Source organism: Gemmobacter lutimaris, assembly GCF_003570715.1.
Classification (GTDB): Bacteria; Pseudomonadota; Alphaproteobacteria; order Rhodobacterales; family Rhodobacteraceae; genus Gemmobacter; species Gemmobacter lutimaris.
This window is the reverse complement of record NZ_QXXQ01000008.1, coordinates 1-56,668: the sequence shown is the minus strand read 5'-3', so window position 1 is coordinate 56,668 and position 56,668 is coordinate 1. Positions and strand designations below refer to the sequence as shown.

Here is a 56,668-nt window from a genome sequence, read left to right as displayed (position 1 = left end):
CTCAAACAAAGAGGGGATTGCGCGAGGGGGGCGGAGGGCGTGTATACTCAGCCGAAAGTGGGGCGGGCGAATGACAGACAGCGAAGACGACGACAAGTATCGGGCACCCGCCCTGTCCAAGGGGCTGGACATTCTGGAATTGCTGGCGACGGAAGCCGAGGGCAAAAGCCAGGTTGAGATTGCAAAGACACTGGGGCGAACAGCGTCAGAGATTTTTCGGATGCTGATGGTGTTGCGCAAGCGTGGCTATGTCGAATTGGCCGAGGATGGCGACCGCTATCTTCTGTCGACCAAGCTGTTCGAAATGGCGCATCGCCACCCGCCGACGCGCAGGCTGACCTCGATCGCCGGTGACGCGATGCAACGCTTGGCTGACCGGGTGAACCAGTCGATGCACATGGGTATCCTGCATTCCGGCCGGGTGCTGGTGATTGCGCAGGTGGATTGTCAGGACAACAACCTGACCAGTGTGCGGCTGGGTGCGCATATCCCGATTCTCGAAACCGCATCGGGCCGGGTGCTGGCGGCCTGGAAGGACGATGACGCGCGCGACGCGCTGCTGGCAGAGATGGCCGAGGCCGAAGGCGGGCACATTGACCCGGCGAAACTCGCGGCCTTCCGCGACGATCTGCCCGGCGTGCGTGCGGCCGGCTACTGTGAAAATCCGTCTTTCACCATCGCGGGGGTCACCAACCTGTCGGTGCCGGTGTTGGATTTCCGCGGTCGCGTGATTGCAGCGGTGACCATCCCCTTCGTTCAGCGTCTGACCGGAACATCGGCCGTGTCACTGACGGAGACCCGTGGACAACTGATCGAGATGTGCGACCGCATCTCGCGCCAGATCGGTGCCGGGGCGCATTTGGGCTGAGGTCAGGCGGGGGCGGGGCCAGTGCTGGCGCGCAGGATCAGCTCCACCGGCAGCACGGTATCGGCCTCGCGCGTCTCGCCCTTCAGGCAGGCCAGCATGCGTTCGGCGGCGGCACGGCCAATCTCGGTGCGGGGCTGGCGGATTGTGGTCAGCGGCGGCGAGATATGGGCCACCAGTTCGATGTCGTCGAATCCCACCACCGACAGATCGCCGGGCACGCGCAGCCCGTGGCGCTGCACCTCGCCGATGAAGCCGCAGGCCATGGCGTCGGAGGCGAGGAACAGCGCGGTCGGCCGGGTCGCGGCGGGCTGATCCAGCCAGATCCGCGCCGCCTCGCGCCCGGAATCGAGCGAGAAATCGCCGGGATAAAGATGTTCCTCGGGAAAGGGCAATCCGCGCGCCGCCAGTGCCTCGGCGGTGCCCGACAGCCGCGCCTCGGTCAGCACGTTGCCGCGCGGTCCGGCGACATGGCCGATGCGGCGATGGCCCAGATCGGCCAGGTGACCAATGGCCAGCCCCGCCGCCGCGCGATTGTCGATCTTCACGCGTGGCGCGGGCAGGCCGGGCACCCATTCGCAGGCCTCGACCACCGGCACCCGCCCTTGCAAAGCGGTGGCAGGCAACGTGCCGTCGAGGATGATCAGGCCATCGGCCCTGCTGGGTTCCGCGTAATCCAGCAGGGTTTGCGCGTCCGCGGTGCGGGTGTCGGCGATCAGCAGGTTGTAACCGGCCGGACCAAGGACCGAGGCGATGCCCGACAGGATCTGCGAAAAGAACGGGTTGGCGAGGTTCGGCACCAGCGCGACGATCCCGCCGGTTCGCCGGTGACGCAGGTTGCGGGCGGCAAGGTTCAGCCGGTATCCCGTCGCCTCCACCGCCTGTTGCACGGCGGCGCGGGTTTCCTCGCTGACCCGTTCAGGGGCAGACAACGCCCGGCTGACCGTGGCGGTGGAAACCCCGGCAAGGCGGGCAACGTCGCTGATTTTGGGCCGGTCGTGTTTCATGGCCTTTCATACGCCGGGGCCGACGTGCGCTCAATCGTTTCTGCGAGACAAGAATCATCTTGCAAACGATTACATCGCATGTCTATCGTTTATGTAACCGATTACATAATCGGTCCCGTCACCAGTTTTGGGAGGAGCTGATGCGGACGATCAAAGGCCCCGGCCTGTTCCTTGCGCAATTCGCGGGGGACGAAGCGCCGTTCAACAGCTTTGCCGAAATCACTCGTTGGGCTGCCGGTTGCGGCTACAGAGGGGTGCAGATCCCGACATGGGACGCGCGGCTGTTCGATCTGGACCGCGCCGCCGCCTCGCAGGACTATTGCGACGAGGTGAAGGGCATCGCGGCCGAGGCTGGCCTGTCGATCACCGAACTTTCCACCCATCTGCAAGGCCAGCTTGTCGCGGTGCATCCGGCCTATGATGTGGCCTTTGACGGCTTCGCAGTGCCCGCTGTGCGTGGCAATCCGGCGGTGCGGGCGGAATGGGCGCAGGATCAGGTGAAAAAGGCGCTGACCGCCTCGCGCCGTCTGGGGCTTGGGGCCATGGCGACCTTTTCGGGTGCGCTGGCATGGCCCTATGTCTACCCTTGGCCGCAGCGCCCTGCCGGGCTGATCGAGGAAGCCTTTGACGAGCTTGCCCGCCGCTGGCGCCCGCTGCTCGACCATGCCGAGGACTGCGGCGTGGATCTCTGCTATGAAATCCACCCCGGCGAGGACCTGCACGACGGCATCAGCTACGAGATGTTCCTTGAGCGCACCGGCAATCACGCGCGGGCCTGCATGCTGTATGACCCGTCGCATTATGTGCTCCAGCATCTCGACTATCTGGAACACATCGACATCTATCACGACCGCATCCGCATGTTCCATGTGAAGGACGCCGAGCTGAACCCGACCGGGCGGCAGGGGGTCTATGGTGGCTATCAACCTTGGGTGAACCGCGCCGGGCGCTTCCGCAGCCTTGGCGATGGGCAGGTGGATTTCGGCGGTGTCTTCTCGAAGCTGACGCAATACGGGTTCGATGGCTGGGCGGTCGTCGAATGGGAATGCTGCCTGAAACACCCCGAGGATGGCGCGCGGGAGGGGGCCGAATTCGTGCAGGCCCATATCATCCGCGTCACCGAAAAGGCGTTCGACGATTTCGCGGATGCAGGCACTGACCGCGCTGCCAATCGCCGCATGCTCGGGCTGGGGGGCTGAGACGATGGAACCGATCCGGCTGGGCATGGTGGGCGGCGGGCAGGGGGCCTTCATCGGCGGGGTGCATCGCATAGCGGCGCGGCTTGATGGCCAATATGCGCTGGTGGCGGGGGCGCTGTCCTCCGATCCCACGCGGGCGGCGGCCTCGGCGGCGGAACTCGGGCTGGCGCGCAGCTATGACGATTATCGCCAGATGGCGGCGCGCGAGGCGCGGCGCAAGGATGGCATTCAGGCCGTGGCCATCGTGACGCCGAACCATATGCACGCGGGACCGGCCATCGAGTTCCTCAAACGCGGCATCCACGTCATTTGCGACAAGCCGCTGACCGCGACCATGGCCGAGGCGAAGCGGCTGGCAAAGGTGGCCGAAGCCTCGAAGGCGCTGTTCATCCTGACCCATAATTACACCGGCTATCCGCTGATCCGGCAGGCCCGCGCCATGATTGCGGCGGGCGATCTGGGCGCGCTGCGGCTGGTGCAGGTGGAATATGCGCAGGACTGGCTGACCGAGGCGGTGGCCAGCAAACAGGCCGACTGGCGCACCGATCCGTCAAGGTCCGGCCTTGGTGGCGCGCTGGGGGACATTGGCACGCATGCCTGGAATCTCGCGGCTTTCGTCACGGGGATGGAGCCGGAGGCTCTGGCTGCCGATCTTTCCAGCTTCGTGCCGGGGCGGGCGCTGGATGACAATGCGCATGTGATGCTGCGCTATCCCGGCGGGGCGAAGGGGATGCTCTGGGCCAGTCAGGTGGCGCCGGGGAACGAGAACGGGCTGCGGCTGCGGGTTTACGGCGCCAAAGGTGGGTTGGAATGGGAACAGGAGAACCCCAACCGCCTGTGGTTCACGCCCTTCGGCCAACCGAAACGCCTGCTGACCCGCAATGGCGCCGGGGCGCTGCCCGAGGCGCAACGCGTCTCCCGCGTGCCGCCAGGCCACCCGGAGGGCTATCTGGAAGGTTTCGCCAATATCTATACCGAAGCCGCGCAGGCGATCCGGGCGCATGAAGCGGGCGATGCGCGCCCGGAGGGCGTGTTGTTTCCCGGCCTCTCTGACGGGCTTTCGGGGATGCGCTTCGTCGCGGCCTGTGTGCAATCGGCGAAACGCAACGCGGCTTGGGTCGCGCCATGACCCCGGCGCTGGCGCTTCAGGATGTGCACAAGAGCTTCGGCCCGATCGAGGTGCTGCATGGCATCGACTTCGCGCTGAGACCCGGCGAGGTTCATGCGCTGATCGGTGAAAACGGCGCCGGCAAATCGACCATCATGAAGATCCTCGGTGGTTTTCTGGCGCCGACCTCCGGTCAGGTGCTGCTGGACGGCCAGCCCGCGCCCTATCGCAGCGGGGCCGAGGCCGAGGCGGCGGGCGTCGTCGTCATCCATCAGGAATTCAACCTCGCCCCCGATCTGTCGGTGGCGCAGAATGTGTTCCTGGGACGCGAGCCGGGGCGGTTCCTGCTGGATCATCGCGCGATGCGGCGCGAGACGCAGGCGCTGCTCGATCAACTGGATTGCCGGGTCAGCCCGGATGCCCGCATCCGCGATCTCGCGGTCTCGGATCGCCAGATGGTCGAGATCGCCAAGGCGCTGGGGCGCAAGGCGCGCGTCCTGATCATGGACGAGCCTTCCGCTGTGCTGACCCACCGTGAGGTGGAGGTGCTGTTCCGCCAGATCGACCGCCTGCGCGCCAGTGGCGTCGCGCTGCTTTATACCTCGCACCGGCTGGACGAGGTGCGTCATCTCGCCGACCGCATCACCGTGCTGCGCGACGGTGCCGTGGTGCGGCAGGCGCTTCGTGGCGAGCTGACCGAGGATGGCATGGCCACTGCCATGGTCGGGCGGGATCTGAAAGACATCTTCCCGCCCCGGCGCGACAGTTTCGGCCCCGTCGTGCTGGAGGTGCAGGGTTTCAGCGTGCCGCCGGTGGTGCGGGATGTCAGTTTCACCCTCAGGCGCGGCGAGGTTCTGGGGATTTCCGGTCTGGTCGGCTCGGGGCGCACCGAACTGGCCGAGGGGCTGGTGGGCCTGCGCTCGCATCACGGCAGTCTGCGCCGCGAGGGCCAATCGATCACGCTGCATTCCGCTGCCGATGCGGCCGTCCGTGGCCTTGCCTATCTGACCGAGGATCGCAAGGAACTGGGCTTGCTGCTCGACAAATCACTGCGCGAGAACCTGACGCTTTCGACGCTGGGCCGTTTTGGCCGCCTGATGATCTCGCGGCCCGCCGAGGAAACCGCGCTGACCCGCGCCATCGAGGATTTCGACATCCGCGCCCCGCGCCGCGACATGGCGGTGGGCAACCTGTCCGGCGGCAACCAGCAGAAGCTGTTGCTTGCCAAGACCATGTTGCCCGATCCGCAGATCGTCATCATCGACGAGCCCACGCGCGGCATCGACATCGGCACCAAGAGCCAGATCTACCATTTCATCGACCGCCTCGCCCGCGACGGGCTGAGTGTCATCGTCATCTCCTCTGACATGCCGGAAATCCTCGGCCTCTCCGACCGCGTTCTGGTGATGCGGCAGGGCCGGGTGGCGGGCGAGTTGCAGGGCGCGGCGATTACCGAAACCGCCGTGGTCCGGCTGGTCATGGGCACAACCGAAGAGGCCACAGCCGATGCGTAACCTTTCGCTTTCCACCCTCGGGCCGCTGGCGGCGCTGATCCTTCTGGTGGTGCTGGGGGCCTTTCTGAACGCCAACTTCCTGTCGGCGGGCAATATTACCAATGTGCTGGCGCGGTCCGCCTTCATCGGCATGATCGCCGTGGGGATGACTTTCGTCATCACCTCGGGCGGGCTGGACCTGTCGGTCGGGTCGATGGCGGCTTTCATCGCGGGCATGATGATCCTTGCGATGAACGCCATGCTGCCCACGCTGGGGATTGGCGTGCCGCTGGTGCTGGCGGGTATGGCTGTTGCGCTTGGCGTCGGCCTGCTGGCGGGGCTGGCGAATGGCTTGCTGATCACCCGTGCGGGTATCGAGCCTTTCATCGTCACGCTGGGCACCATGGGCATCTTCCGCAGCCTTGTGACCTGGATTGCCGACGGTGGCACGCTCAGCCTCGATTTCGAGGCACGGCAATTCTATCGCCCGGTCTATTACGGCGGTATTTTCGGCATCACATGGCCCATTCTGGTCTTTGCCGTGGTGGCCGTGCTGGGCGAACTTGCCATGCGCCATACCCGCTTTGGCCGCTATTGCGAGGCGATCGGATCGAATGACCGCGTGGCGCGCTATTCGGCGGTGAAGGTCGAACGGGTGCAGTTGATGACCTATGTCGCGCTTGGCGTGCTGGTCGGCCTCGCGACCATCCTTTACGTCCCGCGCCTTGGCTCTGCCTCCGGCTCCACTGGCCTGTTGTGGGAGCTGGAAGCCATCGCCGCCGTCATCATCGGAGGCACCGCGCTGAAGGGCGGCTATGGCCGGGTCTGGGGCACGGTGGTGGGCGTTCTGATCCTCAGCCTCATCGACAATATCCTGAACCTTGCCGACCTCGTGTCGCCCTATCTGAACGGGGCCATTCAGGGGGTCATCATCGTGCTCGCCGTTGTGCTGCAACGCGGGAAATCTTCCGCCGAAGGGCGGTAACCATCCGCCGCCGGGGAGGGCGGCGCTCAGGGAGGAAAGACCATGAAACGCAGACAGTTCTTCGGTGCCACCGCAGCGCTTGCCATGTCCGCCAGCCTTGCCACCATGGTAGTGGCCGAGGACAAGACCTATACCATCGGCGTCTCTATCCCCTCGGCCACGCATGGCTTCATGGGCGGGCTGAACTGGCATGCGCAGGACACGATCAAGCGGCTGGAGACCACCTACCCCAACGTCAAATTCGTGCTGGCCACGGCGGGCGAGCCGGGCAAGCAGGTCGATGACATCGAGGATATGCTGGCCACCCGCAACATCGACGGGCTGGTGGTGCTGCCCTTCGAATCCGAGCCGCTGACCGGGCCGGTCAAGGCGGTGAAGGATGCGGGCAAATGGGTGACGGTCGTGGATCGCGGCCTCTCGCAGCCGGGGATCGAGGATCTGTATGTCGCGGGCGACAACACTGCCTTCGGCCGGGTCGCGGGCGAATATTTCCGCGCCAACCTGCCCTCGGGCGCCAAGGTGGTGATCCTGCGCGGTATCCCCACCACGCTGGACAACGAGCGGGTGGACGCCTTCGAGAAGGCCATCGACGGCTCGGGGATCGAGGTGCTGGACAAGCAGCACGGCAACTGGAATCGCGATGACGCCTTCACCGTGATGCAGGACTATCTGTCGAAATATCCCAAGATCGACGCGGTCTGGGCGGCGGATGACGATATGGCGCTGGGTGTGATGGAGGCCATTGCTGCCGCCGGGCGCAGCGATGAGATGTGGATTGTCGGTGGCGCCGGGATGAAGGAAATCATCAAGCGCATCATGGACGGCGACAAGCAGATCCCGGTGAACGTGACCTATCCGCCCGCGCAAATCTCTTCGGCCATCGAGATGACGACGCTGCATTTCGTCTCGGCGGCGCCGGTCTCGGGGCGGTTCATCATCGGCTCGACCCTGGTGACGCCCGAGAATGCGGCGCAGTTCTACTTCCCCGACAGCCCGTTCTGACGGGAAGGGCGGGGGCCTTCCTGCCCCCGCCCGCCGCTGCCCCACGTGACGCAACGTGACCCGGCCCTTCGCTTCGGCCCGTGCTATGATCGTGCCGAAGCAGGAGGCAGCCGATGCGACTGAATGTGAACGGGACCATGCACGAGGTGGATGTCGAACCCGACATGCCGCTGTTGTGGGTGTTGCGCGATGAACTGGGCCTGACCGGCACCAAATACGGCTGCGGCATTGCGCAATGCGGTGCCTGCACCGTCTGGCTGGGCGGCGAGGCGATGCGGTCCTGCCAGATCCCGGCAGCCGAGGCGGAAGGCGCCGAGATCACCACCATCGAAGGGCTGGGCACCCCCGCCGCGCTGCATGCGGTGCAGGCGGCATGGCTGGAGGGGCAGGTGGCGCAATGCGGTTACTGCCAGTCGGGCCAGATCATGCAGGCCGCCGCCCTGCTGGCGCAGACCCCGAACCCGAGCGATGCCGAGATCGACGAGGTGATGGCGGGTAACCTCTGCCGCTGCGGCACCTACCCGCGCATCCGTGCGGCGGTGCATCGCGCGGCGCAACTGATGCGGGAGGGTTGAGTCATGTCCCGGATCGGCAAGATCGCGAGGCGCAGCTTTCTGGTTGGCTCTGCCGCCATCGCGGGGGGTGTGGCTTTCGGCGTCTATAGCTGGCGCAAGACCCCTGAAAACCCGCTGCTGCCCGGGTTGGCGCAGGGGGAGGCGAGCTTCAACCCTTGGGTCAAGATCACCGCCGACCGCATCATCCTGATCACCCCGCATGCCGATCTGGGGCAGGGGGCGATGTCGATGCAGGCGCTGCTGATCGCCGAGGAGCTGGACGTCGACCCCGCGCAGGTCGCCACCGAATTCGGCCCGCCCGCCGCCGCCTATTGGAACACTGCCCTGGGCGCTGAAAGCGCGCCTTTCTTGCCGGGAGATGCTGGTCTGGCCGCCCGTGCCACGCGCGGCGCGATGAATGCAGCGTTCAAGTTGGTCGGGATGCAGGGCACGGGCGGCTCCAGTGCGGTGCCGGACAGTTTCGTGAAGCTGCGGCAGGCGGGCGCCATGGCCCGCGAAACGCTGAAGCGGGTGGTGGCACAGCGCCACGGTGTCGATGTGGCCCTGCTGCGCAGCGAGAACGGCGCGGTGATCCTGCCGGATGGCACGGCGGTGCCCTATACCGCGCTGGCGGTTGATGCAGCGCAGGCCGACCCGGTGCAGGATGTGCCCTTGCGGCCGGCAAGTGACTGGCGGCTGATCGGCAAGCCGATGCGGCGGCTGGATATCTTGCCCAAATCCACCGGCACACAGGTCTATGGTATCGACCTGAAGGTCGAGGGCATGGTCCATGCGGCGGTGCGACTGAACCCGCGTCGAGGCGCACTGCTCAGCCATGATGCGACCGGGGCGAAGGCGATGCGCGGCGTCGCGCAGGTGCTGCCAATCCGCGACGGCGTGGCGGTCATCGCCGATAACACATGGCGCGCCATTCAGGCGGCGCAGGCGGTGGTCTGTGAATGGGGGCCTGCGCCTTACCCCGCCAAAATGGCCGATCACTGGACGGCGGTGGAGGCAGGCTTTGATCCTGCGCATCTGGACAAGGAATGGCGTGTCGATGGCAATATGGACGCGGCGCTCTCCGCCGCCGATGTCGTCAGCGCCGAATACCGCGCGCCCTATCTGGCGCATCAGCCGCTGGAACCGCTGAACGCGATTGTCCGCTATTCGGAGGCGGAAACCGAGGTCTGGACGGCGCATCAGCTTCCCCGGATGTTGCAGGATCTGGTGGCGGGCGTCACCGGCCAGAAATCCGGCCAGATCACGTTGCACAACCAGTTCGCGGGGGGCAGTTTCGGGCACCGGCTGGAATTTGACCATGTGCTGCGCGCGGCCGAGATTGCGCGGCAGATGCCCGGCACCCCGGTCAAGCTGACCTATTCCCGCGAAGAGGATTTCGCGCAGGATTTCACCCGCCCGCTGGGCATGGCGCGCGGGCGCGGCACGGTGGCGAACGGGCAGGTGCAGGCGGTGGAGATCGTGACCTCCGGCCCCTCGCCCAGTCGCTCGCAACTGGCGCGCGCGGGCTATTCGGTGCCGGGGCCGGACAATCAGCTTCCTGCCGGCATCTGGAACGCGCCTTACGCCCCCACCGCCTTCCGGGTGCGCGCGCATGCGGTGGAAGGGCTGGCGCCGGTATCCAGCTGGCGTTCGGTCGGCGCTTCGCTCGGCGGGTTCTTCCTTGAAAGCTTTCTGGACGAGCTGATCCACGCCGCCGGGGCCGACCCGATGGCCGAACGGTTGCGCCTCTGTGCCGACCCGGTAGCGCGCGGCGTGTTGGAGGCGGTGGCGGAATTGTCGGGCTGGCAAGGTCCAAGCCACGCGCCGGGGCAGGGCAGGGGCGTCGCGCTGGTGCAGAGCTTCGGGGTCAATGTCGCCGAAGTGGTGGATGTGCGCATGACCGGCGCCGGGCTGCGTATCGACCGGGTGTTCTGCGTGGCCGATGTGGGCCGCGTCGTCGATCCGGTGAATATCGAGAACCAGATTCAGGGCGCGGTCATCTGGGGTCTGGGTCACGCGATGAATTGCGAGATCACCTATGCCGACGGCATGGCGGAGCAGACCAATTACGACAGTCACAGCGGCATGCGGCTGGACCAATGCCCCGAGATTGTGGTGCGGGTGCTGGAAACCGCGCCCGAAGTGCGCGGCATCGGTGAGCCGCCGGTGCCCCCCGCCGCGCCGGCGCTGGCCAATGCGATCTTTGCTGCAACCGGGCAAAGGCTGCGCGAAATGCCCTTCGGCAAGTTCGTCGATTTCGCCTAAGCGCCGTCCAGTTGCGCGGCCAGTCGTGTTGCGGCGGTATCCAGTGCGTCTACGGTGCTTGACAGGTCAGGGGGCTGGGCGCTGACCACGCCCAGACACGCCTCGATTCCGGCACGGCTCAGGAATCCTGCGTGCAGCGGCACAGCCACGCCATGCGCGCCCGGCTGCAACTCGCCGCTGGTCGCCGACCAGCCGTCACGCCGTGCCTGCATGACCTGCGCGCTGTCGTCCGGCTGCGGTGGCCGTGCCGACAGGATGGCGATACCCGCCGCGCCGCGCCCGATGGGATGGCGGGCACCGACGCGATAGGTGATCTCCAGCAGCCCGCCACGCCCCGGGCTGGCCAGCAGCGCCAGACAGTCCTCGCCCGCCGCGACCGAAAGGAAGGCCGTCTGCCCGGTATCACGGGCCAGCGCATCTACCGCGGTTTGCCCATGCAGCCGCAGCCGCGCGTGCACCCCCTGCATCAGCGGCAAGAGCCCCGGCCCGAGGATCGCCGTGCCATCCGCCAGCCGCGTGACGAAGGCATGCGCCTCCAGCGTGGCAACCAGCCGGTAACAGATGCGCCGGTCTACCCCCAACGCCTGCGCCAGCGTGGCCATGCCGATCGGCCCGCGCGCGGCAATGACGCTCAACGCTTGCAAGCCACGGTCGAGCGTCTGCACCCGCTCAGGGGTCGTTGCAGTTGACACGAGTGCTGTCCTTTCTGTAGCGTCATATATAGCACATTAATATGCGATTATCGCTCATATCGCAAGCCGCAAGGGAGGATCGCCAATGACCACCGGATGCCCGGCCCATGCCGATGGCGCAGCCTGCCCCGTGTCGGACCGCGCCCGTGCCTTCGATCCGTTCACCGGGGCCTATCAGCTTGATCCCGCCGCCGCGTTGGCCTGGGCACGGGCGGAGGAGCCTGTGTTCTTCAACCCTGAAACCGGCTATTGGGTGGTCAGCCGCTACGCCGATGTGAAGGCGGTGTTCCGCGATCCACTGCTGTTCTCGCCCTGCAATGTTCTGGAAAAGATCACGCCCTTCCCGGAGGAGGCGATGGCAGTGCTGGCCTCTTATGGCTATGCGATGAACCGGACGCTGGTGAACGAGGACGAGCCCGCCCATACCGAACGCCGCCGCTTGTTGATGGCGCATTTCCTGCCCGCCAATCTTGAGGCGCACCGCGATCGCGTGCGGGCGCTGACGCGCGAGAAGGTGGATGCCTTCGTCGCCAAAGGCCGCGCCGATCTGGTGGAGGAGATGCTGTGGGAAATTCCGCTGACCGTGGCGCTGCATTTCCTTGGCGTGCCGGAAAGCGACATGGCGCGTCTGCGCGAGTTTTCCATGGCGCATACCGTCAATACCTGGGGCCGCCCCTCGCGCGAGGATCAGATCGCGCTGGCGCATGAGGTGGGCCGGTTCTGGCAGTTCGCGGGCGAGGTGCTGGACCGCATGCGGGCGGAACCCGAGGGCAAGGGCTGGATGCATGAGGCGATCCGGCAGAACGCCCTGCACCCTGACATCGTGACCGACAGCTATCTGCATTCGATGATGATGGCGATCATCGTGGCCGCGCATGAAACCACCGCCCATGCGGCGGCCAATGCGATCAAGCTGTTGCTGACCGATGGCGCGGGCTGGCGCGCGATCTGCGAGGATGCGGCGCTGATCCCCAATGCGGTGGAGGAATGCCTGCGCTATGCGGGGTCGGTCGTGGCCTGGCGGCGGCAGTTGACGGCGCCCGCCACGGTGGGCGGCACCGATTTGCCTGCGGGGGCGAAGCTGCTGATCGTCATGGCCAGCGCCAACCATGACGAACGCCAGTTTCAGAATGCCGACAGTTTCGACATCTACCGCGATAATGCCACCGACCATCTGACCTTCGGTTATGGCGCGCATCAGTGCATGGGCAAAAACCTTGCCCGGCTGGAACTGCGTATCATCCTTGAGGAACTGTCCCGCCGCCTGCCGCATCTGCGGCTGGCCGAACAGGATTTCACCTATCTGCCCAATACCTCGTTCCGGGGGCCGGATCACCTTTGGGTGGAATGGGATGTTGCCGCCAATCCGGCGGAAGGCGCCGAGCGCACGCGGTTCGAGATCGGTGCCCCACGCCGCAAGGACATCGCCCGCAGCGTGGTGGTGACAGCGGTGCAGACGGAGGCTGAAGGCGTCATTTCTCTGCAACTGGCCGATCCGCAGGGGCGCCCGCTGCCGCGCTGGACCGCTGGTGCACATGTGGATCTGGAGCTTGACGGCTTCGACCGCAGCTATTCGCTTTGCGGTGATCCGGATGCGCCGGGCTATACCGTCTCGATCCTGCGCGAGGAGGCCGGGCGCGGCGGTTCGTGCCGGTTTCATAAGGTGACACCCGGCACGGTGCTGCGGTTGCGCGGGCCGCGCAATCACTTCCCGCTGGACGAGACGGCGCCCGAGCACCTGCTGATCGCCGGGGGGATCGGCATCACGCCGCTTCTGGCCATGGCCGACCGGCTGAAGCGGATCGGGGCGCCTTACCATCTGCATTACCTTGGCGGCGCCGAGGCGCGGATGGCGCATCTGGCGCGGCTGAACCGCGATCACGCGGGGCGGGTGACGGCGCATCCGCGCGACCGGGTGCCACACGCAAATCTGGCGGCGCTGGTCGTCGCTGCCGCGCCGGGCACCCGGATCTCGGCCTGCGGTCCGGCGCGAATGCTTGAGGCTTTGCAAACCCTGACGACCACGCGCCCCGATCTGGTGCTGGCCATCGAACATTTCAGCGCGGGCGACGATACCGACCCTGCTGACAACCGCCCCTTCGAGGTCGAACTGGCCGACAGCGGCTTCACCCTGCCCGTGCCCGCTGACCGCACCCTGTTGCAGGTGCTGCGCGCGGCCGGGATCGACATCGCCTCGGATTGCGAGGAGGGGCTGTGTGGCAGTTGCGAAGTCGCGGTGCTGGACGGCACGGTCGATCACCGCGACAAGGTGCTGAGCTCCGCTGAAAAGGCGGCAGGCACCCGGATGATGTGCTGCCGCTCGCGCGGGGAGGGGCGGTTGAAGCTGGCGCTTTAACGCCCTTTCAGCTTGTCCAGCACAGCGTCGCAGGCGGCCTCCCATCCGGGGCCTACGCCATGCGCCGCCAGCACCTGAAAGCCGCGTTCGGTGATGCCACCGGGGGTGACAAGCTCGCGCAGCATCTGCGCCATCGGCTGTGGCTTACCGTCGATCAGCGCCCCGGCGGCGGCGAAGGTCAGCGCGTTCAATCGCCGCGCCACCTGCGGGTCAAGCCCCTGCGCGGCGGCCCATTCGGTGCTGCGCGCGATGAGGTCCTGCGCCCAGCCATAGATCGCGGCGGAAACGGTGGCGATTTCGAACTCCGCTTCGCTGGTCAGCGGGATGACGGGGCCGAGTGCCTCCAGTAACTGTCGCGCCTCGGGCAGATCAGGAAAGCAGGTGGTCGGGCTGGCGCCGACCTCGGCCGCCGTGAGTGGCATGATGCGCATGCGCTGCGCAGGGCCTGCGTCCAGCGCCGCAAGTGGCACACCGGCGCAGGCCGAAACCAGCACCTGCCCCGCGCGCCAAGGCAGCCCCGCCACCGCGCCCGCCGCAGCGGCTGGCCGGACCGCTAGCAGGACCAGATCGCAGCGCGCCACCAGATCGGCGTTGTCGCGGGCCAGTGCATGCCCATATCGCACCGCCATTTCTGCCGCCCGGCCGCGCGGCGACAGGAGCACCTCGCCGGGTGCGAACCCGGCCCGGTGCAGCCCGGCCAACAGCGCCGCCGCCAGATGCCCGACTCCGATGATCCCCAGCATGGCTGCCCCCTTTTTCGGTGCCGCATCCTCGCGCGCAGCGAAGGCGCAGGCAAGGGCTGGCGCGCTGGCAGCGCCGCGCTATCCTGCCGCCGACCCTTGCGAGAGCGATCATGTCCGAATCCCCGCTGCTCACTGACCCGCGCCTTCCTCCCGGTGCTGACCTTCTGTCGCGTGGCCGCGCGCTTGCCCGTGACTGGCGCGTCGGTCCTTGCCCGTTCTTTGCCGAGAAGGCCGTGACGTCCGAGGTGGAATGGAAGCGCCGCATCGGCAACAGCCGTATCATGCAGCACGCCCATATTGGTTTTCGCAATGTCGAACGCACGCTGGGCGCCATTGCCGAGGTGCATGACCGCTGCACCACCCAAGGCGTGACGGTGGACCGCTTCGGCATCACGCTCGACTGGTCGATGGGCTATCCGCAGCCGTTGCGGGAAAAGGCTGCGCGTGGCACCGGCATCGTGCTGACGGGGCCAGAAGATTTCGCCCGCATCACCCATGCCGCGCCCGCCGCCGCGCATTTCGGCGATTTCATGATCGGCCTGCCGGGCTGTGTGGAAAACACCTGCGCCGCGCTGGCGGCCGGTGCCACCTCGGTCGGCAATCTGGGCCAGTATTTCACCTTCCGCCTGCCCTATTGGGATGATGATGTGGCAACGACCGAGGCGACCGTGACCGCCCTTGGCCTGATCGCCGCGCAGGAAACACAGGTTCTGGTGCATTCCAATCTCGACGACGGCTTTGCGGGGCTGTTTCTGGACATGGCCTCGGCGCTTGGCATGGTGCTGGTGGAAAAGCACATCGTCGAAGGGCTGATCGGCGCACGGCTGGCGCATTGCCATGGCCACCATTTCAGCGATCCGCTGTCGCGCATGGCCTTCCATGCTGCTCTGGCGCGGGTGTCAGACACGCCGGGCACCATGATCTTTGGCAATACCGTAGCCTATCAGACTGGTTCGGCCGGGAATTATGCAAGCCTTGCAAGCTACTTGCTGGCTGACATGATGGCGCTGGGTCGCTGGGCGACGGGCCATGCGGTGAACCCGGTGCCGGTGACCGAGAACCAGCGCATCCCGGATGTCGATGAAATCGTCGAGGCGCAGGCTTTTGCCCGTCGCCTGGCCGATCATGCGCCGCATCACGCCGCGCTGACTGACTGGCCGCGGGTCGAGGCGCTGGCCGACCGGCTGGTTGCGGGGGGCCGTGCCTTTGCCGCAAGTGTGCTGACGGGGCTGGCTGACCGGGGTGTGCCGGGGGATGACCCGGCGGCCCTGTTGCTGGCGATCCGCCGCATGGGGCCGAAACGACTGGAGGCGCTGTTCGGGCAAGGCCCGCTGGCCGCGCGCGGTCGGGCGCCATTGGTCGCCGCCGAATGGGCGCGCGAACTGGATGAAAAGGCCGAACGCTGGGTTGCCGGGCAATCCGCGTTGCCGCGGCGATTGCGGGTCTGTGTCGGCACGAGCGATGTGCATGAACATGGCAAGTATCTGGTCGAACAGGCGCTGGAAGGCATGGGCGCCGAGGTTCTGGACGGCGGGGTCAGCACCGACGCCGAAGCGTTGGTTGCGCAGGCGCTGGCCGAAGGGGCCGAGGCGCTGGCGATCAGCACCTATAATGGCGTGGCGCTTGGTTATGCGCAGGCGGTGATGGCGGCGCTGGCGCGGCAGGGGGTGGCGCTGCCGGTGCTGATCGGCGGCAAACTGAACCAGATCCCCGATACGTCGAACACCGGCCTGCCGGTCGATGTAACGGCCGAGATTGCGGCTCTTGGCGCCACGCCCTGCGCGGGGCTGGATGACATGCTGCCCGCGCTGCGAAAGCTGCTATAGCGCGGCGGCCTGCCCGGCCCGCAGCGCGGCGGCCAGCAACAGGCCCAGCCAGCGCTGCTCTGCCCCATCCGCGCGCGAGTTCAGCAGGATCGGCACGCACCCGCCCAGCACAAGACTGGCAGTGCGGGCATGGCCATGCAGTTTCCACGCCTTCACCGTGGCATTGCCTGCCTCGATCGACGGAAACAGGATCAGATCGGCGCGACCCGCCACTGCCGAGGCCAGGCCCTTCTTCGCGGCAGCGGCTGCCGACAGCGCCACGTCATAGCCGAAGGGCCCGTCAACCAGCGCACCGAGGATCTGCCCGGCGGCTGCCTCGGTGGTCAGGGCGCTGGCATCTGCCGTCGCAGGCTGGCTGGCGCTGACCTTTTCAGACGCCGCAATGGCGGCAACCCGCAGCGGCGTGACGCCAAGACCCCGGAACAGCGGCACCGCATTCAGGATCATGGCGCGCTTCTGGTCCAGTGTCGGCAAGGGCACGATGCCATTGTCGGTGGCGCCGATCAGCCGGTCGAGGCCGGGCATTTCGGCCAGCGTCACGTTCGACAGCGTGGCCGAGGCGCGCAGGCCGGTTTCCCGCGCCACCACGGCCCGAAGATAGGCCGCGCTATCCACCCGACCCTTGACCAGCACATCGGCATGCCCCGCCCGCACCTCGGCCACTGCTGCGGTGGCGGGATCTCGGGCATCTATGATGCGCGCCCTCAGACCGGGGGGCAGCATCGGGTGCAGCAGTGCCGCGTCATCGGCGAGGACCGCGCTGTCGATCAACCCGCGCGCCTGTGCCTCGGCCAGTGCCTCCAGCACCGCAGGATCGGCGGCCCCGGCGACGGCGGGGCGCAGGGGGCGGGTGCCTTTCAGCGCGCGTTCCAGTTCGGTGAAGCTGCGGATCACCATGGCATCGGCTCCACCTCGGGGGCTGGCGGCCAGGCCCGCGCAATCTCCTGCCCGGCCAGAACACGGGCTGCCCCCTCGGCCAGTGCCGCGCTTTCGTGACTGCCGGGATAGCAGACCACAGGTGCCAGTGCCGAACAGCGGGCGGTGATCGCCGCGCGCAGCCGGGCCGATTGCGCCATGCCGCCGGTCAGCAGCACCGCATCGGGCCGGAAGTCCAGCACCGCCGCCATGGCGCCGATGGCCTTCACAATCTGATAGACCATGGCCTGCCAGACCAGATCGGCCCGCGCGTCGCCCGCGTCAATCATCGCCTCGACCCGGCGCATGTCCTTGGTGCCCAGATAGGCGAAAACCCCGCCCCGTCCGTAAAGCCGCTGCTTCAGCGCGGTCTTGTCATAACCGCCAGAGTAGCACAGGTCGATCAGCGCCATCGGTGGCAGTCCGCCCGCCCGTTCCGGGGAAAAGGGCGAATTTTCCATGCGGTTGGTGCTTTCGACGATCCGGCCCCCTTTCAGTGCGGCAATCGAAATGCCCGCGCCCAGATGGGCGACCACGGCATCCAGCGCGGCGAAGGGCTTGCCCAGTTCGCCTGCCAGCCTGCGTCCGCAGGCCCGGATGTTCAGCGCATGGACGAAGGAAAAGCGGGGGATGTCCGGGCAGCCCGATATACGGGCGACCGGCGGCAGTTCATCCACCGACACCGGATCGACGATGAAGGCCGGGCAGCCCGCCGCCGCCGCGATACGCTGCGCCAGCGGCGCCCCGAGGTTCGAGGCATGCGGATGCAGTGGCCGGTGCAGCGCAAAATCCACCAGCGCGTCATCGACGGCGATCACCCCTGGCGGCACCGGCGTCAGCATCCCGCCACGCCCTGCCACGGCCACCAGCCGAACCGAAGGGCGGCCGCGCAGGAAAGTCCCAATCGCCTCGGCCCGGAACGGCAGTTGTGCGGCGATGTCGGGGAAAGCGGCCATGACCGCCTCGTCATGGTCCAGCGTCACTTCGGCCAGCGCCCGCACCCCGGCGCCATCCGAGGTGAACAGGCCCAGCCGCGTGGTCGTGGTGCCGGGATTGATGGTCAGGATTGCATCCATGGCCTAACCCGCGAAACTATAAGAGGTTTTAACCGTGGTATAGAACTCCGCCGCGTGCCGCCCCTGTTCGCGCGGGCCCAGCGAGCTGCCTTTGGTTCCACCGAAGGGCACATGGTAATCCACCCCGGCGGTCGGCAGGTTCACCATGACCATGCCCACCCGCGCCTGACGTCGGAACTCCCGCGCGTGCCGCAACGAGGTGGTGCAGATCCCCGCAGACAGGCCAAAATCACTGTCATTTGCCACCGCCAGCACCTCGTCAAAATCCGCGACGCGGATGACGGCGGCGCAGGGGCCAAAGATTTCCTCCCGCGCCACGCGCATGTCGTTGCGGGCGTTCAGGAACAGGGCCGGGCGCTGAAAATGCCCCTCGGTCGGCAGGTTCAGCCGTTCGCCGCCGATGACTTCGCAACCTTCCGCGCGGGCCAGATCGACATAAGACAGGTTTCCGGCCAGTTGCTGTGCGGAAACCACCGGGCCGATCTGGCTGTCAGGCGCCAGCGCCGGGCCGACACGCAACGCCATCATCTGCCGCGTCAGTTCCGCCACGAAGGCATCGTGAATCCCCGCCTGCACGATCAGCCGTGACGAGGCGGTGCAGCGTTGCCCGGTGGAAAAGAACGCGCCGTTCAGGCAGGCCGCAACGGCGGTGGGCAGGTCGGCATCATCCAGCACCACCATCGGGTTCTTGCCGCCCATTTCGAGCTGCACTTTCTTCATCCTCTCGGCCGCCGCGCGGGCGATGGCGCGCCCCGTCGGGACCGAGCCGGTGAAGGAAATCGCCCCGATCTGCGGCGCCTCGACCATGGCGCGGCCCACAACGGAACCCGGCCCCATGACAAGGTTGAACACCCCCGCCGGGCAGCCCGCCTCATGGATGATCCGGGCGAGCATATGGGCGGTGCCGGGCACCAGTTCGGCCGGCTTCAGCACCACTGCATTGCCATAGGCCAGCGCGGGCGCGATCTTCCACGCCGGGATGGCGGCGGGAAAGTTCCATGGGGTGATCAGGCCGACCACACCCACCGGCTCGCGTGTGACTTCGATGTCCACGCCGGGGCGGACAGAGGCCAGCGCCTCGCCCGACATGCGCAGCGCCTCGCCCGCGAAGAAGCGGAAGATCTGCGCCGCACGGCGGGTCTCGGCCAGCGCTTCGGGCAGGATCTTGCCCTCCTCGCGCGCAAGCATGGTGGCGATGTCTGTCGCTTCTGCCTCGATCCGGGTGGCGATGCGGTCCAGCAGATCGGTGCGCGCCTGCGGACCGGCGGCAAACCAGCCGGGTTGCGCGGCTGCCGCCGCCTCGGCTGCCGCAGTCACATCCCCGGCGGTGCCTGCGGCGTAAAGCCCGATCAGATCCGCGAGGTCCGAGGGGTTGCGGTTTTCACTCAGATGATCGCCCGGCACCCATGCGCCGTTGATCAGGTTCAGATGCGGGTCAGACATGGCAAGCTCCGGGCAAAGCGGGGCCGCGCCCTGCCGGTGGGGCAGGGCGGGCGTCGCGCAAGGGTGGCAGGGGATCAGGCGGCGCGGGCCATCACGGCGGCCTCGATCGAGGCTTCGATGATGTCCAGTGCCTCGTTCAGCTGATCCATCGGGATGGTCAGCGGCGGCAGCAGGCGGATGACGTTGTAGCGCGTGCCGCAGGACAAGAGGATCAGCCCGCGCGCTTCGGCCTCGGCCACCACGGCGGCGGTCAGCGCGGCGTCGGGCCCGTTGGTGGTGCGGTCGGTCACCAGTTCCAGCGCGTTCATCGCGCCAAGGCCGCGCACCTCACCGATGCACTCCATCCCCTGCCGGGCCGCGATCTGGGTCAGGCGGGCGCGGATCACCTCGCCGATCTCCGCGGCGCGCAGGCAAAGCTGTTCGTCTTCGATCACATCCAGAACGGCGTGGGCCGCGGCCACCGCCAGCGGGTTGCCCGCGTAGGTGCCACCAACGCCGCCGGGGTTCGGCGCATCGACGATCTCGGCGCGGCCAGTTACCGCCGAAAGCGGGAAGCCACCGGCCAGGCCCTTTGCCATGGTCACCAGATCGGGGGCGACGCCTGAATGATCGAAGCCGAACATGCGGCCGGTGCGGGCCATGCCAGCCTGCACCTCATCTGCGATCAGCACGATGCCATGTTGGTCACAAATCTCGCGCAGCGCGCGCAGGAAGCTGAACGGAGCGATATTGAAACCGCCTTCCCCCTGCACAGGTTCGATGATGATGGCAGCCACCCGTTCCGGGTCCACGGACGAGGCGAAAAGCCGCTCCAGATGTCCCAGCGCATCGGCCTCGGTCACGCCGTGAAAGGCGTTCGGGAAGGGGGCGTGCACGATTTCGGGCGGCATGGCGCCGAACCCCTTCTTGTAGGGCGCGACCTTGCCGGTCAGCGCCATGCCCAGCAGGGTGCGGCCGTGGAAGGCACCTGAAAAGGCGATGACGCCAGACCGCCCGGTGAAGGCGCGGGCCATCTTGATGGCGTTCTCCACCGCCTCGGCGCCGGTCGTTACCAGCATGGTTTTCTTGTCAAAGTCGCCCGGCGTTGCCGCATTCAGCCGTTCGGCCAGCGCGATGTAGCCCTCATAGGGCGCGACGTGGAAGCAGGTATGGGTGAAGGCCTGCGCCTGTTCGGCGGCGGCGGCCATCACGCGCGGATGGCGGTGGCCGGTGTTGTTCACCGCGATCCCGGCGGCGAAATCGAGGAAGCGGCGCCCCTCGGCATCCCAGAGTTCAGCGTTTTCGGCGCGGGTTGCATAGATGCCGCGCGTGGCGACGCCACGGGCGACGGCGGCGGATTTACGGCTGGCAAGGCGGGCGGATTCGGACATTGCTCTCTCCGGGGTTATGCGGTGATTCTGTGTATCAATGCGCAATATATTGAGCAATATGATGCGATGTGACAATGCGCTGCATGGCAAAAGATTGCGCGTTTTCGGCAGTCTGATTATGCTGTGCAAAACCAAGGGGTTCGGCATGCAGGATTTCGATGTGGGCGCACGGCTGAAGCAGATGCGGCAGGCGGCAAACCTTTCGCAACGGCAATTGGCCGAGGCGTCGGATGTGCCGCATGGCCAGATTTCGATGATCGAGACCAACCGCTCCAGCCCTTCGGTCTCGTCTCTGCGCAAGATTCTGGGCGGTCTGGGCGTCACCATGTCGGAATTCTTTGAACCCGATGCCCCGGTCACCCAGGCGGTGTTCTTCAAACCGCATGAATTGCGCGACCTGACCACCCGGCTGTATTCCACGCTGGAAGGCCCGCGCGGGCGGATCACCTTGCAGCAGGTCGGGGACGCGCGGGCGCATAACCTGCAAATCCTTTACGAACGCTATGAACCCGGCGCCGATACCGGCGAGCAGATGCTGGAACATGCCTCGCACGAGGGTGGCGTGGTGGTGGCGGGGGAAATCGAGGTGACGGCGGGCGACCATTGCGCGGTGCTGAAGGCGGGCGACAGCTATCTGTTCGATTCGACGCTGCCACACCGCTTTCGCAACATCGGTGACCGCGAGGCGCTGGTGGTTTCGGCCTGCACGCCGCCCTATCTGTAAGACGCGCGCCCCGTAACAGGGCGCGCCATGGCCTCACTTGCCCATCAGCACATCCAGCGGCACGGGCTGAGAGATCTGCCATTCATCGACGCGCGCGGGTTTGCCGCCGGTGATTTCAACGATCTGCATCAGCGCGGTGTTCTGGTGGTGCAGCTCGGCGCTGAAGCTGCGCGGGCCGAAGGCGGTGGGTTCGGCCTGCATCTTCTCCAGCTCGGCGGTGACGGCAGCACCGTCCACGGTGCCCGCGCGTTCCACCGCCTTGGCCCAGAGGTCGATCAGCACATAGCCGGGATAGGCGTATTGGCTGGCCGGACGCGCGCCGGTCTTGGCCTCATAGGCGGCGTTGAAAGCCTCAACCTCGGGGCGCGGATCGTCGCCGTAGATCGCCCCCTGCACCGGCAGGGCAAAGCCCGAAAGCCCCGGCACCGCATCCAGCCAGTAAGACCCGTCCACCGCCGAGCCATTGAGGATCAACGCCTCGATTCCCGCCGCGCGGATCTGGCGCACTGCCGCCGCCGCACCGGGCATGACCGAGCAGAGCATGATCACGTCGGGCGTCTTTTCCAGCGATTTGATGCGGGTGATCTGGCTGGCGATGGAGGCGTCGTCGTTCTTGAACGTGTCACGGCCAAGGATTTCCGCGCCTTCCAGTTGCGGGAACATCCAGTCAAAGCCGGTGCAAATGCCCTTGTTATATTCGATGAAGGTATCTTCCAGCACGAAGGCGGTGCGGGCGTCGCGCTTCGCATAGGCCCATTCCGCCATGGTCGCGCCCTGCACCGGGGCGAGGACGGACGATGAAAAGCTGTTCGGGCCAACACCCTGCAGCCCGGCCTTCACATCCTCGGCGCAGAGAAAGAAGCTGTTCATCCCCTCGCCTTCGGCCACCAGCGCGGCGGGGGCACCGAAGTCATAGTCGCAGGACACGACCATCATCTGCGCGCCCTGATCCAGCACGTCGAGCCCGGCCTTGGCGGCCTCTGCCCGGTCGGTGCGGGTGTCGGCTTCCACAACCTTGATCTGCTGGCCCAGCAGGCCGCCGGCGGCGTTGATCTCGTCGATCCGGATCTTCGCTGCGGTGGCGGCGGGGGTGTCATAAGCTTCCATCCAGCCGGATTTGGCGATGGCGAAGCCCACGGTGATGTCATCGGCGGCGCGCGCCGGCGCGGTCAGCGCCAGCAGGGCCAGCAACGAGCAGGCGTATTTCATGGCAAGTCTCCTGTTGGATATGGGTCAGTTTTGCGATGTGCCGCGCCCGGTGACCCAGCGGGCGGGCAGCATGATCTCGCGCCCGGCCATCAGACCGGCGGGGCGAAAGACAAGGACGAGGATCATCGCAAGGGCGATGATGATTTCCTGACTGCCGGGGGGCAGGGCGAAGGTGGTGGCGCCAAGGGTGAAGCCCTTTTCCAGCCGCACCAGCGCCTCTACTGCCAGGGATACCGCCAGCACGCCGACCACCGCGCCCGAAAGCGAGCCGATGCCGCCGACCACAAGCATGGCAAGCATGAGGAAGGTCAGGCTCAGGTAGAACCCGTCGGGGTTGATGACGCCGATGAAATGTCCGGCCAGCGCCCCGCCCACGCCACAGAAAAAGGCCGACAGCGTATAGGCCAGCAGGCGGTGGCGGTATTGGTCGATGCCGGAGGCAGAGGCTGCCACCTCATCCTCACGCGTGGCGCGCAGGGCGAGGCCCGAGGCGGAGGCGGCGTAAAGGCTGGCGGCAAGGATCGCGGCGACGGCCCAGCCAAGCGCCACCCAAGGGGTGACATAGCGCGCCAGCCCCACGACAGACGAAGTGCCGCCAGTGACCGGGGTCCAGTTCGCCCAGATCGTGTTGACCATGGCAAGAAAGGCGAAAGTGGCGATGGAGGCGGCGATGCCCGAAAGCCGCAGGATCGCAGCCCCGGTCCCCAGCGCCAGCGCGGCCGCCACCAGCCCGGCGGTCAGCGCGGCGGGCAGGACGTGCCAGTGCGCCTCAGCCAGCGCGGGCGGCAGGCCGGGCAGCAGCGTCGCCTTCATCGCGGGGTTCAGCGTCGTCCAGGCCGAGACATAGGCGCCGACGCAGGCGAAGGCGGCATGGCCAAAGCTGATGACCCCGGAATTGCCCGCAAAGATCCAGAACCCCACGACCAACGTGACCCGGATCAGGGTTTCCGAGGCCATGCGCCCGGCCGCGCGGTCGCCGAAGGCAAGCGTCAGCGCCACGAAGGCCAGCAGCAGCAGCGCCAGCAGGACCGGCGTGGTGGCCGCCATGCGGCGGCGGATACGGTGTTGGGTAATCATGGCTCAGACCCTCGGTTTGGCGCCGGCGGCGGCGAACAGGCCCTGCGGGCGGAACAGCAGGACAAAGATGACCAGCGCGTAAAGGAAGGCATCGCGGAACGGCCGCGCCGCATCGGGCAGGCCGGCTTGCAGCAGGGCCGAGGCCGCGCCGATCGCCAGCCCCGCCGCCACCGCGCCGGGCAGGCTGCCCATGCCACCGACCACGGTGGCGATGAAGGCGATCAGCATGATCTGCCCGCCCATCCGCACATCGGCGACCCCGGTCTGTGCCACCATGACCAGCGCTACCACCGCCGCCAGTGCCCCCGACAGCGCGAAGGCGCCCGAGATCACGTGGTTTGCCCGCACGCCCAGCAGTTGCGCCATGCCGAAATCCTCGGCCGCGGCGCGCATCTCCAGCCCGAGGCGCGAGCGTTTCAGCATCAGCCCCAGCGCCAGCAGGATGGCGATGACCGCAGCGATGACGATCAGTTGCAGCAAGGGCACCTCCGCCGGGCCTATCTGCACCGGGGCGCCAAGCCCGGCCCAGAGGCTGATCGCCTTGGGCCGCCCGCCATAAAGCACCAGCAATAGGTTTTGCAGCGCCACGCCGAGCGCGAAACTGCCCACCATCAAGGCCACGGGCGAGGCATTGCGCAGCGGCCGGAACACCAGAGCCTCGGCCGCCATGGCCAGCCCCGCGCCGAAGCCGAGGATGGCGAGGATCAGCAACGGCGTGGGCAAGAGGCCCAGCCCCAGCGCCGCCACCGCATCGGTGGAGGGCAGGATCAGCGCGAAGACCGCGCAGGCGATGAACTGGCCATGGGCAAAGTTCACCAGCTTCATCACGCCGAAGATCAGCGCGATTCCCAGGGCCGCGATGGCATAGATGCCGCCCAGCGACAGGGCATCGAACAGAAGTTGCAGGCTCATGCCGGGTCTCCGAAATAGGCTTCCGACAGCAGGTCGGCGGCGGCGAAACCGGCGGCATCGCCATCGGCGACGATGCGCCCGCCACGCATCAGGATCATGCGCCCGCCCACCCGCGCGGCGCGGGTCGAGGATTGTTCCACGATCACCAGCGTCAGCCCGCGCAGGGCTTGCAGGCTGCACAGCCGGTCATAGACCTCGTCCACCACCTTGGGCGCGAGGCCGAGCGAGGGTTCATCGACCAGCATGACCTTGGGGTTGGTCATCAGCGCGCGGGCGATGGCCAGCATCTGTTGCTGGCCCCCCGAAAGCGCCCCGGCCGGGGCATTGGCCCGGTCGCGCAGGATCGGGAAGGCGGTGAAAGCTGTCTCCAGATCATCGGCGACGGCGGCGCGGTCGCGGCGGATGCCTGTGCCGACCATCAGGTTCTCGCGTACGGTCAGCCCGCCGAAGATGCGGCGCCCCTCCGGCACCATGGAAAGCCCACGCCGCGCGATGCGTTCGGGGCCGAGGCCGGACAGGATGTCGCCATCCATCTCGATCCGGCCATGCGCCGCGCGCACCGCGCCCGAGATGGCCCCCAGCAGCGAGGATTTGCCCGCGCCATTGGGGCCCGAGATGAACAGGCGTTCGCCTTCCGCCACGGTGAAGGACAGGTCGGAAATCGCGGTCAGCTTGCCGTAGCGCACCGCAAGGTCATGGATACCCAGCTTTGCCATCACGCGGCCTCCTGCTGGTCGGCGCCGAAATAGGCCTCGCGTACGGCGGCAGAGGCAAGGATCGCGGCGCGGTCGCCCTGTTCGATGACGCGCCCGCCATCCAGCACCACGACATGCGCGCAGAGCGAGAGCACCAGCCCGACATTGTGTTCAATGAGCAGACAGCCGGTGCCCTTTTCCGTGGCGATACGGCGGATCAGATCGGCCAGATCGGCGGCTTCCTTTTCCGACATGCCGGCGGCGGGTTCATCCAGCAGCAGGTAACGCGGGTTCCCGATCAGCGCGCGGGCAATGGCGACGCGTCGTTCGTCGGTATAGGGCAGGCCGGCGGCGGGACGGCTTTCCAGCGCCTCAAGCCCCATCCAGTGCAGCACCTCTGCCGCCGCCTGCTCCGCAGCGGCCCGGCGCAGCCCGAGGCCCACGCCGGTGCAGGCAAGGTTGTCCAGCACATCGAGGCCCCCGAACAGCCGCCCGGCCTGAAAGGTGCGCGCCACACCTGCGCGGCGAAAGCCATGGGCGGGCAGGCGCGACAAGTCGCGCCCCTCCAGCACCACCCGGCCCGTGCCCGGACGCTGGAAGCCGGTGAGCGTGTTGACACAGGTCGTCTTGCCCGCCCCGTTCGGCCCGATCAGCCCGGTGACCTGCCCGGGTTCGATGGCAAGGCTGACTTCGGTCAGCGCCCGGAAGCCGCCGAAGGCGACCCCCACCTGTTCCAGCGTCAGGGCCATCTCAGGCGACCTCGGTCGCGCGCTGCGGCTGCACCGCGCCAGTCTGGGCGCCCAGCGTCAGGACGTAAACGCCCGAGGCATCCAGCTCTGCCAGCCAGCCGGGTTCGATCACGATGGTGGTCGTGACCTCCTGAATGACCGCCGGGCCGCTGATGCGGTCGCCCGCGCCAAGCGCCGCGCCGTCATAGACCGGGGTTTCATGCGCGATGCCGTCGGCGTTGAAGATCATCTCGCGCGTGCCCTTCAGCGCCGAATGCGCGCCCTTGCCGGGGGCGACGGTCATGCGGCCGGGCTTGTCCACCGCGCCGGTGATGGCACTTTCGACATTGACCACCTCGACCGCGCTGTTCGGCTCGGCATAGGTGTAAAGCTCTTCATGCCGGGCGTGAAAGGCGGCCTTCAGGCGCTCCAGCGCGGCCTCGGTCACCTCGAACGGGTCCACGTCCACGGTGCATTCATGCACCTGTCCGACATAGCGCATGTCGAGGCTGCGACGGATGCTGATCGTGTCGTCGGTGAAACCGTCGGATTTGAGATCCTCGCGGCCGCGGGCTTCCAGCCCGTTGAAAAGGCCGTTCAGTTTTGCGGCGGACTCGGCGCCTTCCAGACGGGCGGCGGCGGGGGCCATGTAGTTGTATTTCACGTCCGAGATGATCTGACCGAAGGCGCAAAGCCCCGAGGCGAGTTTGGAGATCAGCACCTTGCGGGTGCCCATCTCGCGCGCCAGCGCCGTGATATGCGCGGCCGTCGCGCCGCCCGCGCAGTTCAGCACGAAATCGCGCGGGTCATAGCCCCGCTCGACCGAGACGCGGCGGATGGCGTTCACCATGTTATTGTTGACAATGGTGAACATGCCATAGGCGGCCTTTTCCACGCTGATGCCCAGCGGGTCGGCCAGATGGGTCTTGATCGCGGCGCGGGCCTTCTCGACGTTCAGCGGCAGGCGGCCACCTACCAGACCGTCTGGGTTCAGATAGCCAAGCACCAGATTGGCGTCGGTGGTGGTGGGTTTCTCGCCGCCCTGATCGTAACAGGCCGGGCCGGGTTCGGACCCCGCCGATTGCGGCCCCATCTGCATGAGGCCCATGCTGTCGATCCAGCCGATCGAGCCGCCACCGGCGCCCAGCGTTTCAACCTGGATCATCGGAATGCCGATGCGATAGCGCAGGAAATCGACGTTCTTCGACACATTCGCCCGGCCGTCGCGGGTCAGCGTGATGTCGAATGAGGTGCCGCCCATATCGACGGTGATGATGTCCTTCATATCCCAGGGCTGACCCAGCCAGAGCGCCGCCTGCGGCGCCGAGGCGGGGCCGGAATTGATGGCATAGACCGACTGGTCCGACACAACCTTGCCAAGCGCCAGCCCGCCGTTCGACTGGAAGTAGCGCACGGGATGGCGGGCGCCGAGGCTGCGGAAGTAGGCGTCCACCGCCTCGACATAGCGTTGCAGGATCGGGGCGAGATAGGCGTTCACGATGGCGGTGGAGGTGCGGGTATATTCGCGCACCTGCGGGTAAAGCTGGCTGCCCACTGTCAGGCGGACATGCGGCATCATCTCGCGCACGATTTCGGCGGCGCGGTTTTCATGTTCCGGGTGCAGCACCGACCAGACGAAGCTGATGGCGACGGATTCGACGCCTTCGCGGATGAAATGCCGGCAGGCCTCGCGCACGTCGTCTTCGTTCAGGGGGGTGTGAACCTTGCCGTTCGACAGCACCCGTTCGGCCACGCCACGGCGCAGGTAGCGCGGCACCAGCATGGTGGCGGGCGGATAGTCGGGGTCGTAGCGATAGCCGTCTTCCTTGTGGCCAAGGCGGATCTCGATACTGTCCTCGTGGCCACGGGTGGCGATCAGGCCGGTCTTCGCGCCGTTATGGGTGATCAGCGCGTTCAGCCCGACCGTGGTGCCATTGATGCAGAGATCGGCATTGGAGACGATGGTCTCCGGCGAAAGCCCGGTTTCCTCTTCGATCAGCTTCAGCCCGTTGCGGATGGCGGCGGTCGGGTCGTTGGGGGTGGAGAGCGCCTTGAAGATGCGCACACCGCCCTTGCGGTCGGCCAGGATGAAATCGGTGAAGGTGCCGCCGGCGTCGATGCCGAGACGATACTGGTTCTGCATGGGATGCGGTCCTTTGGGATGGCGGGGCCGGACGGGGGGCTGTCTGCCCCCCGAACCCCCCGAGGATATTTTTCGACAGAAAATGAGGATCAGGCGGCGCGGAGTTTCGCTGTGGCGGCGTGATCGACGCTCAGGCTGTCGCGGTCGGTGATGACGACGCCATAGTCGAGGCGGGCGCCTTCGAGGCTGACGAGGCCGTTGCGCACGTCTTCGACGACCTTCTGGATGTCGCGTTCGAACGGGTTGCCGTAACCGCCGCCGCCGGGGTTCTTGTTGGCGGCGCGTTCGCCGGGCTGGATCGTCTCGATCACGTTTTCGGTGATGATCTGGGTCTGGCCATTGCGGGTGACCTCAAGCCGTCCGACCTTTGGCTGGACCAGCGCCGATTTCGCCCCGGCCGCGCCCATGGCGGGAATGCGGCGGCCTTCGCCGAAGGTGACGAGGGTCATGGGGGCATCCATCGGTTCCACTTCCCAGCAGGTGCCGGAGCCGCCGCGATTCTTGCCGGCGCCGCCCGAATCTTCCATCAGCCCGTAGCGGTGGATGATGATCGGGTAGCTGTGTTCCAGCATCTCGATATCGCCCGAGGTCAGCGCGCCGAAGCAGCATTCCGGGCCGCAGGCGTGCCAGCCATCCTGTGCGGCCGTGGCCCCGGCGCCCGAGATGATGGAGGCCAGCACCATGGTCACATATTCCTCGTCATGGCGCTTGTCCCAGCCTGCGATGTTGCAGCCATTGGCATGGCCCCAGCTGGCCGAGACCTTGGCGGGTGCGGCCTGTTCAAAGGCGAGGCGCACGGCGTCGGTCAGGGTTTCCATCGGCGTGGTGGTGCAGTTCATGTGCGGGGCAGGGGATTTCGCGTTGCACAGCGTGCCCTTCGGCCCCATGTCGGTGGTGACGCAGCGATAGAGCCCCTCGTTATAGGGCGGCGGCAGTTGGGCAAACATCATCAGCCCGAGATAAACGCCGGAATGGCTGTTCCCTTCGTAGCTGTTGATGAAATAGGGCACCTGCGGCGGCGAGGCGATCTCGATATGGCAGGCATCGCCCTTGATGGTGACGGTGGCGGTGATGTCGAAATCACCAAAGCCGTGGCCCGCGTCCTCAAGGATCGCGGTGCCGGTATAGGTGCCGTCGGGCACGCCCGCGATCAGCTTGCGCATATGCGCCTCGGCCATGTCGAGCAGTTCGGCGATGCAGTCCTGCACCACGTCTTTCCCGTATTTCTTCATCAGGTTGATGAGATTGCGTGCCCCGACCTGACAGGCACCGATCAGCGCATTGAAATCGCCCTCCTGGTCGCGGCGCGCGCGCATGTTGGTCAGAAGCAGATTCATCACGTCATGGCGCGGCTTGCCCTTGTCCCACAGTTTCACCGGCGGGATGCGCAGGCCTTCGGCGAAGATCTCGGTCGCATTGGGGTTGTAGCCCGCGGGCACCGGGCCGCCGATGTCGGTCAGGTGACCCTTGCAGACCGTCCAGAACACCAGTTCGCCTTCATAGAACACCGGGTAATACATGCAGGTGTCAATGATATGCGAGCCGCCATAGGCCGGGTCGTTGTGCAGGATCAGGTCGCCCTCGTGGATCTCGCCCTCGAAGAACTTCGCCACTGATTTCATAGCGGGGATCAGCGAGCCGAGGTGGATCGGGATGTCCTGCCCTTGCAGGATCATCTCGGGCGTGTGGTTGAACAGCGCCGTCGAATAATCATGTGCGAGGTTGAAGACGGAGCTGCGCGCCGTCTGTTCCAGCGTCAGGGTCATTTCGCGCTGGGTGGTTTCCAGCACCCCGCGCACCACCGAAAGGGTGATCGGGTCCACGTTGCGTTTGGTCATGTCGGTCCTTCCCGTTGGGAAGCGGCCACGAAAACAGGCACGCCGGGGGCGCGGTTGTCCTTCTCCCTGTTTCCGGGCCGCTTGCCGGCCTCTCAAGATGACAGACAGGATGACGCGGGATGCGGCGGCGATCTTGCAGCCCGGCGCGGGATCATTTGCAAACCGGCGCAGGGATGGGCAGGGGCTTGATGCCCCGCGCATGACCCTTTGTCATTCCGCGCAGTCCATGCGGGCGTCTGCGAAATTTTCTTGAACCGGAGGGCTTTCCTTATTAGCGATTCTTGCAGGCCCTCCGGGGAGACCGCCATGGACATCACTGCCCACAGCACGGCCCTGACGGCCCCCGCGCAGCGGGCGGCGCACTGGAACCGTGTCATCGCCGAGACCTATTTCCCACTGCACCTGACCTATCGGGATGCGCGCAGCTTTACCGGCACGCTGGAACGGCGTGAGATGGGGCAAGTGTCGCTGTCGCGGCTCTGCACCGAGCCGTTGCAATATGAACGCCTGCCCGACCACATCTCGCACACGCGGGAGGAGGAGTATCTCGTCACCATCCCGCGCCAGAGCCCGGTCGAGTTTCATCAGCTTGGCCGTCAGGTGCGCTGTGATCCCGGCGGGTTCATCCTTGAACGCGGGGATGAGCCCTATCGCTTTTCCTACGGTGCTGCGAACGAACTGACGGTGCTCAAGATTTCAAAGCGCATGCTGGCGGAGAAGCTGCGCGACCCGGATCGGTTCTGCGCGCGGATCATCGACGCGGGGCAGGGGTTGCCCGCGCTGTTCACCGCGATGATGACGCAGTTGCAGGCCCTGCCCGTGACCGAGGCGCGGGCGGCGGCGATCCTTGGCCGACAGGCGGTCGAGGTTCTGGCGCTGGCGCTGGAAGGCAATATGGATGATGGCGAGGCCGGGGTACGCACCGCCGTTCGGGCCGCGCATCTGCGGCGGGCGGAACAGGTGATCCGGCAGAACCTGTCGAATACCGCGCTGTCGCCTGATTATGTGGCGGATGCCTGCGGCATTTCCAAACGCTACCTGCATGAGTTGTTCAGCGATACCAACAAGACCGTCTCGCAATTCATCCGCGAGGAACGGCTGATCGCGGCGCGCGACATCATCGGGGCCTCAAGGCATCTGCCGATGGCCGAGATCGCCTATCGCTTCGGCTTTTCCGATCAGGCGCAGTTCTCGCGGCTGTTCAAGGCGCTGTTCGGCCTGACCCCGACTGACTGGCGCAGGCAGGCCAGCGATGCTTGACAGGCGGGCCGGGTGCTGCGCAGCCTGACCCGCGAACAGGAGGGGGCGCCATGCAGGATCATCATTGTCACACCAGCAGCATCGTGGTGAACCGCCCGGCCGAGGTGGCTTTTGCCATCATGTCCGACGGGATCGCGCAGGGCCAGTGGGCCTGGGGCAGCGCCAACCGGCGCGAGACGGAACCGGGGCTGTTCGTCGGCACCTCGGTCTTTTCGGGCAAGGAAACCTGGGTGCGGCTGAACGCCGATCCTGCGCGGTTTCAGGTGGATTACGACGTCGGCCCGTCGAAAGAGGCCATGCAGTTTCGCAACATGTCGCGGGTGATCCCCGGTGAGGTGCTGAAGATCGGCGCCGACAAATGCGTGGTGACGCTGCTGACATGGCGCCTTGCCACCCAGACCGATGCGGAATGGGAGCAGATGGGCTGCATCCACGAGGCCGAGATGTTTCTGATCCGGGGCCTTCTGGAACGGAGTTAACCGTTCCCGGCTAGCGCGGTGATCACCTCGAATGCGGTCGCCACATCGGCCTCGGTCGCGTCGAGCTGGCCGACCTGAAAGCGGATCACCAGCCCATCCTGGACCCGCGTCTGCGTGACATAGATGCGGCCGTCATCATTGATCCTGTTGATGAAGGCCTGCTGCGCCGCCTCGTCCGCGCCTTTCAGCCGGAAGGTAAACAGTGACAGCACAGGCTCGGTCACGATCTCGAAGCGCGGATCGGCGCGCAGCCGGTCTGCCAGCGCCTGTGACCAGCGCACATGGTTGCGGATGCGGGCACGCAGCCCGTCCAGTCCGTAGTGCCGCAACACGAACCAGAGTTTCAGCGCCCGGAAGCGGCGGCCCAGCGGGATCGACCATTCCGAATAATTGACGATCCCGTCCGCGCCATGGGTCTTCAGGTATTCCGGCCGGATCGCCAGCGTCCGCACCAGCGGTTCCGGGTCGCGCAGAAAATGCGCAGCACAGTCGAATTGCACGCCCAGCCATTTATGCGGGTTGAAGACGATGGAATCTGCGCCCTCGATCCCGGTCCAGAGCGTGCGGAACTCCGGGCAGATCATCGCCGCACCGGCCCATGCAGCATCGATATGGGTGTAAAGCCCGTGCGCCTTCGCCACCGCAAGCGTGGCCGCGATATCGTCGCAGGCGCCGGTGCCAGTGCCGCCGGTGCAGGCGATCACCCCGCAGGGGTGCAGCCCCGCCGCCAGATCGGCACGGATGGCGGCATCCAGCGCCGCCGGGTCCATGCTGCGGCGCGGGCCTTGCGTCGGGATGCGGACGAGGTTCGCGGCCCCGATGCCGGAAATCCAGATCGCCCGGTCGATGGAGGTATGCACCTCGCCCGAACAATAGACCCGCAGGCGCGGCTGGTCGCTCAGGCCCTGTTCATTGCCCGCCCAGTCCAGTGCGCGCTCCCGCATCGTCAGCACAGCGGCGAGCGTGGCGGACGAGGCGCTGTCCTGAATGACCCCCTTGAATCCTTCTGGCAGACCGACCGACTGACGCAGCCAGTCCATCATCACAGTCTCCATTTCGGTCGCGGCGGGCGAGGTCTGCCACAGCATGCATTGCGCGGCGACGGTGCTGGCCAGAAACTCGGCCAGCATCGAGGGCGGCGTGGCATTGGCCGGGAAATAGGCGAAGAAGCGCGGGTGCTGCCAGTGCGTCATACCGGGCATCACGATCTGTTCGAAATCGGCGAAGATGGTTTCCATCGCCTCGGGCATTTCCGGCGGGCTGGCGGGCAGGGCGGCGGCCACGTCACCGGGGCGGGTGCTGGCGCGAACCGGACGGTCGCGCAGGCCCTGATGATAACGCGCGCCCCAATCGGCGATGCGGGCGCCCCAGCGGGCGAATTCGGTCCAGTTCATCGGGTTTCCTTGCGGTCAGCGGATCAGGATAGCGCGGAAGTCGTTGACGTTGGTGCCGGTGGGGCCGGGGGCGAACAGATCGTCCAGCGCCTCGAAGGCGGTATAGGCGTCGTTCGCGGCCAACAGCGCGGCGGGGTCGTGGCCAGTGGTGCGCAGACGGGCTGCGGTGCTGGCGGAGGCGAAGGCGCCGGCATTGTCCTCGGACCCGTCGATGCCATCGGTATCGGCGGCCAAAGCGGCGAAGGGCACCCCTTCGGCGGCCAGCGCGAGCGCCAACAGGAATTCGCTGTTGCGCCCGCCCCGTCCCTGGCCGCGCAGCGTCACCGTGGTTTCGCCGCCCGACAGGATCACCACGGGGCGCCGGAACGGACGATCTCGCAAAGCCACTTCGCGGGCGATGGCAGCATGGACGCGGGCGACATCACGCGCCTCGCCCTCGATGGCATCCGACAGGATCACGGCGGGAACCCCCTGCGCCTCTGACGTCGCCGCCGCCGCCTCCAGCGACAGCCGGGCCGAGGCGATGACGTGCACCTCATGCCCCGCAAAGACCGGATCGGCGGGATCGGGGGCCGGGCCTTCTTCACCAGCCAGCCACACCGCCACGCGCGGCGGCAGGTCGATGCGCCAGCTTGTCCCCAAAGCCCGCGCCTCTGCCCGGGTCACCGCGTCCGGCACCGTCGGCCCGCTGGCCACCTGCGCCGGATCATCGCCCGGCACGTCCGACACAATCAGGCTGACCACGCGCGCGGGATGGCAGGCCGCCGCCAGCCGACCGCCCTTGATGCCCGACACCTGCTTGCGGATCGCGTTCATCACCGAAATCGGCGCGCCCGAGGCCAGAAGCGCCCGGTTCAGCGCCGCCTCGTCCTCCAGCGTCAGATTGCCCGGCGGGCAGGGCAGCAGCGCCGAACCGCCGCCGCAAACCAGCGCTACCACCAGATCGTCGGGCGTAAGGCCCTTCACCGCCTCGAACAGCGCGGCGCTGGCCGCCAGACCCGCCGCATCGGGCACCGGATGCGCAGCCTCCAGCACCCGGATGTGCCGCGTCGGGCAACCGTAGCCGTAGCGGGTGACGACCACCCCTTCGACCGGCGTGGACCAGAGCGCCTCGAACGCCGCCGCAAGCTGCGCCACTCCCTTGCCTGCGCCGATCACCACCGTCCGCCCCTTTGGCGGCGATGGCAAATGCGCCTTCAGCGCAAGCGCAGGATCGGCCGCCGCAACGGCAGCCTCGAACAACCCGGTCAGAAAGACACGGTCTTCAGCCGTCATTCCGGCAATGTCATCCTGTCTGGTCATGCGGTCCTCCTCCGGCGGGCCGAGATTTGCCGCTGCGCCCGGTGGCGTCAAGCCATGCGGGGTGCGTGGATCACGCCACAAACCCCGGCGATCCGCTGGCAGGCCCAGACGTGGCCTTGACTCGGCCCAAGCCCCGGCCCTAACACCGCGCAGACCAAGTTCCGGCCCGCCGGATGAAAAGGGAATACGGAGGGACGCCCGCGTTCTGGCCGTAGCTGCCCCCGCAACTGTCAGCGGTGAGCGACGTCGATCATGCCACTGGGGCGGCAAAGCCTCGGGAAGGCCGGCAACGCTACGACCCGCGAGCCAGGAGACCTGCTTGGACGATCACCCTTTCCGGGCGCGAGGGGCGCCATGGAAGCGGCATGAACCGCAGCGGTGACAGCAAGCACTGTCTGCGGGGCTTTCCCTGCGACATATCGGGTCTGTCGGGCATTCGCCCGCCACTGGGGAGAACGGAACATGGGTTCCAGACGACTGTCGCAACTTGGCCTGCTGGCCACCACCTGCCTGCTGGCACCCGGCGCTGTCATGGCGCAGGAGGTGACCGATCTCGGCGAGATCATCATTTCCGGCGGGTTGACCAGCATTGCCGCCGAAACCTATGGCCGCGCCGTAACCGTGCTGGATGCGGAAGAAATGGCCGACCGTGGCATTACCACGGTGCAGGATGCGCTGCGCGCTTTGCCGGGCGTCGCGGTGACCGGCTCGGGCAGCACCTATACGCAGGTGCGTATCCGCGGCGGCGAGGCGAGCCATACGCTTGTGCTGATCGACGGAATCGAGGCCAGCGCCGGTTCCGATGAATATGTCTTCACCGGGCTGGAGACCGCCGACATCGAACGCATCGAGGTGCTGCGCGGCCCGCAATCGGCCTCATACGGATCCAACGCCTCGGCCGGTGTGATCAACATCATCACGAAAAAAGGCGACGAGGGCACCCATTACGGCGGTAGCGTGGAGTTCGGCAACGGCACCGCCGCTTCGGCCTTCCTGTCGCAGCGCAGCGCGCGCGGCGGCCTGAAGCTGAGCCTGTCGGACCGCAATGACAAGGGCTATGACCAGTCGGGGGATGGCGGCGAGAAGGATGGGCTTCGCCGCCGCACCCTGAATCTGTCGGGTGACTGGCAGGCGACCGACGACCTGACGCTCGGCTTCAACCTGCGCCGTTCGAAAGAGCGGTATGACTATGATTCCGAAAACTGGGCCGCGACCGATGCCGACAGCTATGTCGTCGATGACCCGGCACCCTACAGCAAGCGGGATGAGGCGACAGGCGCGCTCTGGACCGAATATGCCATGCTGGACGGCCGGATGAGCCATCGGATCGAATGGCAGGATACCGTGTTCAAACAAAGCTTCAACGGCGGCCCGACCACGCGGGGCGAGACCGAGAAGCTGAAATACCGGCTCAGCTACGCGCTTGACGGGCAGCAGGTGGCGGATGCGGCGCATCTGCTCAACGTGCTGGTGGACAAGGAGGATGACAAATCCTCGGCCGCGCCGGGCTACAAGCGCGGTATGACCTCGGTTGCGCTGGAATATCGCGGCTTCCTTGACAACGGGCTGGACATTCAGGCCGGTATCCGCCGCGACAACAACAAGACCTTCGAGGATTTCACAAGCTGGAACATCGGTCTGTCGTGGCGCGTGCCGGATACCGGTCTGCGCGTTCACGCCTCTGCCGGCCGCGCCTCGGTCAACCCGTCCTATTACGAACTTTATGCCGATGACAGCTACACGCTGGGCAATCCCCGTCTGGCGCCCGAGCGCAACACCGGCTTCGATCTGGGGATCGAGGCCGAGGTTCTGGGCGGGCGCGGCCTGATCGACGTCACCTATTTCAACGAGAAACTGGAGGACGAGATCACCTATGCCTATGGCGCGGCCGCCGATGGCTCGGGCCGGGCGACCTATGTCAACCAGCCGGGCAAAAGCCCGCGTCAGGGGGTGGAGATCAGTGGCCGCCTGCAAGCGACCGACACGCTGACGCTGGCGATGAACTACACCTATCTGGACGCGAAGAACCCCGATGGCTCGGTCGAGATCCTGCGCCCCCGGCATGAGGTCGGCCTTTCCGGCACCTTGCAGACCTTCGGCGGCCGTGGATCGGTCACGGCGGACGTGCGCTATGCAGCGGGCAACTACAGCACCGAATACTGGGGCGCCTATGCCACCCGAAAGACGCCGGTTTTCACCACGGTCAACGTGGCTGCGCGCTATGATCTGACGGATGCTGTCCAGTTGACCGGCCGTGTGACCAACATCTTTGACCGCAAGAACGTCGAAACCTGGGGCTACGCGACGCAGGGTCGCACCGCGTGGCTGGGGCTGGAGGCGAAATGGTAAGGCAGCTTTTGCTGCTTTTGCTGCTGGCCGGTCCGGTTCTTGCCGGTCCGGTTGCGGCGGGGTCAGAGGCGCCCCGGCGTGTGGTTTCAATCAACCTTTGCACCGATCAGCTTGCGATGCTGCTGGCAGCGCCGGGCCAGTTGATTTCCGTCTCCGATCTGGCGCAAGACCCGCGGTCTTCGACCATGGTCGAGGCCGCGCTGGCCTTTCCCGCCAATCAGGGGCTGGCGGAAGAGGTTTACCTGATGAAACCCGATCTGGTGCTGGCGGGCGCTTATACAGCGCGCGCCACGGTGTCCATGCTGGAACGGCTGGGTATACGCGTGGTCACCTTCCCGCCCGCAAGTTCCATCGCCGATGTGCGGCAGGGCATGCTGGACATGGGGCGTGTGCTGGGCCGCGAGGCGGCCTCGGAGACCATGCTGGCCGATTTCGATGCCCGTCTGGCGCATCTGCCGCCGGTGCCTGCACAACGTCCCACCGCCGCGACCTTCGCCGCCAATGGCTATGCCTCGGGCAGCCGCAGCCTCGCGGGCGAGATCATTGAACGCGCAGGCTATCACCATCTGGCCGAGGATCTGGGGATGCCCATGGGGGGCTTCCTGCCGCTGGAGGCGCTGGTGATGGCTGATCCCGATCTGGTTATCGCGGGTGATCCCTATCCCGGCGCCTCGCGCGCCGAAGAAGTGCTGCACCACCCCGCCCTTGCCGCGTTGACCGGCGGGCAGACGGTGCTTGAGGAAAACGACTGGGTCTGTGGCTTGCCCGCGCTGCTGGATGCGACCGAGCGGCTGGCCGCCACCCGCGCCGGGGCCGCGCCATGAGCTTTTCGCGGCTGCTGACCCTGCTGACCGTGCTGGTCATGCTGCTTTTCCTTGCCTCGCTGGTGACGGGCGTTGCAGCCGCAGGTCCGGGTGAGTCCTTCCGGGCGCTGGTTTTCGGCGATGGCGGACCGCTGACGCTCGTGATGCGGGAAATCCGCCTGCCACGCGCCCTGCTGGCAGTGATGGTGGGTGTGAGCCTCGGGCTGTCGGGGGCTGCAATGCAGGGGTTGCTGCGCAATCCGTTGGCCGAACCGGGGCTGATCGGCGTATCGGCCTCGGCCGCGCTGGGGGCAGTTCTGGCCTTGCAGACCGGGCTCGCGGCAGCCTTCACGCTTGCACTGCCGATGGCGGCGCTGCTGGGTGCGCTGGCCGGTGTGCTGTTGATCCTGCTGCTTGCAGGGCAGGGTGGGGGGGCGCTGGGGCTGATCCTCGCCGGGGTGGCCCTGTCTGCGTTGGCGGCGGCGATGACCTCGCTTGTGCTGAACCTGTCACCCAATCCCTTTGCCGCCAATGAAATCGTGTTCTGGATGATGGGGTCGCTGGCCGATCGCAGCTTTGCCCACGTCTGGATCGCGCTGCCGGTCATGGCTGTCGGCTGGCTGGCGCTGGCGAATACCGGCCGGGGGCTGGAGGCGCTGACGCTGGGCGAAGATGCCGCCGCCGCCATGGGGACCGACCTGCGCCGCCTGCGGCTGATGGTGGTGACCGGCGTCGCGGCCTCGGTCGGCGCCGCCACGGCGGTCGCGGGGGCCGTGGGCTTCGTCGGGCTGGTGGTGCCGCATCTGCTGCGAGGGGCGGTTGGCGGGCGGCCGTCGCGGTTGCTGCCTGCCGCCGCCTTGGGTGGCGCGGCACTGGTGCTGGCTGCCGACATCGGCGTGCGGGTCATCCTGTCGGGGCGCGACCTGAAGCTCGGTGTCCTGATGGCACTGGTTGGCGCGCCGGTGTTTCTGCATCTGATCTGGCGCATGAGAGGGCAGACATGAGCCTTTTGACGCTGGATCATCTGAGCCTGTCACGCAATGACACCCCCGTATTGCGTGACATTTCCCTGTCGATCGAGCCGGGTGAATGTGTGGGCCTGCTGGGGCCGAACGGGGCGGGGAAATCCACGCTGATGCGCGCAGCGCTGGGGCTGGTGCCGGCTTCGGGCCAAAGCTCGCTTGCCCGTCTGCGCGCCGCCGACCGCGCTGCCCGTGTCGCCTGGCTGCCGCAGGCGCGCGAGATCGCATGGCCGGTCAGTGTGGCGCATCTGGTGTCGCTTGGCGCCATGGCACGGGGCCGGGCCGAGGATCACCCCTCGGTCGCAGCCGCCATGGCCCGCATGGGTCTGGAAACTTACCGCGACCGGGTGGCCACCGCGCTGTCGGGCGGCGAACAGGCGCGGGTTCTGCTGGCGCGCGCACTGGCACAGGACACGCCGCTTCTGATGGCGGATGAACCCGTTGCGGGCCTTGACCCCGCGCAGCAGATCCGCAGCATGCGGGTCTTGCGCGCGCTGGCGGACGAGGGGCGCGGGATCGTGGTCTCGCTACACGATCTCGGGCTGGCGGCACGGCATTGCACCCGGCTTCTGGTGCTGCACAGGGGCGCTCTGGTGGCTGATGGCCCGCCGGAAACCGTGCTGACCCCCGACCTGCTGGCCGGAGTCTTTGACATCATCGCCCACCGCGCCGACACGCCCGAAGGCCCCAGCTTTCAGCCGCTTGCCACGGTGTCGCAATGATCACGCTGACGCTCGCCCGGCCCTGGCTGATTGCCGATCTGGGGCAGGAGATGCGCGTGCTCAGCTTCGCGCCCTGGCGACCCGGCTTTGCCACCGCCCGCCGCATCCTGTGGCGCGAGGTGCGCAATGCCGATCTGACCCCCGATCTTGACGTGGACCGCTGGTTCGCAGCCGAAATGGCAAGGCAGGGGGCGACGGGCGACATCGGTATGCTGACCTCGCGCGACATCGGGCGTCACTTTCAGATGCGTGTGGAGGTGGAGGGCATCGCCGTCACCTGTATTGCCACCGTCGGCCTTGGAAATGCCGAGGCGGTGGGGGCGCGGCGCGGGAGGCCGCCGGCACCGGCCGGCACCATCAATCTCGCCGTTGTCATCAATGCCGGGCTAACCGAAACCGCGCAGCTTGAGGCGCTGACCATCGCGGCCGAGGCTCGCACGGCGGCGGTGATGGACAGCGGCTTGCGCCTTGGCAATGGTGCCCGCGCCACGGGCACCGGCACGGATTGCATCGCGCTGGCCTGCCTGCCCGGCCAAACTCGCTTCGCCGGGCTGCACACCGCGCTTGGCGAGGCAACAGGCCGTGCCGTGCGCGATGCCGTGGCCGCAGGGGCGGCAGACTGGATCGCCGAAAATGGCGGTGTGGCCGATGGTTATCCGCCGTGAACCCACCCGCCGGGCGCCCGCGCTTTCGCCGGGGCCGGATTTTTGCTAACCATGACGCAGCTGCCGCAGAGTTGAGGGAATACCGATGTCCGGTCAGGAACCCGTCCCCACGCTGATTTCCTTCATCACGATGGGTGGCCCCGCCATGTGGGCCATCGCCGTTCTGTCGGTGCTGGCGCTGGCGCTGATCCTGTGGAAGATCATGCGACTTCTGTCTTTCGGGGCATGGTCCGGCGGGCGCCGCACGGCCGAGGCGCTGCGGCTCTGGCATGCCGGGCAGCGCGAGGCGGCAATGGCGCTGCTGGACGGGCGCGGCTCGCTGCGCGCGCAACTGGCGCTGGCGGCGATGCGCGCGGCGCAGAACCCCGCGCTGGACCGCGAGGCGGCCGAGGCGGAAACCGCACGGGTCGCGCGCAAGTTGCTGGCACAGGCGCGCGCAGGGATGCGCGGTCTGGAGCTTGCCTCGACCATCGGGCCGCTGCTGGGGCTGCTGGGCACCGTGACCGGCATGATCGCGGCGTTTCAGGCACTGCAAGAGGCGGGTAGCCGCGCCGATCCCGCCACGCTGGCCGGCGGTATCTGGGAGGCGCTGCTGACCACAGCCGCAGGCATGGCAGTCGCAATCCCCGCTCAGGTGGCGCTGACATGGTTCGACAGCGTGGTCGATGCGCTGCGGCATGACATGGAGGATGCGGCGACGCAGATCCTGCATGGCGCCCCCGCCGCGCCGAAGCTACGGCAGGCCGCGGAATGATCCGCTTCGGCCCGGAGAGGCCGCGCCGTCGGCCTAACCTGACGCCGATGATCGACGTTGTGTTCCTGCTGCTGGTGTTCTTCATGTTGGCGTCACGTTTCGGCACAGATCGGGCGCTGCCCGTCGCCACGGCAGGAACCGGGGGGGCCTATAGTGGCCCGCCTCGTCTGGTGGAGCTTGCACCGGCAGGATTGCGGCTGAATGGTGTGCCCATCACCCCCGAGGCGCTGATTGCGGAACTGGACCGGCTGACCGAAAGCGGATCGGATGTGATCGTGCTGCGCGCCCGTGACGGCGCCGATCTTCAGGCGCTGGTCTCGGTGATGGACCGTCTGGCGGCGGTGGGGTTTTCCCGCCTTGTTCTGGTGCCGTAGCCATGGATTTCTCGGGCCCGCCCCGCCGTCGTGGCGATGAAAACCTGCTGCCGATGATCAACGTGGTCTTCCTGCTGCTGATCTTCTTTCTGATCGCGGCCCGGCTGACGGCGCCCGAACCTTTTGCCGTCACCCCGCCAGAGGCGCTGTCCGAGACAGAAGCGCAGGGCGAATTTACCCTGTTCCTCGCGGCGGATGGCCGGATCGGCTATCGCGCGATGGAAAACGAGGCTGCGTTGCAGGCCATTGCCGATGCGCGGGCCGACCATTGTGCCAGAACGGATTGCGCCGCTGACCCGCCGCACCTGACGCTGCGCGCCGATGCCGCCATGCCCGCTGCCGATCTGGCGCAGTTGTTGCCGCGTCTGTCGACGCTGGGCTTCCCGCGGATCGAATTGGTCGCGCGTCCGGGAGAGGCGGGATGACCGGACGCTGGCAGGCCGCGCTGGCGCTGGTGTTGGCGATTGCCCTGCATCTGGTGGCTTTTGCCCTGCGTCCCGATGTGGCGGGGGCAAGCTCGGGCGGGGTAGGGGGGATGGATACGGCGACGATTGCCGCCGCCCATCCGGCATTGACAGAGCTGGTTGCCACTTGGGACACCGCCCCCGATATGCCTGCACAATCTGAGGCACCCGTCGCCCCGCCGCCTGAGACCACTCTGCCAGAAGTGCCTCAAGCCGAGACCCTACCGCAACTTGCTGCCCCTTTGGCGCTGGCACAGCCTGTGGCAGAGGCACCGCCAACCGCAGATGTCAGCCTGCCACCACCCGAAGCACCGCCGAAACAGGCCAAGCCATCGGCTGCACCATTGCCACTTGCGGCACGGGAACCTGCGCCAAAGAGGCCGTCGCCGAAGCAGGCAGAACAGCCGAAGGTCGAAAAACCTGCGGCGAAACCCAAGGCCGAAAAATCCCGGAAAACCAAAGCCGCGCAAGGACAGTCGCAAAAGGCGGCGGGTCGCGGCGGTGGCGATACCGCAGGCACAGCCAAACCTTCGAAAGCGCAAACCGCCAATCTGGCAAAGCAATGGGGCGCCGCGATTCAGGCACGGATCGAGCGCCGCCTGCGCAAATCGGTCGGCGTGGGGCGCGTGACGGTTCAGGTGACGGTTGCGCGGTCGGGGCAATTGCTCGCCATGAAGATCGCCAGATCCTCGGGGCAGCCCGCGCTGGACGAAGCGGCGATGCGGGCCGTTCGGGCCGCAGGGCGCCTGCCCGCCGCGCCGAAGGGCTTTGCCGCAGACAGCCACAGCTTCAACTTGCCGCTGCGTTTTACCCGCTGACGAAGCCGCTTCGGCCGCACAGGGTTGCGTGTTAGCATCCCCCCACAGGCGGGGAGGCGCACGATGACTACAGGGCCGTTTCGTATTCTGCTGGGCACCACCAAAGGAGCCTTTCTACTGACATCACAGGAGGGGCGGCGGGCTTGGCAGGTTAGCGGCCCGTTCTGCGACGGTTGGCCGATTAACCATATCATCGGCGATCCTGAAACCGGCACGATCTGGGCGGGCGGCGGTGGTGACTGGCATGGCGCGGGGGTCTGGCGGTCGCTCGACGGAGGGGAAAGCTGGACGGTGACGCGGCTCAGCCGGGGTCAGCTTGACCGCTGGGCCGAAAGCGATGCCGATTTTGCCGCGATGATGGGCTGGAGCCCGGAACCTCTGCCCTTTGGCGAGACCATAACTCAGATCTGGTCGCTGGCGCTGGTGGGCGGCACGCTTTACGCGGGCACCAAACCGGCGCATCTTCTGGCCAGCACCGACGGCGGGCAAAGTTTCGCGCTGGTCGAGGGGCTGGACAATCACCCCTCCGCCGGAAGCTGGAACCCCGGTGCGGCGGGGTTGGTGCTGCATACCATCCTGTCAGACCCGGAGGCGCCGGAAAAGCTGTGGATCGGAATTTCTGCCGCCGGGGTCTTTGCCTCGGAAGATGGCGGCAAGACATGGGAGCGACGGAACCGCCTGTCCAATCTGGGCGGCTGTGCCGGGCATGACCATCCCGCAGGACCGCAGGGCGGCGAGATCGGCCATTGCGTGCACAACATGATGCGCGCACCGGGGACGGGGGACGTGCTGTATCAGCAGAACCACCATGGCGTCTGGCGTTCACCTGATGGCGGGCGCAGCTGGGATGACATTACCGCAGGATTGCCCTCGACCTTCGGCTTTCCGATCCGCGTGCACCCGCGCGATCCGAACCGGCTGTGGACCCTGCCGCTGAACGGGGATCGTGATGGCCGTTTCCCGCCCGGCGCGGCGGCGGCGGTCTGGCAATCGGACGATGCGGGGGCAAGCTGGCGGGCGCAACGCACAGGCCTGCCACAACAGGGCTGTTTCTTCACCGTGCTGCGGCAGGCGATGGCGGGCGATGCGCGTGACCCCGCCGGGGTCTATTTCGGCACCAATTCCGGCTCGGTCTTCGCCAGCATCGACGAAGGCGAAAGCTGGGAGGAAATCGCCCGTCACCTGCCGACCATCCTTTCGGTGGAGGTGCTGGACCGCGGCTGAAACCGCGGCCCGGCGTGGGTTCAGCGCGGCTCGGACATCAGCCCCTTCAGCACAGCCCAGCACATCAGCAGCAGGACCACGGTGAAAGGTAGCCCGGTCGAGATCACCATGGCCTGCAAGGCACCAAGACCGCCACCGACCAGCAGCACGATGGCCACGGCGCCTTCAAACGTCGCCCAGAACACCCGCTGCGGCACCGGCGCATCGACCTTGCCGCCCGCCGTGATCGTATCGATCACCAGCGAGCCGGAATCCGACGAGGTGACGAAGAACACGATGACCAGCACGATGGCGATGACCGAGGTGATGGAGCTGAGCGGCAACCCCTCCAGCATGGCGAACAGGGACAGCGGCGGGTTATAGCTGTCAATCACCTGCGCCTTCACCGCCGACGATGCCGGGTCCGACAGAACCTGATCAATCGCCACGCCGCCGAAGACCGCCATCCACAGCACGCAGACCAGCGAGGGGATGATCAGGACACAGGTGATGAATTCGCGCACCGTGCGACCGCGCGACACCCGCGCGATGAACATGCCGACAAACGGCGACCAGCTGATCCACCACGCCCAGTAGAACGCAGTCCAGCCCTCGCGGTAATCGTCATCCGTGCGGCCGAAGGGGTTCGACAGTGGCACCAGATCCTGCGCATAGGCCAGAAGGCCCTGCCCGAAATCGCCCAGAATGGCCAGCGTCGGCCCCGCGAGCAGCACAAAGAGCAGCAGCAGCGCCGCCAGCCCCATGTTGATTTCGGACAGCAGCTTCACCCCGCCATCCAGCCCGCGCAGCACCGAAAACAGCGCGACGCCGGTGATCAGCGTGATCAGGATGACCTGCACCGTGGTATCGACCGGAATGCCGAAGACATGGTTCAGCCCGGCATTTGCCTGTTGCGCGCCGAAACCAAGGCTGGTGGCAAGGCCAAAAAGTGTAGCGAATACCGCCAGAATGTCGATGACATGCCCGGTCCAGCCCCAGATCCTTTCCCCGAAGATCGGGTAAAAGGCGGAGCGGATGGTCAGCGGCAGCCCCTTGTTGAAGGAAAACAGCGCCAGCGCCAGCGCAACCACGGCATAGATCGCCCAAGGGTGCAGACCCCAGTGATAGATCGTCGCGGCAAGGCCCATCGCCTTCGCGCGGTCCACGTTCTCCGGGATCAGGTTGCCCGCTGCGTCAAAGGGCGAGGGCGTGCCCAGCGGTGCGGAAATCGCCATGTGATAGACCGGCTCCAGCACGCCGAAGAACATCAGCCCGATGCCCATACCTGCGGCGAACAGCATGGCGAACCAGCCAGTATAGCTGTAATCCGGCGTCGCATCGCGCCCGCCCAGGCGAACATTGCCCCAGGGGCTGACGATCAGCACAAGGCAGAACAGCACGAAGATGTTCGCGGCGATCAGGAAAAACCAGTCGAAGGTCGAGGTCAGCCACGGCCGCAGCCAGCCGAAGGCCGCGCCTGCCTGTTCCGGCAGCGCAAGGGCGTAAAAGACGAAGGCCACGACCGCAATGGCCGAAACCCCGAAAACCGGATTATGGATGTCGAAACCGAAAGGGCCAAGACTGCCCTCGATATTGTGTTGCCCGATCTCGTATTCGGTGTCGATGATCTCTGTCGCACCCTCGGGCGCGGGTATGCCTTGCGTATCGTCGGACTCAGCCATGACCTGCCTCCTCTCGTGATATGAATGTATCGTAATATGCGCTTGTCCGCGCATCAGAACGCCATGCGGCGGAAAGATGCCTGACCTGCCACATGCGGTTCAGGCCGTTCGCAACCGTGATCCTGTCTGCAAGCTCCGGGCGGTGGTCCATGGGATTGCCCTTTGGCCAAGCGCATGGAGGTTCACCGAAACCATGGTCCTGTCGAACATACTCTTCCTTCACGTTTCCGAGATGCCTGACTAGGAAACCTGCCTGCGAGTGTCCACCCCAACGCGGAAAAAAGCGACGTATTATGTCGCTTTTCTCCAATTAATTGCTTTCCAGAGTCATGTTTGGTCTCGCGTAGCCTCAACCTCGCGCAGAATGGCAGCAATGTGCAGGAGTTGCGCGGCCAGCGGATTCGTCTTGCGCCAGACCATGCCGATGGTGCGGCGCGGGCGCGGGTCAGACAGGCGCGCCAGTGACACGGCGGCCGAGCGGGTTTCGATCTGCACCGCCATTTCCGGGATCAAGGTCACCCCGATCCCGGCCCCGACCATCTGCACCAGAGTCGAAAGTGAACTGCCTTCCATCAGGTCGCGCGGCGCGGGCGAGGCCATGTTGCAGAACGAAAGCGCCTGATCACGGAAGCAGTGCCCCTCTTCCAGCAGCAAAAGCCGCATTTCACGCAGCTTTTCGGGTTTGGGAACCGGCTTCTCGGCATCCTCCAGCGCGCGGACCAGCACGAATTCCTCGTCAAACAGTGCCTCCTCATGCAGAAAGGGTTCCGAGACCGGAAGGGCCACAATGGCGGCATCCATGCGGCCCTCGGCCAGATCCTCGATCAGACGCTGGGTCACCGCCTCACGCGGGCGCAGGTCAATCCCCGGAAAGGCGGCGGACAGCGCCTTGATGACGGCGGGCAGCAGATAGGGGGCAACGGTTGGAATGACGCCGATGCGCAATTGCCCCACCAGCGGCCCCTGCGAGGCCCGCGCCAATGCCCCAAGTTCATCCACCGCCCGCAGAATATCGCGCACACGGCCAGCGAATTCCTCACCAAGGGCCGTCAGCCGGATGCGCCGCGCCCCGCGTTCGACCAGCGGGGTTCCAAGAATTTCCTCAAGTTCCTTGATCTGAAGCGACAGCGCGGGTTGCGAGATGGCACAAGCCTCGGCGGCACGGCCGAAATGACCGTTCTGGGCGAGCGCATCGAAGTAGCGCAGGTGGCGCATCGAAAGACCAATCATAAGAAATTCATATTGCCTTCATTAGAAAATGCAAATTCTAATTATGAAAGAACCGTGCCACAACCGGGGCATCAAGCGCCGGCCGGCCTGAAGAGGGATTCGTCTTTCTTCTGGCACCGGGCACGAAGCCAGAAGTTGGGAGAGGAAGATGGACGGAAACGACGTGAAATCCGGTGGCAAATGCCCGGTCATGCATGGCGGCAATACCGAGACCAGCGCATCGGTCATGAGCTGGTGGCCCAATGCGCTGAACCTCGACATCCTGCATCAACACGACAGCAAGACCGACCCGATGGGGGCCGAGTTCAGCTATCGGGAAGCCGTGAAATCGCTGGATTTCGACGCGCTGAAGAAGGACATGCACGCGCTTCTGACCGACAGCCAGGACTGGTGGCCGGCGGACTGGGGCCATTATGGCGGTCTGTTCATCCGCATGGCCTGGCACTCTGCCGGCTCTTACCGTCTGGCTGACGGGCGTGGCGGTGGCGGCACTGGCAACCAGCGCTTCGCGCCGCTGAATTCGTGGCCGGACAATGCCAGCCTCGACAAGGCCCGCCGCCTGCTGTGGCCGCTGAAGAAGAAATACGGCAACAAGATTTCCTGGGCCGATCTGATGATCCTCGCCGGGACGGTGGCCTATGAAAACATGGGCCTGAAATCCTTCGGCTTCGGCTTTGGCCGCGCCGACATCTGGCACCCCGAGAAAGACGTCTACTGGGGTGCGGAAAAGGAATGGCTGGCGCCGTCCGACAACCGCTATGGCGATGTCGAAAAGCCGGATACCATGGAAAACCCGCTGGCCGCCGTGCAGATGGGTCTGATCTACGTCAACCCGGAAGGCGTGAACGGCAAGCCCGATCCGCTGAAGACCGCCGCGCAGGTGCGCGAGACCTTCGCCCGCATGGCGATGAATGACGAGGAAACCGTGGCACTGACTGCCGGTGGCCATACCGTCGGCAAGGCGCATGGCATGGGCAATGCCGCGCGGCTCGGCCCGGAGCCGGAAGCGGCCGGGATCGAGGCGCAGGGCTTCGGCTGGGCTAACCCCGACCAGAACGGCCAGGCCAACCGCGCCATGACCTCGGGTATCGAAGGCGCCTGGACCACGCATCCGACGAAGTTCGACATGGGCTTTTTCGAGATGCTGTTCGGCCATGAGTGGGAACTGCGCAAATCCCCCGCCGGTGCCTGGCAGTGGGAGCCGGTCAGCATCAAGGAAGAAGACAAACCGCTGGATGCCACCGACCCGTCGAAGCGCCACAACCCGATGATGACCGACGCCGACATGGCGATGCGTGTTGACCCGGCTTACAACGCGATCTGCCAGAAGTTCATGGCGGACCCGGAGTACTTCAAGGACACTTTCGCCCGCGCGTGGTTCAAGCTGACCCACCGCGACATGGGGCCGAAGGCACGCTACATCGGGCCTGACGTCCCGGCCGAAGACCTGATCTGGCAAGATCCGGTTCCGGCGGGTTCGACCGGCTGGGATGTGGCGGCGGTGAAGGCGAAAATTGCCGCCTCCGGCCTGTCGCTGGCCGATATGGTGGCGACCGCATGGGACAGCGCCCGCACCTATCGCGGCTCTGACATGCGGGGGGGCGCCAATGGTGCCCGCATCCGTCTGGCACCGCAGAAGGACTGGGCCGGGAACGAGCCGGCACGTCTGGCGCGGGTTCTGTCGGTGCTGGAGCCGATCGCCGCCGCTGCGGGGGCTTCGATCGCCGATGTGATCGTGCTGGCGGGTAACGTCGGGGTGGAACAGGCCGCGAAAGCCGCCGGTTACGCCGTCGAGGTGCCCTTCGCCCCCGGCCGTGGCGATGCGACCGATGCGATGACGGATGCCGAATCCTTCGACGTGCTGGAGCCGCTGGCCGATGGCTTCCGCAACTGGCAGAAGAAGGATTACGTCGTCAGCCCCGAGGAAATGCTGCTGGACCGGGCGCAGCTTCTGGGCCTGACAGCGCCGGAAATGACCGTTCTGGTCGGCGGTATGCGGGCCATGGGCACCAACCACGGCGGCACTGCGCATGGTGTGTTCACTGATCGCGTTGGTGCGTTGACCCCGGACTTCTTCGTCAACCTGACCGACATGGCCTATAGCTGGCATCCCGTTGGCGCGGGCGTCTATGAGATCCGCGACCGCAAGACCGGCGCGGTGAAATGGACGGCGACGCGGGCGGATCTGGTGTTCGGTTCCAATTCGATCCTGCGCTCCTATGCCGAGGTCTATGCTCAGGACGACAACGCCGGGAAGTTCGTGAAGGACTTCGTGGCCGCCTGGAACAAGGTGATGAACGCCGACCGTTTCGATCTGAACGCCTGATCGGCTCTGCGGAAAAAGAAACCGGGCGCCAAGCGGCGCCCGGTTTTTCATTGCCGGTCCGGCAACTCAGTCCGGCAGCCCCTCGACGATGACCACATGCACTGTCGCTGCCCCTGCGCGCCGGGCACGCGCGGCCCGGTATTCGGCCGAGTCGTAGCAGGCCCGCGCATCCGCGAGCGTCGGGAATTCGATCACCACATGGCGGTCAAGCGCCGGGCCTTCCAGCACCTCGGCCTTGCCGCCCCGTGCCAGAAACCGGGCACCATGTGCGACGAAGGCTGCCGGGGCCAATGCCTGATATCCGGCATAGGCATCCGGGTCTGTGACCGTCACATGGGCGATCCAGTAGGCGCTCATCCCTGATCCTCCAGCAGATGCCGGGCGATGTCGGCGGCATCCCGCAGATGCGCGCGCACCGCTTCGGCGGCGGCATCGGGGGCATTGGCGCAGATGGCGGCACAGATCCGCGCCATATGCGCGGGGCCGGAAATCCGACGGTCCGTCGTTGCCAGCGTCAGCGCCCGCAGCCGCGAGATACGGCTGTTCAGGCGCTGCACGATCTCCCATGCGATGTCATGCCCGGCGGAGGTGAAGATCACCTCGTAAAACGCAGTTGTGGCAGCATAAAGTTTCTGCGGGGCCGCATCGGTGAAGGCGGCCTCAAGCTCTGCCAGCGCGGCGCGCAGCCGGTCTTTTACCACCACATCCGCAACGCGCGCGCAGGCAGCGGCGGCATCAGCCTCCAGCAGGCGGCGGATGTCATAGATCTGTCGCGCGCGCGGCCAGTCCAGTGTCGCCACCACCGGGCCACTGCGGCCCAGCGTTTCCACCAGCCCCTCGGCCTCCAGATAGCGGATCGCCTCGCGCACCACGGACCGCGATACGCCCAGTTGATCACAGAGTGTGCGTTCCACCAAGCGGTCACCGCCGGTGAACCGCCCGGTGATGATGGCATGGCGGAGCCGTTCAACCGCCAGTTCCCGCAGGGTGGTGGGCGAATGGGCGATACGCAGGTCGTGTTCGGGTGTCTGATCCATGGTCGCAGATTAGACGCGCCCCGGTCTTCGCGCAAGTTGTTCTTGACATTCCGTATTATGGTATACCAACATACCATCACAACGAACCGGAGGGACTCAGGGCATGTCGGCGCAGATTCGCAAGACGCTCATCACCATTGAAACCACGCTGGTCGAAGGCGGCCGCGCCGCGCCCAGCCCGCTGAAGCTGATTGCGGCGGCGGCGGTGCTGAAGAACCCCTGGGCCGGGCGTGGCTTCGTCGAGGATCTGAAGCCCGAAATCCACGTCGTCGCACCGGAACTGGGCGCGCTGCTGACCGGGATGATCCTCGATGCGGCAGGTGGCGCCGAGAATGTCGAGGGCTATGGCAAGGCGGCGGTCGTCGGGCTGGAGGGCGAGCTGGAACATGCCAATGCGCTGATCCACACGCTGCGCTTCGGTAATCACTACCGTCAGGCACTGGCCGCCAAGACCTATCTTGCCTTCACCAATGTGCGCGGTGCCGCGAACTGCCCGGTGATGATCCCGCTGATGGACAAGAACGACGAGGGTCGCCGCTCGCATTACCAGACCATCCACTTCTCCATCCCCGACGCACCGGCGGCGGATGAGATCGTGGTGGCGCTGGGGGCCTCGACCGGCGGGCGCCCGCATCATCGTATCGGCGACCGCTATCAGGATCTGAAGGATCTGGGGCATGATGTCTCGAACCCTGCCGCTGTCTGACGGCAGCGCGGTCCGGCTGCTGGAGGCCGGAACCGGCGCGGCCCTGCTGCTGATCCACGGCGTCGGCCTCCGGGCCGAAGCATGGGGACCGCAGATCGCGGCGCTGGCCGATACCGCGCATGTGATCGCGGTGGACATGCCGGGCCATGGCGGCAGTGATCCGCTGCCCAAAGGCGCGCGCCTGCCCGATTACGTCGCATGGGCAGCGCGGGTGGTCGAGGCGCTGATGCTGGGGCCGGTCAATGTGGCCGGGCATTCGATGGGCGCGCTGATCGCCGGTGGCCTTGCGGTTGAACGCCCGGATCTCGTGCGCGGGGTTGCACTTCTGAATGGCGTGCATCGCCGCAGCGCCGAGGCGCGCGCGGCAGTCGAGGCGCGGGCGACGGAAATCGCTGCCGGGGCAAACGGGATCGAGGTGCCGCTGGCGCGCTGGTTCGGGCCGGGGGAAGAGGCGGCGCGCGATCAGGTCGCAGGCTGGCTGCGGGCCGTCAACCCGGCGGGCTATGCCGCCGCCTATCGCGCCTTCGCCGAAGGCGATGACGTCTATGCCGACCGCCTGTCGGCCATCCGCTGCCCGCTGCTGGTGTTGACCGGCGACGGTGACGCCAATTCGACCCCGGCGATGACCGAAGCGATGGCCGCCATGGCGCCGCAGGGCCGGGCGGTTGTGATCGCCGGGCACCGGCATATGGTCAACCTCACCGCGCCCGAGGCCGTTACGGCCGAGATGAAACGCTGGCTTGCAACGACGGAGGCGCAGGCATGACCGGAACCCCGCTGGACCCCCGCGCGCTGCGCGATGCCTTCGGTTGCTTCATGACCGGGGTGACCGTGATCACCACCATCGGGCCGGATGACAGGCCCCTGGGCTTTACCGCCAATTCGTTTTCCTCGGTCTCGCTGGACCCGCCGCTGCTGCTGGTGTCCATTGCCAACAGTTCAATCAACCGCGCCGCTTTTGAAAGCGCGCCGGGCTTTGCCGTGAACATTCTGGCCGAGGGGCAGAAGGATGTTTCCGCCACTTTCGCGCGGCCGGTGGAGGATCGCTTTGCCACCGTCTATTGGCGCAAGGGGCCGGTCGGATCGCCGCTGATCGCGGGGGTTTCGGCATGGTTCGACTGCACGCTGGAACAGGCCGTTGCAGCGGGGGATCACACCATTCTCATCGGCCGCATCGGCGGCTTCGAGGCCACGCCTGCGCCGGGGCTGGGCTATTACCGCGGCGCCTATGTCACCCCGGCGCAGACGGCGGCGCAACTGCCGACCGGGCCGGATGTGGTGATCTCGGCCATTCTGGAAGCCAGCGGACAGATCCTGCTGGTGGATGACGGGCAGGGCGGTGGCCTCACGCTGCCGACCGCGCGCGTGGGCCGCGAAGGGGTGCAGACCGCACTGGCCGCGCTGATCGCCGCGACCGGGCTGACAGCCGCGCCGGGCTCGATCTACGCCGTTTACGAGGATGTCGCGCAGGGACGGCAGCATATCGCCTTCCGCTGCGCCGCCGAGACAGGCCGCCCCGCACGGGGCGCTTTCGTTGACCTGACAGCCGAAGGCGTGGCCGAGGTGACGGACCCGGCGATGCGCGTCATGCTGGAGCGGTTGGCCGACGAAGCGCGGATCGGCAATTACGGCATCTATTTCGGCACCCACGAACAGGGACGCGTGCAAAGGACCGGGGAAAGGTAACCCATGAAATTCTCACTTTTCATCCATATGGAGCGCGTCTCGGCCGAAGAGGACCAGAAGCAGCTTTATGACGAGATGATCGCGCTGTGCCGGATTGCCGACGAAGGCGGGATGCATGCCATCTGGACGGGCGAACATCACGGCATGAACTTCACCATCGCGCCCAATCCGCTGTTGAACCTCGTCGATCTGGCGCATCGGACGAAGAACGTGCGTCTGGGCACCGGCACCGTCATCGCGCCGTTCTGGCATCCGATCCGGCTGGCGGGCGAGGCCGCCATGGCCGACATCATCACCGGCGGGCGGCTGGAACTGGGTATCGCACGCGGCGCCTACAACTTTGAATACGAACGGCTGATGCCGGGGATGGATGCCTGGGGCGCGGGCGGCCGGATGCGCGAGCTGGTGCCAGCCATCAAGGCGCTGTGGCAGGGCGATTACGCCCATGACGGCGAGTATTGGCAGTTCCCGAAAACCACCTCGGCGCCCCTGCCGGTGCAACAGCCGCATCCGCCGATCTGGGTGGCGGCGCGTGACCCGAACAGCCATGAGTTTGCCGTCTCGCAAGGCTGCAATGTGCAGGTGACGCCGCTGCATCTGGGCGATGAGGAAGTGCAAAGCCTGATGGATCGCTTCAACGCGGCCTGCGCCAAATTCCCCGAGATTGCCCGGCCAAGGATCATGGTCCTGCGCCACACCTATGTCGCGGACAGCGAAGCCGATGCCCAGCAGGGCGCGGAGGAGCTGAACATGTTCTACAACTACTTCGGCGCATGGTTCAAAAACGAACGTCCCATTTCCATGGGGCTGATCGAAACGCTGACCCCCGAGGATGTCGCCGCCCATCCGTTCTATTCAGCCGAGGCGATGCGCAAGAACCAGATCATTGGCGAGGCGCCCGAGGTTATCGAACGCATCAAATCCTATGAGGCGATGGGCTATGATGAATTCAGCTTCTGGATCGACAGCGGCATGAGCTTCGCGCGGAAAAAGGCTTCGCTCGAACGCTTTATCCGTGACGTGATGCCCGCCTTCGCCTGAGGACAGACCATGGACCGTTTCCAGCATTATATCGACGGGCGTTTCGAGGATGCCGCGCAGGGGTTCGACAGCATCGACCCCGCGACTGGCAACCCTTGGGCGCGGATGCCCGCTGCCTCGGCCGAAGATGTGGGCCGGGCGGTGGTGGCGGCGGACCGGGCTTTTGGCACCTGGGCCGCGACCCCGGCGACCGCGCGGGGCAAGCTGCTTTATCGTCTGGCCGATCTGGTGCAGGAAGCGGCGCCGCGTCTGGCGGCGCTGGAAACCCGTGATACCGGCAAGATCATCCGCGAGACCAGCGCGCAGATCGCCTATGTCGCGGAATACTACCGCTATTACGCAGGGCTGGCCGACAAGATCGAGGGCGCGCATCTGCCCATCGACAAACCGGATATGGAGGTCTGGCTGCGGCGTGAACCCGTGGGCGTGGTGGCGGCCATCGTGCCGTGGAACAGCCAGTTGTTCCTCAGCGCGGTAAAGCTGGGCCCGGCGCTGGCGGCCGGTTGCACGGTGGTGTTGAAGGCAAGCGAGGACGGCCCCGCGCCCCTCCTGGAATTCGCGCGGCTGGTCGATCAGGCGGGATTCCCGGCCGGGGTGGTCAATATCCTGACCGGCGGGCCTGAGGCGGGGGTGGCGCTGACCACCCATCCGAAGGTTGCCCATATCGCCTTCACCGGCGGGCCGGAGACCGCGCGGCATATCGTGCGCGCCTCGGCCGAGAACCTGTCGAAGACCTCTCTGGAGCTGGGCGGCAAGTCGCCCTTCATCGTGTTTGACGACGCCGATCTGGACAGCGCAGCCAATGCGCAGGTGGCGGGGATCTTCGCCGCCACCGGGCAAAGCTGTGTTGCCGGTTCGCGCCTGCTGGTGCAGCGCAGCGTAAAGGACGCTTTCCTTGCGCGGCTGAAGGCCAAGGCTGAGGCGGTGGCCATCGGCGCCCCCGATGTGATGGCGACCGAGGTCGGCCCGCTGTGCACCGCGCGGCAGCGCGACCGGCTGCACGGGCTGGTGACCGAGACGCTGAGGGCGGGGGCAAGGCTGGTGACCGGCGGGCAGATGCCGGAAGGCGCGGGTTTCTACTATCCGCCGACGATCCTTGATTGCTCCGACGTGCCCGATGCGCCTTCGGTCAGGCAAGAACTGTTCGGGCCAGTCCTTTCCGTCGTCACCTTCGACACCGAGGCCGAGGCGCTGCAACTGGCCAACGACACCGCCTATGGCCTTGCCTCGGGCGTGTTCACCCGCAGCCTGACGCGGGCGCACCGGATGATCCGCGGCATCCGTGCCGGCATCGTCTGGGTGAATACTTATCGCGCCGTTTCTCCCATCGCGCCTTTTGGTGGCCACGGTCTTTCCGGCCATGGCCGCGAGGGCGGGCTGGCGGCGGCGCTGGACTACACGACGGTGAAAACCGTGTGGCTGCGCACCTCGGACGATCCGATCCCGGACCCGTTCGTCATGCGCTGATATCTGAAAAACAGAACAGGGAAGAATGCCATGAAAAAAACGATCTTCGCGCTGGCCGTCGCCAGCGCCCTGACGGCGCATGCGGCCTCGGCAGAGGATATGGTCTTCACCTCCTGGGGTGGCACCACCCAGGACGCGCAGGCCGCCAACTGGGCGCAGCCCTTCTCCGAGAAGACCGGAACCGCCGTCGTGCAGGACGGGCCGACCGACTACGGCAAGATCAAGGCCATGGTCGAGGCGGGTGCCGTGACCTGGGATGTGGTCGATGCAGAATTCGACTGGGCGCTGCAAGCGGGCAAACAGGGCCTGCTGGAGCCACTGGATTTTGCGGTGATCGACAAGGCCAAGCTCGACCCGCGCTTCGTGTCGGATTTCGCGGTAGGGTCGTTCTACTATTCCTTCGTGTTGGGCTGGAATCCGGCGAATTTCAGCGATGCGCAGCCTGCCACGCTGGCCGATCTGTTCGACACCACCAAGTTCCCCGGCAAGCGGACCTTCTACAAATGGTCCGCCCCCGGTGTGATCGAGGCGGCTCTGCTGGCCGATGGCGTGGCCCCGGATGCGCTGTATCCGCTGGATCTGGACCGGGCGTTCAAGAAGCTCGATACCATCAAGTCCGACATCATCTGGTGGGAAGGCGGCGCGCAAAGCCAGCAACTTCTGGCGTCGGGTGAGGCACCGATCGGCTTCTTCTGGAACGGCCGTCTGGCGGCGCTGCAAGCCGATGGCATGCCGGTCGGCATCAGCTGGGACCAGAACATCACCGCCGCCGACGCGCTGGTCGTGCCGAAGGGCACCGCCCACAAGGAGGCCGCGATGAAGTTCATCGCCCAAGCGACCAGCGCCGAGGGGCAGGCCGCCTTTGCCGCCGCGACCGGCTACGCGCCTGTTAACCTCGGGTCGGCTGATCTGATGGACCCCGCCGTCCGCGCCACGCTGCCCGATGCGCAGACCGCCGTGCAGGTGAATGCCGATATGGCCTATTGGGCCGAACACCGCGACGAGATCGGCAACCGCTGGTATGCTTGGCAGGCACAGTAACGCCTGACCGCCCGCCCGGATGCCCGCCGCGCGCATCCGGGTCCTTTCCCGACTTTCTGGAGGTTCTGCAATGCTCTCCGCCACTTCCGGCGGCCGCGGTTCGGGGCTTGGCTTCGCCATGCCCGCGATCCTGCTGCTGCTGGCTTTCTTCGTCATCCCCGTCGCATTCCTGCTGATGCGTTCGGTGACCGAGCCTGCGCCGGGCTTGCAGAACTATGCGACCCTGCTGGGCAGCACGACCTATGCGAAGATCTTCTTCAACACTTTCTTCGTGGCGGGGGTGGTGACGGCCATCACCGTGCTGATCGCCTTTCCCGTCGCCTGGGCACTGGCCATCATGCCCGCCCGTTGGGCTGCCGTGATCTTCGCGGTGATCCTGCTGTCGATGTGGACCAATCTGCTGGCCCGCACCTATGCCTGGATGGTGCTGCTGCAACAGACCGGGCTCATCAACCGGATGCTGAAGGCCATCGGGCTGATCGACCAGCCGCTGCAACTGACCAACAACCTGATCGGCGTGACCATCGGCATGGTCTATATCATGCTGCCTTTCATGATCCTGCCGCTGCTGGGTGTCATCAGGAAGATCGACCCGGCCATCCTGCAAGCCGCCGCGCT

General features: G+C 66.4%; 51 protein-coding genes and 1 riboswitch. Of the genes, 31 read left to right on the top strand and 20 right to left on the bottom strand.

Annotation, left to right across the window (positions count from 1 at the left end):
- Positions 1–70 precede the first annotated feature (70 nt).
- A complete protein-coding gene (locus D2N39_RS14375; protein WP_119135475.1) occupies positions 71–868 on the top strand; it encodes an IclR family transcriptional regulator in 798 nt (265 codons plus the stop codon).
- 2 nt (positions 869–870) lie between these two features.
- On the opposite strand, the gene D2N39_RS14370 is transcribed toward D2N39_RS14375, so the two are convergent.
- Positions 871–1,872: a LacI family DNA-binding transcriptional regulator gene (locus D2N39_RS14370; protein WP_119135474.1), complete on the bottom strand. Its 1,002-nt coding sequence runs from the start codon at positions 1,870–1,872 to the stop codon at positions 871–873.
- A 140-nt stretch (positions 1,873–2,012) separates the two neighbouring features.
- Between D2N39_RS14370 and D2N39_RS14365 the strand changes: the two genes are divergently transcribed.
- The 7 genes from D2N39_RS14365 to D2N39_RS14335 all read left to right on the top strand — a co-directional run bounded on the left by D2N39_RS14365 (position 2,013) and on the right by D2N39_RS14335 (position 10,478).
- The gene (locus D2N39_RS14365; protein WP_119135473.1) at positions 2,013–3,071 is read left to right on the top strand and encodes a sugar phosphate isomerase/epimerase family protein; all 1,059 of its coding nucleotides are present in this window, start codon (positions 2,013–2,015) and stop codon (positions 3,069–3,071) included.
- Between the two features lie 4 nt (positions 3,072–3,075).
- Positions 3,076–4,200 carry a Gfo/Idh/MocA family protein gene (locus tag D2N39_RS14360; RefSeq protein ID WP_199725261.1) on the top strand — a complete coding sequence of 375 codons (1,125 nt, stop codon included), beginning with the start codon at positions 3,076–3,078 and terminating at the stop codon, positions 4,198–4,200.
- Positions 4,197–5,693 (top strand): sugar ABC transporter ATP-binding protein, encoded by a 1,497-nt coding sequence (locus tag D2N39_RS14355; protein WP_119135472.1) that lies wholly within the window; start codon positions 4,197–4,199, stop codon positions 5,691–5,693. Before D2N39_RS14360 ends, D2N39_RS14355 begins: the two co-directional genes overlap by 4 nt.
- Positions 5,686–6,657 (top strand): ABC transporter permease, encoded by a 972-nt coding sequence (locus D2N39_RS14350; RefSeq protein ID WP_054301294.1) that lies wholly within the window; start codon positions 5,686–5,688, stop codon positions 6,655–6,657. Before D2N39_RS14355 ends, D2N39_RS14350 begins: the two co-directional genes overlap by 8 nt.
- Positions 6,658–6,699: 42 nt before the next feature.
- A complete protein-coding gene (locus D2N39_RS14345; RefSeq protein WP_119135471.1) occupies positions 6,700–7,659 on the top strand; it encodes an ABC transporter substrate-binding protein in 960 nt (319 codons plus the stop codon).
- Between the two features lie 113 nt (positions 7,660–7,772).
- Positions 7,773–8,234 (top strand): (2Fe-2S)-binding protein, encoded by a 462-nt coding sequence (locus tag D2N39_RS14340; RefSeq protein ID WP_119135470.1) that lies wholly within the window; start codon positions 7,773–7,775, stop codon positions 8,232–8,234.
- A gap of 3 nt (positions 8,235–8,237) precedes the next feature.
- Positions 8,238–10,478, top strand: coding sequence for a xanthine dehydrogenase family protein molybdopterin-binding subunit (locus D2N39_RS14335; RefSeq protein ID WP_119135469.1), 2,241 nt, complete (start codon positions 8,238–8,240; stop codon positions 10,476–10,478).
- On the opposite strand, the gene D2N39_RS14330 is transcribed toward D2N39_RS14335, so the two are convergent.
- Positions 10,475–11,170 carry an IclR family transcriptional regulator gene (locus D2N39_RS14330; protein WP_147373498.1) on the bottom strand — a complete coding sequence of 232 codons (696 nt, stop codon included), beginning with the start codon at positions 11,168–11,170 and terminating at the stop codon, positions 10,475–10,477. The two genes, D2N39_RS14335 and D2N39_RS14330, sit on opposite strands and share 4 nt — an antisense overlap.
- An 85-nt stretch (positions 11,171–11,255) precedes the next feature.
- Between D2N39_RS14330 and D2N39_RS14325 the strand changes: the two genes are divergently transcribed.
- Positions 11,256–13,526, top strand: a complete 2,271-nt coding sequence (locus tag D2N39_RS14325; protein WP_119135467.1) for a cytochrome P450/oxidoreductase — start codon at positions 11,256–11,258, stop codon at positions 13,524–13,526.
- On the opposite strand, the gene D2N39_RS14320 is transcribed toward D2N39_RS14325, so the two are convergent.
- Positions 13,523–14,269: an NAD(P)-binding domain-containing protein gene (locus D2N39_RS14320; protein WP_119135466.1), complete on the bottom strand. Its 747-nt coding sequence runs from the start codon at positions 14,267–14,269 to the stop codon at positions 13,523–13,525. The genes D2N39_RS14325 and D2N39_RS14320 overlap by 4 nt on opposite strands.
- A 110-nt stretch (positions 14,270–14,379) precedes the next feature.
- Between D2N39_RS14320 and D2N39_RS14315 the strand changes: the two genes are divergently transcribed.
- Positions 14,380–16,095 carry a cobalamin-dependent protein gene (locus D2N39_RS14315; RefSeq protein WP_119135465.1) on the top strand — a complete coding sequence of 572 codons (1,716 nt, stop codon included), beginning with the start codon at positions 14,380–14,382 and terminating at the stop codon, positions 16,093–16,095.
- Here D2N39_RS14315 and D2N39_RS14310 read toward each other — a convergent pair.
- The 4 genes from D2N39_RS14310 to gabT form a co-directional block, all read right to left on the bottom strand.
- Positions 16,090–16,992 (bottom strand): phosphate acyltransferase, encoded by a 903-nt coding sequence (locus D2N39_RS14310; protein WP_119135464.1) that lies wholly within the window; start codon positions 16,990–16,992, stop codon positions 16,090–16,092. The two genes, D2N39_RS14315 and D2N39_RS14310, sit on opposite strands and share 6 nt — an antisense overlap.
- Positions 16,986–18,086 (bottom strand): butyrate kinase, encoded by a 1,101-nt coding sequence (gene buk, locus D2N39_RS14305; RefSeq protein ID WP_119135463.1) that lies wholly within the window; start codon positions 18,084–18,086, stop codon positions 16,986–16,988. The genes D2N39_RS14310 and buk overlap by 7 nt, the downstream gene beginning before the upstream one ends.
- A 3-nt stretch (positions 18,087–18,089) precedes the next feature.
- Positions 18,090–19,529 carry an aldehyde dehydrogenase family protein gene (locus D2N39_RS14300; RefSeq protein ID WP_119135462.1) on the bottom strand — a complete coding sequence of 480 codons (1,440 nt, stop codon included), beginning with the start codon at positions 19,527–19,529 and terminating at the stop codon, positions 18,090–18,092.
- A 74-nt stretch (positions 19,530–19,603) separates the two neighbouring features.
- Positions 19,604–20,899, bottom strand: a complete 1,296-nt coding sequence (gene gabT, locus D2N39_RS14295; protein WP_119135461.1) for a 4-aminobutyrate--2-oxoglutarate transaminase — start codon at positions 20,897–20,899, stop codon at positions 19,604–19,606.
- A 145-nt stretch (positions 20,900–21,044) separates the two neighbouring features.
- On the opposite strand from gabT, the gene D2N39_RS14290 reads away from it, so the two are divergent.
- Positions 21,045–21,623 (top strand): cupin domain-containing protein, encoded by a 579-nt coding sequence (locus D2N39_RS14290; protein ID WP_119135571.1) that lies wholly within the window; start codon positions 21,045–21,047, stop codon positions 21,621–21,623.
- 33 nt (positions 21,624–21,656) lie between these two features.
- On the opposite strand, the gene D2N39_RS14285 is transcribed toward D2N39_RS14290, so the two are convergent.
- From D2N39_RS14285 to capB, 7 genes are all read right to left on the bottom strand, one after another.
- Complete coding sequence (locus D2N39_RS14285) at positions 21,657–22,832, bottom strand: ABC transporter substrate-binding protein (RefSeq protein ID WP_119135460.1); 1,176 nt, start codon at positions 22,830–22,832, stop codon at positions 21,657–21,659.
- Positions 22,833–22,856: 24 nt separating this feature from the next.
- The gene (locus D2N39_RS14280) at positions 22,857–23,909 is read right to left on the bottom strand and encodes a branched-chain amino acid ABC transporter permease (RefSeq protein ID WP_119135459.1); all 1,053 of its coding nucleotides are present in this window, start codon (positions 23,907–23,909) and stop codon (positions 22,857–22,859) included.
- 3 nt (positions 23,910–23,912) lie between these two features.
- Positions 23,913–24,821: a branched-chain amino acid ABC transporter permease gene (locus D2N39_RS14275; RefSeq protein WP_119135458.1), complete on the bottom strand. Its 909-nt coding sequence runs from the start codon at positions 24,819–24,821 to the stop codon at positions 23,913–23,915.
- Positions 24,818–25,537: an ABC transporter ATP-binding protein gene (locus D2N39_RS14270; RefSeq protein WP_119135457.1), complete on the bottom strand. Its 720-nt coding sequence runs from the start codon at positions 25,535–25,537 to the stop codon at positions 24,818–24,820. The genes D2N39_RS14275 and D2N39_RS14270 overlap by 4 nt, the downstream gene beginning before the upstream one ends.
- Positions 25,537–26,265 carry an ABC transporter ATP-binding protein gene (locus D2N39_RS14265; protein ID WP_119135456.1) on the bottom strand — a complete coding sequence of 243 codons (729 nt, stop codon included), beginning with the start codon at positions 26,263–26,265 and terminating at the stop codon, positions 25,537–25,539. Before D2N39_RS14265 ends, D2N39_RS14270 begins: the two co-directional genes overlap by 1 nt.
- Position 26,266: 1 nt before the next feature.
- Positions 26,267–28,387: a caprolactamase subunit alpha gene (gene capA / locus D2N39_RS14260; protein ID WP_119135455.1), complete on the bottom strand. Its 2,121-nt coding sequence runs from the start codon at positions 28,385–28,387 to the stop codon at positions 26,267–26,269.
- Positions 28,388–28,476: 89 nt separating this feature from the next.
- Positions 28,477–30,225, bottom strand: coding sequence for a caprolactamase subunit beta (gene capB, locus D2N39_RS14255; RefSeq protein WP_119135454.1), 1,749 nt, complete (start codon positions 30,223–30,225; stop codon positions 28,477–28,479).
- Between the two features lie 306 nt (positions 30,226–30,531).
- On the opposite strand from capB, the gene D2N39_RS14250 reads away from it, so the two are divergent.
- Positions 30,532–31,485 (top strand): AraC-like ligand-binding domain-containing protein, encoded by a 954-nt coding sequence (locus D2N39_RS14250; protein WP_119135453.1) that lies wholly within the window; start codon positions 30,532–30,534, stop codon positions 31,483–31,485.
- A gap of 50 nt (positions 31,486–31,535) precedes the next feature.
- Positions 31,536–31,964 (top strand): hypothetical protein, encoded by a 429-nt coding sequence (locus D2N39_RS14245; protein ID WP_119135452.1) that lies wholly within the window; start codon positions 31,536–31,538, stop codon positions 31,962–31,964.
- On the opposite strand, the gene D2N39_RS14240 is transcribed toward D2N39_RS14245, so the two are convergent.
- A complete protein-coding gene (locus D2N39_RS14240; protein WP_119135451.1) occupies positions 31,961–33,358 on the bottom strand; it encodes a pyridoxal phosphate-dependent decarboxylase family protein in 1,398 nt (465 codons plus the stop codon). The genes D2N39_RS14245 and D2N39_RS14240 overlap by 4 nt on opposite strands.
- A 15-nt stretch (positions 33,359–33,373) precedes the next feature.
- Positions 33,374–34,633 carry a glycerate kinase type-2 family protein gene (locus tag D2N39_RS14235; RefSeq protein ID WP_119135570.1) on the bottom strand — a complete coding sequence of 420 codons (1,260 nt, stop codon included), beginning with the start codon at positions 34,631–34,633 and terminating at the stop codon, positions 33,374–33,376.
- A 166-nt stretch (positions 34,634–34,799) separates the two neighbouring features.
- Positions 34,800–34,997, top strand: a riboswitch (cobalamin riboswitch).
- Between the two features lie 125 nt (positions 34,998–35,122).
- Here D2N39_RS14235 and D2N39_RS14230 point away from each other — a divergent pair.
- From D2N39_RS14230 to D2N39_RS14185, 10 genes are all read left to right on the top strand, one after another.
- Positions 35,123–37,009: a TonB-dependent receptor plug domain-containing protein gene (locus D2N39_RS14230; RefSeq protein ID WP_119135450.1), complete on the top strand. Its 1,887-nt coding sequence runs from the start codon at positions 35,123–35,125 to the stop codon at positions 37,007–37,009.
- Complete coding sequence (locus D2N39_RS14225; RefSeq protein WP_119135449.1) at positions 37,003–37,833, top strand: ABC transporter substrate-binding protein; 831 nt, start codon at positions 37,003–37,005, stop codon at positions 37,831–37,833. The genes D2N39_RS14230 and D2N39_RS14225 overlap by 7 nt, the downstream gene beginning before the upstream one ends.
- Positions 37,830–38,816, top strand: coding sequence for a FecCD family ABC transporter permease (locus D2N39_RS14220; RefSeq protein ID WP_119135448.1), 987 nt, complete (start codon positions 37,830–37,832; stop codon positions 38,814–38,816). Before D2N39_RS14225 ends, D2N39_RS14220 begins: the two co-directional genes overlap by 4 nt.
- Complete coding sequence (locus D2N39_RS14215; RefSeq protein WP_119135447.1) at positions 38,813–39,556, top strand: ABC transporter ATP-binding protein; 744 nt, start codon at positions 38,813–38,815, stop codon at positions 39,554–39,556. Before D2N39_RS14220 ends, D2N39_RS14215 begins: the two co-directional genes overlap by 4 nt.
- The gene (locus D2N39_RS14210) at positions 39,553–40,221 is read left to right on the top strand and encodes an adenosylcobinamide amidohydrolase (RefSeq protein ID WP_119135446.1); all 669 of its coding nucleotides are present in this window, start codon (positions 39,553–39,555) and stop codon (positions 40,219–40,221) included. Before D2N39_RS14215 ends, D2N39_RS14210 begins: the two co-directional genes overlap by 4 nt.
- A gap of 85 nt (positions 40,222–40,306) precedes the next feature.
- Positions 40,307–40,975, top strand: coding sequence for a MotA/TolQ/ExbB proton channel family protein (locus tag D2N39_RS14205; protein WP_119135445.1), 669 nt, complete (start codon positions 40,307–40,309; stop codon positions 40,973–40,975).
- Positions 40,972–41,349 carry an ExbD/TolR family protein gene (locus D2N39_RS14200; RefSeq protein WP_119135444.1) on the top strand — a complete coding sequence of 126 codons (378 nt, stop codon included), beginning with the start codon at positions 40,972–40,974 and terminating at the stop codon, positions 41,347–41,349. Before D2N39_RS14205 ends, D2N39_RS14200 begins: the two co-directional genes overlap by 4 nt.
- Before the next feature lie 2 nt (positions 41,350–41,351).
- Entirely contained in the window at positions 41,352–41,774 is a 423-nt protein-coding gene (locus D2N39_RS14195; RefSeq protein ID WP_119135443.1) for an ExbD/TolR family protein, read from the top strand.
- Positions 41,771–42,631 carry an energy transducer TonB family protein gene (locus D2N39_RS14190; RefSeq protein ID WP_119135442.1) on the top strand — a complete coding sequence of 287 codons (861 nt, stop codon included), beginning with the start codon at positions 41,771–41,773 and terminating at the stop codon, positions 42,629–42,631. The genes D2N39_RS14195 and D2N39_RS14190 overlap by 4 nt, the downstream gene beginning before the upstream one ends.
- Positions 42,632–42,694: 63 nt before the next feature.
- Positions 42,695–43,855 (top strand): WD40/YVTN/BNR-like repeat-containing protein, encoded by a 1,161-nt coding sequence (locus tag D2N39_RS14185; protein WP_119135441.1) that lies wholly within the window; start codon positions 42,695–42,697, stop codon positions 43,853–43,855.
- 20 nt (positions 43,856–43,875) lie between these two features.
- Here the strand turns inward: D2N39_RS14185 and D2N39_RS14180 are convergent, their stop codons facing one another.
- Both D2N39_RS14180 and D2N39_RS14175 read right to left on the bottom strand, forming a co-directional pair.
- A complete protein-coding gene (locus D2N39_RS14180) occupies positions 43,876–45,516 on the bottom strand; it encodes a BCCT family transporter (protein WP_119135440.1) in 1,641 nt (546 codons plus the stop codon).
- Between the two features lie 327 nt (positions 45,517–45,843).
- Positions 45,844–46,746, bottom strand: a complete 903-nt coding sequence (locus D2N39_RS14175) for a hydrogen peroxide-inducible genes activator (RefSeq protein WP_119135439.1) — start codon at positions 46,744–46,746, stop codon at positions 45,844–45,846.
- A 148-nt stretch (positions 46,747–46,894) separates the two neighbouring features.
- Here D2N39_RS14175 and katG point away from each other — a divergent pair, with 148 nt between their 5' ends.
- On the top strand, positions 46,895–49,072 hold the full coding sequence (gene katG / locus D2N39_RS14170; protein WP_119135438.1) for a catalase/peroxidase HPI: 2,178 nt from the start codon (positions 46,895–46,897) through the stop codon (positions 49,070–49,072).
- A gap of 66 nt (positions 49,073–49,138) precedes the next feature.
- Here the strand turns inward: katG and D2N39_RS14165 are convergent, their stop codons facing one another.
- Complete coding sequence (locus D2N39_RS14165; RefSeq protein WP_119135437.1) at positions 49,139–49,429, bottom strand: DUF1330 domain-containing protein; 291 nt, start codon at positions 49,427–49,429, stop codon at positions 49,139–49,141.
- Complete coding sequence (locus D2N39_RS14160) at positions 49,426–50,109, bottom strand: GntR family transcriptional regulator (RefSeq protein ID WP_119135436.1); 684 nt, start codon at positions 50,107–50,109, stop codon at positions 49,426–49,428. Before D2N39_RS14160 ends, D2N39_RS14165 begins: the two co-directional genes overlap by 4 nt.
- Positions 50,110–50,212: 103 nt before the next feature.
- Here D2N39_RS14160 and D2N39_RS14155 point away from each other — a divergent pair, with 103 nt between their 5' ends.
- The 7 genes from D2N39_RS14155 to D2N39_RS14125 all read left to right on the top strand — a co-directional run.
- A complete protein-coding gene (locus D2N39_RS14155) occupies positions 50,213–50,815 on the top strand; it encodes an amino acid synthesis family protein (protein ID WP_119135435.1) in 603 nt (200 codons plus the stop codon).
- Positions 50,787–51,581, top strand: a complete 795-nt coding sequence (locus D2N39_RS14150; protein ID WP_119135434.1) for an alpha/beta fold hydrolase — start codon at positions 50,787–50,789, stop codon at positions 51,579–51,581. The genes D2N39_RS14155 and D2N39_RS14150 overlap by 29 nt, the downstream gene beginning before the upstream one ends.
- Positions 51,578–52,501 carry a flavin reductase family protein gene (locus D2N39_RS14145; RefSeq protein WP_119135433.1) on the top strand — a complete coding sequence of 308 codons (924 nt, stop codon included), beginning with the start codon at positions 51,578–51,580 and terminating at the stop codon, positions 52,499–52,501. The genes D2N39_RS14150 and D2N39_RS14145 overlap by 4 nt, the downstream gene beginning before the upstream one ends.
- 3 nt (positions 52,502–52,504) lie before the next feature.
- Positions 52,505–53,542 (top strand): LLM class flavin-dependent oxidoreductase, encoded by a 1,038-nt coding sequence (locus D2N39_RS14140; RefSeq protein ID WP_119135432.1) that lies wholly within the window; start codon positions 52,505–52,507, stop codon positions 53,540–53,542.
- Between the two features lie 9 nt (positions 53,543–53,551).
- Positions 53,552–55,009: an aldehyde dehydrogenase gene (locus D2N39_RS14135; protein WP_119135431.1), complete on the top strand. Its 1,458-nt coding sequence runs from the start codon at positions 53,552–53,554 to the stop codon at positions 55,007–55,009.
- Between the two features lie 30 nt (positions 55,010–55,039).
- Positions 55,040–56,050, top strand: a complete 1,011-nt coding sequence (locus D2N39_RS14130; RefSeq protein ID WP_119135430.1) for an ABC transporter substrate-binding protein — start codon at positions 55,040–55,042, stop codon at positions 56,048–56,050.
- Between the two features lie 70 nt (positions 56,051–56,120).
- On the top strand, positions 56,121–56,668 hold a 548-nt coding region (locus D2N39_RS14125; RefSeq protein ID WP_147373497.1), incomplete at its 3' end, for an ABC transporter permease.

Coding starts and splice junctions, on each gene's coding strand:
- D2N39_RS14375 (WP_119135475.1), top strand. CDS start 71: ATGACAGACAGCGAAGACGACGACAAGTATCGGGCACCCGCCCTGTCC.
- D2N39_RS14370 (WP_119135474.1), bottom strand. CDS start 1,872: ATGAAACACGACCGGCCCAAAATCAGCGACGTTGCCCGCCTTGCCGGG.
- D2N39_RS14365 (WP_119135473.1), top strand. CDS start 2,013: ATGCGGACGATCAAAGGCCCCGGCCTGTTCCTTGCGCAATTCGCGGGG.
- D2N39_RS14360 (WP_199725261.1), top strand. CDS start 3,076: ATGGAACCGATCCGGCTGGGCATGGTGGGCGGCGGGCAGGGGGCCTTC.
- D2N39_RS14355 (WP_119135472.1), top strand. CDS start 4,197: ATGACCCCGGCGCTGGCGCTTCAGGATGTGCACAAGAGCTTCGGCCCG.
- D2N39_RS14350 (WP_054301294.1), top strand. CDS start 5,686: ATGCGTAACCTTTCGCTTTCCACCCTCGGGCCGCTGGCGGCGCTGATC.
- D2N39_RS14345 (WP_119135471.1), top strand. CDS start 6,700: ATGAAACGCAGACAGTTCTTCGGTGCCACCGCAGCGCTTGCCATGTCC.
- D2N39_RS14340 (WP_119135470.1), top strand. CDS start 7,773: ATGCGACTGAATGTGAACGGGACCATGCACGAGGTGGATGTCGAACCC.
- D2N39_RS14335 (WP_119135469.1), top strand. CDS start 8,238: ATGTCCCGGATCGGCAAGATCGCGAGGCGCAGCTTTCTGGTTGGCTCT.
- D2N39_RS14325 (WP_119135467.1), top strand. CDS start 11,256: ATGACCACCGGATGCCCGGCCCATGCCGATGGCGCAGCCTGCCCCGTG.
- D2N39_RS14320 (WP_119135466.1), bottom strand. CDS start 14,269: ATGCTGGGGATCATCGGAGTCGGGCATCTGGCGGCGGCGCTGTTGGCC.
- D2N39_RS14315 (WP_119135465.1), top strand. CDS start 14,380: ATGTCCGAATCCCCGCTGCTCACTGACCCGCGCCTTCCTCCCGGTGCT.
- D2N39_RS14310 (WP_119135464.1), bottom strand. CDS start 16,992: ATGGTGATCCGCAGCTTCACCGAACTGGAACGCGCGCTGAAAGGCACC.
- buk (WP_119135463.1), bottom strand. CDS start 18,086: ATGGATGCAATCCTGACCATCAATCCCGGCACCACGACCACGCGGCTG.
- D2N39_RS14300 (WP_119135462.1), bottom strand. CDS start 19,529: ATGTCTGACCCGCATCTGAACCTGATCAACGGCGCATGGGTGCCGGGC.
- gabT (WP_119135461.1), bottom strand. CDS start 20,899: ATGTCCGAATCCGCCCGCCTTGCCAGCCGTAAATCCGCCGCCGTCGCC.
- D2N39_RS14290 (WP_119135571.1), top strand. CDS start 21,045: ATGCAGGATTTCGATGTGGGCGCACGGCTGAAGCAGATGCGGCAGGCG.
- D2N39_RS14285 (WP_119135460.1), bottom strand. CDS start 22,832: ATGAAATACGCCTGCTCGTTGCTGGCCCTGCTGGCGCTGACCGCGCCG.
- D2N39_RS14280 (WP_119135459.1), bottom strand. CDS start 23,909: ATGATTACCCAACACCGTATCCGCCGCCGCATGGCGGCCACCACGCCG.
- D2N39_RS14275 (WP_119135458.1), bottom strand. CDS start 24,821: ATGAGCCTGCAACTTCTGTTCGATGCCCTGTCGCTGGGCGGCATCTAT.
- D2N39_RS14270 (WP_119135457.1), bottom strand. CDS start 25,537: ATGGCAAAGCTGGGTATCCATGACCTTGCGGTGCGCTACGGCAAGCTG.
- D2N39_RS14265 (WP_119135456.1), bottom strand. CDS start 26,265: ATGGCCCTGACGCTGGAACAGGTGGGGGTCGCCTTCGGCGGCTTCCGG.
- capA (WP_119135455.1), bottom strand. CDS start 28,387: ATGCAGAACCAGTATCGTCTCGGCATCGACGCCGGCGGCACCTTCACC.
- capB (WP_119135454.1), bottom strand. CDS start 30,225: ATGACCAAACGCAACGTGGACCCGATCACCCTTTCGGTGGTGCGCGGG.
- D2N39_RS14250 (WP_119135453.1), top strand. CDS start 30,532: ATGGACATCACTGCCCACAGCACGGCCCTGACGGCCCCCGCGCAGCGG.
- D2N39_RS14245 (WP_119135452.1), top strand. CDS start 31,536: ATGCAGGATCATCATTGTCACACCAGCAGCATCGTGGTGAACCGCCCG.
- D2N39_RS14240 (WP_119135451.1), bottom strand. CDS start 33,358: ATGAACTGGACCGAATTCGCCCGCTGGGGCGCCCGCATCGCCGATTGG.
- D2N39_RS14235 (WP_119135570.1), bottom strand. CDS start 34,633: ATGACGGCTGAAGACCGTGTCTTTCTGACCGGGTTGTTCGAGGCTGCC.
- D2N39_RS14230 (WP_119135450.1), top strand. CDS start 35,123: ATGGGTTCCAGACGACTGTCGCAACTTGGCCTGCTGGCCACCACCTGC.
- D2N39_RS14225 (WP_119135449.1), top strand. CDS start 37,003: ATGGTAAGGCAGCTTTTGCTGCTTTTGCTGCTGGCCGGTCCGGTTCTT.
- D2N39_RS14220 (WP_119135448.1), top strand. CDS start 37,830: ATGAGCTTTTCGCGGCTGCTGACCCTGCTGACCGTGCTGGTCATGCTG.
- D2N39_RS14215 (WP_119135447.1), top strand. CDS start 38,813: ATGAGCCTTTTGACGCTGGATCATCTGAGCCTGTCACGCAATGACACC.
- D2N39_RS14210 (WP_119135446.1), top strand. CDS start 39,553: ATGATCACGCTGACGCTCGCCCGGCCCTGGCTGATTGCCGATCTGGGG.
- D2N39_RS14205 (WP_119135445.1), top strand. CDS start 40,307: ATGTCCGGTCAGGAACCCGTCCCCACGCTGATTTCCTTCATCACGATG.
- D2N39_RS14200 (WP_119135444.1), top strand. CDS start 40,972: ATGATCCGCTTCGGCCCGGAGAGGCCGCGCCGTCGGCCTAACCTGACG.
- D2N39_RS14195 (WP_119135443.1), top strand. CDS start 41,352: ATGGATTTCTCGGGCCCGCCCCGCCGTCGTGGCGATGAAAACCTGCTG.
- D2N39_RS14190 (WP_119135442.1), top strand. CDS start 41,771: ATGACCGGACGCTGGCAGGCCGCGCTGGCGCTGGTGTTGGCGATTGCC.
- D2N39_RS14185 (WP_119135441.1), top strand. CDS start 42,695: ATGACTACAGGGCCGTTTCGTATTCTGCTGGGCACCACCAAAGGAGCC.
- D2N39_RS14180 (WP_119135440.1), bottom strand. CDS start 45,516: ATGGCTGAGTCCGACGATACGCAAGGCATACCCGCGCCCGAGGGTGCG.
- D2N39_RS14175 (WP_119135439.1), bottom strand. CDS start 46,746: ATGATTGGTCTTTCGATGCGCCACCTGCGCTACTTCGATGCGCTCGCC.
- katG (WP_119135438.1), top strand. CDS start 46,895: ATGGACGGAAACGACGTGAAATCCGGTGGCAAATGCCCGGTCATGCAT.
- D2N39_RS14165 (WP_119135437.1), bottom strand. CDS start 49,429: ATGAGCGCCTACTGGATCGCCCATGTGACGGTCACAGACCCGGATGCC.
- D2N39_RS14160 (WP_119135436.1), bottom strand. CDS start 50,109: ATGGATCAGACACCCGAACACGACCTGCGTATCGCCCATTCGCCCACC.
- D2N39_RS14155 (WP_119135435.1), top strand. CDS start 50,213: ATGTCGGCGCAGATTCGCAAGACGCTCATCACCATTGAAACCACGCTG.
- D2N39_RS14150 (WP_119135434.1), top strand. CDS start 50,787: ATGATGTCTCGAACCCTGCCGCTGTCTGACGGCAGCGCGGTCCGGCTG.
- D2N39_RS14145 (WP_119135433.1), top strand. CDS start 51,578: ATGACCGGAACCCCGCTGGACCCCCGCGCGCTGCGCGATGCCTTCGGT.
- D2N39_RS14140 (WP_119135432.1), top strand. CDS start 52,505: ATGAAATTCTCACTTTTCATCCATATGGAGCGCGTCTCGGCCGAAGAG.
- D2N39_RS14135 (WP_119135431.1), top strand. CDS start 53,552: ATGGACCGTTTCCAGCATTATATCGACGGGCGTTTCGAGGATGCCGCG.
- D2N39_RS14130 (WP_119135430.1), top strand. CDS start 55,040: ATGAAAAAAACGATCTTCGCGCTGGCCGTCGCCAGCGCCCTGACGGCG.